This is a genomic window from Pandoraea sp. ISTKB (assembly GCF_001721285.1).
GTDB classification, from domain to species: domain Bacteria; phylum Pseudomonadota; class Gammaproteobacteria; order Burkholderiales; family Burkholderiaceae; genus Pandoraea; species Pandoraea capi.
Map to the genome: position 1 here is coordinate 57,672 of NZ_MAOS01000032.1, position 47,431 is coordinate 105,102.

Below are 47,431 nucleotides of genomic sequence, written 5' to 3' on the forward strand. Positions count from 1 at the left end.
TCGCTTCAAGTGCCGCACCGAGGGCGTCGATCTCACGCCTTACGTCGACGAGATTCGCGACGAAATCCGCCTGCTGTGCGGGCTGCGGTTCACCGAGTCGGAATTGCGCTATCTCGGCGCCATGCGCTTCATCAAGAGCGATTTCATCGACTTCCTCGATCTGTTCCACCTGAACGAGAAGTACATCACCGTGCAGCCGTCGCCCAAAGGCAATGGTGAGATCGACATCACGATTCGCGGGCCGTGGCTCCACACGATTCTGTTCGAGATTCCGGTGCTTGCCATCGTCAACGAGGTGTATTTCCGCAATACCCAGCGTACGCCGGCGTATGAGGAAGGCCGTCAGCGACTCAGGGACAAGATCTGCATGCTGGCCGAGCGGCCGGACTTCCGCGACTGCAAGATCGCCGATTACGGAACGCGTCGACGCTTCTCCAAAGAGTGGCACCAGGAAGTCATTCAGACATTGTGCGATGAACTCGGTGAGCAGTTCGCGGGCACGAGCAATGTGTACTACGCATCGAAGCTCGGCCTCACACCGCTTGGCACGATGGCGCATGAGTATCTTCAGGCGTGTCAGGCGCTGGGCCCTCGTCTGCGTGATTCGCAGATCTTCGGCTTCGAGACATGGGCGAAGGAATATCGCGGCGACCTTGGCATTGCGCTCTCGGACGTCTACGGTATGTCCGCCTTCCTGCGCGACTTCGACATGTACTTCTGCAAGCTGTTCGACGGTGCGCGTCACGACTCCGGCGACCCGTTCGTCTGGGGCGAGCGCCTGCTGGAGCACTACGCGCAAAATCGCGTCGACGCCCGCACCAAGACCATGATCTTCTCGGACGGCCTCGACATTCCCAAGGTGTTGCAACTGTTCGAGCGCTTTCGCGATCGATGCCGGCTGGCGTTCGGTGTCGGCACCAACCTCACCAACGATCTGGGCTATCGACCGCTGCAAATCGTCATCAAGATGGTGCGTTGCAACGGTCAGCCGGTGGCAAAGCTCTCCGATTCGCCGGGCAAGAACATGTGCGACGACGACGCCTATCTGGCCTACCTGCGGCAGGTCTTCGACATTGCGCCGGAACCCGCGCCGATCTCGTCCAAGGGAAACTGACGGCGTCGACGCCTGAGGTGTGATCCGAGCGCACGGGCAGACGATTCCGATAGTGCGCGAACGCCGGTCGCGCGGCGTTGCCCAGCCGCTATAATTGCCCATCGCCCGCCGGACCGAGTGCCGGCGGCCTCGAGAGACGACACGTGACGACGTCGGCCGCAGACCGGCGCGTTGGCTTCACAGGACAGTTCATGGATACCTCCGACGCCCGCAATCGCATCTTTGCCCGCATTCGCAACGCACAACATCGCCCCGATGTCGCACGTGCGAACGAGCAGGCGGCGGCTGAGGATTATCTGGCGCGACACCCGCAAGGGCCGCGTCCGGCGATGTCCACCGATCTCATCGCGACCTTCATTGCCAAGGCCGAAGCCCTTTCGACGACGATTTCCCGCGTGCCCGCCATGCAGGACGTACCGGCGGCAGCCGCCACGTATTTGCAGGCGAACGGTCTCACGACGCAGGCCGTCGGCTGGCCGACGCTGCGCGAACTGGACTGGACCGGCGCCGGATGTCACGTCGAATTTCGCAAGCCGCACGGAGACGATCTCGTCGGCATTACCGGCTGCTTCTGCGCCATTGCAGAGACCGGCGCACTCATGATGATGTCGGGCCCCGAGACGTTTGCGTCGGCCACGCTGTTGCCCGAGACGCACATTGCCGTCGTGCCTGCCTCGCGCGTCGTCGCCGGGCACGAAGACGGATTCGCACTCATGCGCAGCGAGCGCGGTCAGCTCTCGCGCGCCACCAATTTCATTGCGGGACCGTCGCGTACCGCAGACATCGAACAAACGCTGGTGCTCGGGGCGCATGGCCCGTACCGCGTTCACCTCATCATCGTCGACGGCGCCTGATTGACGCTGCGCCGTCGCGGCGGCGCTGATCGGCCACGAAGCTTTTCCACTCGCGTGGCTTACACGATCGCGGGATGCAAGACTTTCGGAAAACGCCCGAAGGTCGATGGGCTCGGCGTTTTCGGGGGATTCCTTTCTTTGCTTTGGGATATATCCCAAGCTGACGCGGCGATGGGCACTCTTGCGCGGATGACGACTCGTACGCAGTCGACCATCAATCACTAGGAACCAGAAACAATGCATAAGGGGATTTGGGGGGCATTGGCTGTGGCCGGGCTGGCATTGGCGAGCCCTGCGGCGTTCGCTGCGGGACCGGACGGCGCACAACTCGTCGCCTGGTGGGGCGTGCCGTTCGCGGGGCTGCTGCTCTCGATTGCGCTCGGGCCGTTGCTCGCGCCGGCGTTCTGGCATCACCACTTCGGCAAGATCGCCGCGTTCTGGGGCGCGGCATTTCTGCTGCCGTTCGCGCTCGTCTTCGGCGCGGGCGCTGCCTGGTATGGCGCCGTTCACGCCGTTGTCGCCGAGTACATTCCGTTCGTCGTGCTGCTCACGGCGCTGTTCACCACTGCGGGCGGTATTTGCGTGCACGGTAACCTGCGAGGCGGCCCGTGGCTCAATACCGGATTGCTGGCGCTGGGCACCGTGCTCGCTAGCATCATGGGAACGACCGGGGCCGCCATGCTGCTGATTCGTCCGCTCATTCGTGCGAACGACAACCGCAAGCACAACGTACACGTCGTGGTGTTCTTCATCTTCCTGGTGGCAAATGCGGGTGGCTCGCTCACGCCGCTGGGCGATCCGCCGCTATTCCTCGGCTTTCTGCAAGGCGTCGATTTCTTCTGGACGACGGCGCATATCTGGCCTGAGACGCTGTTCATCTGCACGGTATTGCTGGTGCTGTTCTTCGTGATCGACGCGTATTACTTCCGTCAGAAGACCGAGCGTCAGATCGACGAATTGGATCCGACGCCGCATGCCGCGCCCGTGCGACTCGAAGGCAAGCGCAACTTCATTCTGTTGGCGGCGGCCGTGGGGCTGGTGCTGATGAGCGGCATCTGGAAACCGGGCATCGAATTCGACGTGTTCGGCACGCCGGTGGCGCTGCAAAACCTCGCGCGTGATGCCGGTCTGATCGTCGTGACGCTGATGTCGCTGGCCATCACGCCGCGCACCGCGCGCGAAGGCAACGGGTTTAACTGGGAGCCGATGAAGGAAGTGGCGAAGCTGTTCGCCGGCATCTTCCTTACGATCATTCCGGTGGTCGCGATCCTGCGGGCGGGCGAGGCGGGGGCACTCGGCTGGGTGATCCGTCTGGTGACGGGGCCGGGCGGTGCGCCTGACAACGTCATGTATTTCTGGGCGACCGGGCTGCTGTCATCGTTCCTTGATAACGCGCCGACCTATCTGGTGTTCTTCAATACGGCGGGTGGCGATGCCGCAACGCTGATGACGACCGGCGCCGCAACGCTTGCAGCGATTTCGGCGGGGGCGGTGTTCATGGGCGCCAACACGTATATCGGCAATGCACCGAACTTCATGGTGAAAGCCATTGCAGAGCAACGCGGCATTCGCATGCCGAGCTTCTTTGGCTATATGCTGTGGTCGGGCGCGATTCTGCTGCCGCTGTTCGTCCTGATGACCCTCATATTTTTCTGAGCCGCGACATTGCCACGCGGCCAACCTCTGCGAGACAACTGGTGAAACCGAAGATCCTGGTAGCCCGAGCCATTTTCCCGGACGTGATCGAGCGTCTGGCGCAGTACTTCGATGTCGAGCGTAACGATGCCGACACGGTGTTTTCGAGCGACGAACTGCGCGCACGACTGGCCGACAAGGCGGGCGCGATCACCACGGCGAGCGAGCGTATCGATGCCGCCGTGCTCGCTGGTGCGCCGAATCTGCGTGTGGTGGCCAATATGGCCGTGGGCTACAACAACTTCGATATCGACGCGATGACGGCGGCCGGTGTGATGGCCACGAATACGCCCGACGTTCTCAACGAGACGACCGCCGATTTCGGCTGGGCGTTGTTGATGGCGACGGCGCGGCGTGTCACCGAGTCGGAGCGTTGGCTGCGCGAAGGGCATTGGGATAAGTGGGCATACGACATGTTCCTCGGCGCCGATGTGCACGGCAGCACGCTGGGCATCATCGGCATGGGACGCATCGGGCAGGCGATTGCGCGTCGCGCGATGGGCTTCAACATGCGAGTGGTGTATCACAACCGCTCGCGTCTGGATGCCGAGACGGAGGCCGCATGCAAGGCGAGCTATGTCGATAAGGATGTGCTGCTGCGCACCGCCGATCACGTCATTCTCGTGCTGCCGTATTCGGCGGCGACGCATCACACGATCGATGCCGACGCACTGGCGCTCATGAAGCCGACGGCCACGCTGGTCAATCTGGCACGCGGCGGCATCGTCGACGATGCGGCGCTGGCCGCAGCGCTGGCGAAAAAGCAGATTGCCGCTGCGGGGCTCGACGTGTTCGAAGGCGAACCGAAGGTGCATCCCGACTTGCTCAAGGTTTCGAATGTCGTGTTGACGCCGCATATCGCCAGTGCGTCGGCGGCGACGCGTCGTGGCATGGCGAGTCTCGCGGCCGACAATCTGATTGCGGCGCTGGGCTTCGGCGCGGCGGCCGGCAAGCCACCGTGTCTGCTCAACCCTGCTGCACGTCGGGTGTAGATCGGTAGATTCGGAAGCGTCGGAAGGCAAGAGTCAACGGGAGTCGCAACGCGATGGTCGAGATGGTGTTGGTGGCGCTGGCAGCGCTGAATTTGTTGGTGATGATCGCGCTTGCGGTGAAGGTCTGGCAACGCGGCGGCGACGCGTCGTTGCGCGACACGCTCGTCGATTCGCTCGCTCAGGTGCGCGACGATCTGCTGCACGCGTCGGATCGCAGCGAGCGAGGGCTGCGTCAGGAGTTCGCTGAGACGGCCCGCGCCGGACGTGGCGAGCAGAGTGCTCAGATGGCGCGGTTCCAGCAGACACTCGCTGCACAGATGACGAGCGTGGCCACCGTCCAGAACAATCAGATCGACGGCTTCGCGCAGCAACTCGCCAAGCTCACCGAGTCGAACGCCACGCAGATCGAGGCCGTACGTCAGAGTCTGGTGCTCAACGGTCAGCAGATGCGCGAGGAACAGGCGTCGACACTCCGGCGTTTCGGTGAGGCGCAGCATCAGCAACTCACGCAACTCGCCGAGGGCAACGAACGTCGTCTGGCCGAAGTGCGTGCGACACTCGAACAAAAACTCAAGGACATCGAAGTCAACAACGCGGCGAAGCTCGAAGAGATGCGCCGCACGGTCGACGAGAAACTGCACGCAACGCTGGAGCAGCGTCTCGGCGAGTCGTTCAAGCTGGTCTCGGATCGTCTCGAACAGGTGCATCGCGGGCTGGGCGAGATGCAGACGCTGGCCGCCGGGGTGGGCGATCTCAAGCGTGTGCTGACGAACGTGAAGACGCGAGGGACTTGGGGCGAAGTGCAGTTGCAGGCGTTGCTCGAACAATTGCTCACACCCGAGCAGTTCGCGAAGAACGTGGCAACCCGACCGGGCAGCACCGAGCGTGTGGAATTCGCCATTGCGCTGCCGGGGCAGAACGGTGACAGCAATCAGCCGGTCTGGCTGCCGATCGACGCCAAATTCCCGCGCGAGGACTATGAGCGTCTGCTCGACGCGCAGGAGCGTGCCGATCCGGTCGCAGTCGAGGAGGCATCGAAGGCGCTGGAGACCCGCATTCGTCTGGAGGCGAAGACGATTGCCGACAAGTATCTGGCACCGCCGCACACCACGGACTTTGCGCTGCTGTTCCTGCCGACGGAAGGACTTTACGCGGAAGTGTTGCGGCGTCCGGGCCTCTCCGATCTGCTGCAACGTGAATATCGCGTGACGGTGGCCGGGCCGACGACGCTGACGGCCTTGCTTAACAGCCTTCAAATGGGATTCCGCACGCTGGCGATCGAACGTCGCTCCAGCGAAGTCTGGCAGGTGCTTGGCGCGGTGAAGACGGAGTTCACGAAGTTTGGCGACGTGCTCGCCAAGACGAAATCGCAGTTGGAGACAGTCACGCGCTCCATCGACAAAGCCGAAGTTCGTACCCGTGCCATGGCCCGTCAACTCAAGGCGGTGGAGGCGTTGCCCGGCGATCAGGCCGTGGAATTGCTCGGTGTGGAGATGGAACCGGACGAGGACGCCTGAGAGGCGTGACGGCCTCCGGAACCCCGATAGTCGGGGATCTCACGGACTTTGGGGCGGTTGATGGTTGAGTCAGGTGGCGTCTACATGCGCACGACGCCGCTAAGCGCTCGCTGCGTCGCTTACTGCGCGCCGTCGTCCTGCTTCGCGAATTGCGCCAGCGCATCGCCGGTCATTCGCACCACGCGCCAGTCGGGCAATACCGTCGCGCCTTGCGATGTGTAGAAATCGATCGCCGGTTGATTCCAGTCGAGCACCGTCCACTCGAAGCGTCCGCAGTTGCGCTCGATGGCGATGCGGGCGAGCCGACGCAGCAGTGCTTGTCCCACACCACGACCTCGCATCGTCGGCTGCACATAAACGTCTTCCAGATACAGGCCTCGCCGTCCGAGGAAGGTCGAGAAATTGTGGAAGAACAGCGCGTAGCCGACCGGCTGTCCATCCCATTCCGCCATCAGACATTCCGCCGCCGGCGCTTTGCCAAACAGCGCGTCATGCACGCTCTCAGGCGTTGCTTCGAAGATATCCAGCAGCTTTTCGAAGACGGCCAGTTCTCGCATCAGGCCATGAATGGCGCCGACGTCGTCGGCAGTGGCAGTACGCAGGGTCAGAGACATAGTCGGCGTGCAGGAGCGTTGAGAGGGGGCTGAAAAATGAGAAAAGCGGCGCTGCGGCGGGGAGAAAACCGCCGTCAGTCGCCGCCGGAACGACGTGGATCGACGTCAGGACGCTCAGTACTCTTCTTCGGGAGCGTCGCTCAGTGCGATTTCGATGCCGCCGAATTTGACCGCCACCCAGTTGTAGAGGTGGCAGGCGATCCAGAGCAGCACGAAGCCCACGATGGCGTTAAGCACCAGCGCGGAGATGATCGCCAGGCCCGGCAACTCACCGTAGCGGATGAACGCCGCGAGGAATGCCAGCAGAACGAGCGGGATGCTGAATGTGAGGTAGACCAGCACCAGTGCTTTGGCCGTCTGGCCGGGACTGATGTACGTGATCTGTTTTTTCGTTGTTATTGACGTGTGTGCTTTCGGCTTGTGTGGCGCCCGTGTCGTCGAAGCGCCGACGCGGGCAATGTTTTGCTGATTCGTTGCTTCGCTTTTAGGGTGAAATTCGTGTGTGGACTCGCGTTCGGTGGATCCAGTCGATTCGAATAAGGGCGAGCGTCAGACCAGTCCGTCGAAGGCAATGACGTCGACCAGTTCACCAGCCGCCACGTCACCGCGCTCGGTGCCGAGCGTCACGAAGCAGTTCGCTTCGCTCATCGTGCGCAGAATGCCCGCACTCTGTGCGTCGGCGACGGTGACTTGCCATCGGCCCTGAGCATCGGCGGCCAGAATGCCGCGCAGGAATTCGGTGCGGCCCGGGCGCTTGGCAATGGCGGTCGCCGTCGGTACCGGCAGGCTCGGTGTGATCTGCGGCTCGGCGCCCATGAGCACGAATAGTCCGTCGCGCACGAGATGGTAGAACGATGCCATCACTGCGGCCGGATTCCCCGGCAGACCAAACAACAAGGCGCGCTTGCCCTCGCTTTCCAGTTCGCCAAACGCGAACGGCCGGCCCGGGCGCATCGCCATCTTCCAGAACACCACGTTGCCCAGACGCGTCATCATTTCGCGCGTGAAATCGGCCTCGCCGACCGACACGCCACCGGAGGTGATGACGGCGTCGGCTTCACGACATGCCGTACGCAGCGTGTCTTCGATGGCTTGTGGGTCGTCGCGCACGACACCCAGATCCAGCACCTCCACGCCCAGCCGTTGCAACATGCCGAAGAGCGTGTAGCGATTGCTGTCGTACAGATTGCCGGGCACGAGCGGCTCACCCACGGAGCGCAGTTCGTCGCCGGTCGAGAAGAAGGCCACGCGTATGCGACGGCGCACTGGCACTTCGGCGATGCCGAGTGACGCGAGCAGACCGAGGGCGGCGGGGCGAAGGCGCTTGCCGGCGTGCAGCGCCGGATGACCGGCGGCCAGGTCTTCCCCGATATGGCGTACATGACGGCCGGGCGTCACGGCGCCGGCGTCGAAGCGAATGATTTCGGTGTCGCCTTCGCGTTGCACCTGTTCTTGCGGGATGACCGTGTCGCAACCGGCCGGCAGCAGCGCACCGGTCATGATGCGCACGCACTCACCGGCAGCGGCGACGCCGTCGAACGGACGGCCCGCGAAAGAACGCCCCGCCACGCGCAGACGCACTTCGCCACCGGCCGCCAGCGCGCTGCCGGCGAAGGCATAGCCATCCATGGCGGCGTTTTCGAAAGCGGGGACGTCGAGCGGAGAAACGACATCGCGACCGAGCACACGGCCCAGCGCACTGCGTACCGCCACCTGCTCGATGGCGGACACCGGGCTCGCGGTGCGCGCAATGACGGCGCGCGCCGCTTCGACCGTCATATGGTTGGGGTCGTAGTCCGGCAAGCCGGCCAAGGCGTCGTCTAGTGTTGTCATCGGTATGGCGTCGTCATCCGGCACATGTGCAGCATGCATCACATGCATGGATCTCAAAAATGCGGTGGCGACGAATCGGGCCGCGTCGGTGCCCGGAATGGCTTAGCGGGCGCGCGGCGAATCGGTATGGAGGTCGTCCAGCGTGTTGACATTGTAAAACGGACGCTCGTCACCGAAGTTAACTTGTACGGCCTTGTGGCGCGCGAGCCACGCTCGCACGCGATGCTCCCCGGCGCTCAGTGTGGCCGCGAGATCGTCGGCCAGCGAGCGGTGCAAAAGAGCAAATACCGGATGCGGGCCTTGTGCCGTCGCGGCATAAGCGGCCAGCGGTCGCTCGGTCGTGATGCCGGGAGAGGCGTCGCGTCCGTCCTGTACGTCGAGTGCGGTGCTGAGCCTAGCGGCGAGATCGGTCGGCAGATAGGGCGAGTCGCACGGCACGGTGAGGACATATTCCGTACATGCCGCGCGCAAACCGGCCAACATGCCCGCGAGCGGTCCTGCGAAGTCCTGCGTCTCGTCGCTCACGACGTCTGCGCCGAATGCCGCATAGGCATCGAGATTCCGATTCGCGCTGATGAGCAACGCACCGACCTGCGGACGCAGGCGCTCGATGGCATGGACCGCGAGCGGTCGGTCGGCGAGCAGTTGCAAGCCTTTGTCGCGTCCACCCATACGCTGCCCACGCCCGCCCGCGAGGATCAGGCCGGTGATGTCGCAGCGCAGGATGGACGTTGTCGTCATGGGAAGGGATCAGGGGCGGTTCAGGGCGATGACGCGACCCGCTGCGTCGAACCAGACGGCGCCGTCGCCAAGCATCAAGCCCTGATCGCGCGCGAACATCAGACGAGGCACGGCGGCACCGATGGTACGCACGAATCCGTCGGAAAAGATTTCGTTATAGCGTGCGAGCAACGACTTCGGGTTCCGAAGGATCAGTGTCTTGCCCCGCAGTGAGACATGCAACGGGTAACGGATCGATTGTGCGACGACATCGCGCCGGTCGTCGAGCACCCCTTTGCGGAATTGCGTGGCGGCGCGATTGACGGTTTCGTCGTCGCTCACCCCGGCAACGCCGTACAGATGGTCGATCTTGCCCGTCTGAATGCTGGACAGCGCCAGCTCGAACGGCACCGTGCGGCCGCTGCGCAAGTCCTTCCATTGGCCCGAAATGACTTCGCATGCCACCGATGCACCTTGCTGGCGATTGACGTCGTCCGCCGAGGCGAATTCGCCGTCGAAGGTCGCGCGCGGCATGCCGCCGGCGTCGAATTCGGTCAGGTGCACATGCGACTTGCTATCGATCTTGCCGGTGAGCTGCGTATCGCTTTGCGACGATGCATTGGCATAACGTCCCTCCAGCTTGCCGCCGGAGGTAGGGCGCAGCACGAGTCGCAGCGGATTGCGCTCGCCGAGCTGACCGCTGTACGTCATCAGGTGATTGGCGATGTTGCGATCGGACGGGTCGCAGTCGGCGTATGCCGCAGTGGGCGCAAACGCCGCGAACAGCAACGTCAGTGTGCTCAGACCGGCGACGACGAGGCGCTGCATGCGATGCGAAGGGTGGCTCACGCGTGTGTGACGCACGCCTTGATGGGGGGCGGACGCGGCGCTGGACGCTGGGACGGTGAGGGTGTCTCGGGCGCGGCTGGCGCCCGGGGCAAAAGAAATCATGAGTCGAGAAGGAATTCGGTAAATCGAAAGCGGCGCGGAAGCGTCGACGGTAGCGGGGTCGCCGGGCAATCAGATCACGTGGTCATGTCTGGTCGCGGTCTGGCCGTGTCCCGGACCGTCATCCGCCGATGTAAGACATCTCCACTTTCGGTGGTGCGTTTTCCGGCAGGCCGGTGGCCGCCGTACGCAAGGCCGAGTAACGGTCGGTGCGGGCATGCCAGATGTCGCCGATGACGGTCGAGATCTGCGCGTCGCTCGCGCCGCTACGCAGCAGCGTTCGCAAGTCGTACCCCGAGCTGGCGAACAGACAGAGATACAGCTTGCCTTCCGTAGACAATCGGGCACGCGAACAAGTGCCGCAAAATGCACGGGTGACGGACGAAATGACGCCGACTTCACCGCCGCCGTCGCGATATTGCCAGCGTTGTGCCGTTTCGCCGGGGTAATTCGGCTCCATCGGTTCGACTGGCAGAGCGTCGTTCAGACGCGCAATGACCTCGGCCGATGGCAGGACTTCGTCCATGCGCCAGCCGTTGGAGGTGCCGACGTCCATGTATTCGATGAAACGCAGCACAACGCCGCTGCCATGAAAATGACGCGCCATCGGCACGATGTCGGAGTCGTTGGTGCCGCGCTTGACGACCATATTGACTTTGACCGGGCCGAGGCCGACGTGCTGCGCCTGAGCAATCCCTTCGAGCACGTTCGCGACGGGGAAGTCGACGTCGTTCATCTGGCGGAAAATCTTGTCGTCCAGACTGTCCAGGCTGACGGTCACGCGCGTGAGGCCCGCATCTTTGAGCGATTGCGCCCGGCGTGCCAGCAACGAGCCGTTGGTCGTGAGCGTGATGTCGAGCGGCTTGCCCGACGGCGTGCGCAGACGGGCCAGCATTTCGATCAAGCGTTCGATGTGCTTGCGCAGCAGCGGCTCGCCGCCCGTCAGACGCAGTTTCTCCACGCCATGTTCGACGAACAGGCGCGCAGCACGCTCGATCTCTTCGAATGACAGCAGGGAGGATTGCGGCAGGAAGGCATAGTCCTTGTCGAACACGTCCTTCGGCATGCAGTAGACGCAGCGGAAGTTGCAACGATCGGTCACCGAGATCCGCAGGTCGTGCAGGGGCCGCGCCAACGCATCTTCGAGATGGCCGGTGGCGGCGCGCACTTGTGCGGGGATCTGCGGCGAGTGCGTCGCATAACGCGCGTCGCTACGCAAATCGGTGAGTCTGATGATCGTTTCAGTCATGGTGGGGCCTTAGCTTGCGTCTCCATTCTAACGAATTGGCCCAAATGTCGCCGAGGCGATCCCATCGGGCATCGGATATCGGTACCGAGAATTCGTTGTGAGACGTCAAACCCGTACTGAGGCAGACGATACGGGGCGTGCGCGGTGGGCACAAGTCGGGACAATGCGGGGTTGTATCGCGTGAAGTCGCCCCCAAAAGCAAAAAAGGAGGCCGAAGCCTCCTTTTTCTACCTCACACGTACCTGTCAGGCAACGTGATTGGCCGAGCGCGTTTCCACTTGCTCCATCGGACCGCTGTTGAGCGGCGTCGACGCACGGCGCTCACGCGGCACGTGCGGTGCCGGTGCGACTTGCGCAGCGGCTTCCTTGGCGGCGCGATGCTTGTCGGCATCCGTGTGAACCCACACCAGCCCGACGCTTGCCAGCGTCGATTCCAGTGCGCCGCGCTCCAGCGTCGGGGCACCGGCGGCCGGTGCGGCGGCCTGCGTCACGACTTCCGTTACGGCGGCAGCGGCTTCCGGGGCGACCGGCACTGCCGTGCTCACCTGCACCGGTGCTTCGGGTGCGGCCTGCACCGGCTTCGCGGTCTCGACCATTTCGATCGGGGCAGCGGCGGCTTGCACAGGTTGTGCTGCCGGTGCGACATCTGCCGGGGCGCTGGCCACGGCGGCCGTGGCGGCAATCTCGGCGAGGGCTTCGGCCGGCACCGTCGGTTGGGCCGGCGCAGCCGACGTGACCGGCAGCGGGGCACTGACCTGCGGCACTACCGGTGCGGCAGCCACTTCGGCAGCCGGCAGCGGGGCAACGTTGACCGGTGCGACGGGCACAGCCACCTGCGGCGCTTGTGCGACCGGCTCGGCGATAACGTGCGACGGCACTTCCGGCGTAGCGACAGGCGCGGCTTCGCTCACCGTGGCGACCGGCGCTGCCGGGGCTTCCACGGGCTCGGCACGCACCGGCGTCGGTTCGGCATGAGCCGCCGGTGCCGTCGGGGCCGGCGCGGCGGCGGCAAACGCAGGCGCTGCTACCGGTGCTGCGGCACGAGCGAGGGTTTCGGTCGCAGTATTCTCAACCGCGTTGTCGCTCAGCATCGGGGCGTGCGTACCTTCCTCGGCTTCCAGCGCTTCTGCGCCTTCCGTCTCGATGTGCTCGCCGTCGGCATTCAGTTGCTGCTCGCCGGCTTCACGCTCACGACGGCCGCCACGACGACCGCGACGACGGCTGCGGCGGCGCTCTTCACCCCCTTGCTCGCCTTCATCGCCCGCCGTTTGCGGTGCGCCTTCGACCTGTGCCGTCAGATGATCCTGATCCAGCGGCGCTTGCTCGGCGTTCAGCGGTGCTGCGGCCTGAGCGACGCGTTGCGGTGCGGCTTGTTGACCTTCAGCGCCTTCGCCCTGACGACGGTCACGGCGCTCGCCGCGTTCACGGCGGCTGCCGCGCTCACGGCCTTCACGCGGCTCGCGACCTTCCTCGGCACGCACGTCCTGTGCAGGTTGACGCTGGGCGTCGTCGCGCTCGCGCTTGTCGCGGTTATCCCGGCTATCGCGGTTGTCGCGGCCTTCCTGACGCTCGTTGCGATCGCCACGCTCATTGCGTTCATTGCGCTCGTTACGATCACCCCGTTCGTTGCGCTCGCCACGGTCTGCACGCTCCGCGCGTTCCGGACGTGTGCCACGGCCTTCGCGCACCGGCTGACCGGCGCTGTCCTTGCCCGACTTGTTGTCGTCGCGGGCGTTGCCACGACGATTGCGGTTTTGTTGATGCGGACGCTCGTGACGCTCACGCGGCGGGCGAGCCGTCGGCTTGGCCGGTTCTTCGGCCTTCGCGGGTGCCGGTGCGGCAGCACCGCCGCCGAACAGGCGCTTGAGGAAACCGAAGAAACCGCCACCGCTGGCCGGTGCGGCTGCGGCAGGCGCCGTTGCGGCGACCGGTTCCGGACGCGGCTGTGCGGCCGGTGCCGGCTGCTCGGGCGTGATGCCCTTGACAGCTGCTTCCTGACGCGGACGCGTATCTTCCTTCTTCTTGCTGTAGCCGGCCGGATCTTCTTCCAGCGAACGGGCCGCTTCTTCGGCGAGCGCGTAGCTGGCCTTCGGGGCGTCCAGGCGCGGGTCGTCGAAACGCAGACGCTCGAGCTTGTAATGCGGTGTTTCGAGGTGCTTGTTCGGGATCAGCAGCACGCCAACCTTGAAGCGCGCTTCGATCTTGTTGATTTCCTGACGCTTTTCGTTGAGCAGGAACGCCGAGACTTCGACCGGCACCTGGCAGTGGATCGCTGCCGTGTGCTCCTTCATCGCCTCTTCCTGGATGATGCGCAGGACTTGCAGTGCCGACGATTCGGCGTCGCGGATGTGGCCGGTGCCGTTGCAACGCGGGCAGGTCACGTGCGTGCCTTCCGACAGCGACGGACGCAGGCGCTGACGCGACAGCTCCATCAGGCCGAAACGCGAAATCTTGCCCATCTGGACGCGCGCACGGTCGTGCTTGAGCGCATCCTTGACACGTTGTTCGACTTCACGCTGGCTCTTGGCCGACTCCATGTCGATGAAGTCGATCACGATCAGGCCGCCGAGGTCGCGCAGACGCAACTGGCGCGCGACTTCGTCGGCAGCTTCCAGGTTGGTGCGCAGGGCGGTTTCTTCGATGTCGGCGCCCTTGGTGGCGCGTGCCGAGTTGACGTCGATGGAGACAAGCGCTTCGGTGTGATCGATCACGATCGCGCCGCCCGAGGGCAGCGGCACCTGACGCGAATAGGCCGTCTCGATCTGGTGTTCGATCTGGAAACGGGAGAACAGCGGCACGTCGTCGCGGTATTGCTTCACGCGGTTGAGATGGTCGGGCATGACCACCTGCATGAAGTTGCGTGCTTGTTCGGAGATTTCTTCCGTATCGATGAGGATTTCACCGATATCCGGCTGGAAGTAGTCGCGGATGGCGCGAATGACGAGGCTCGACTCGAGATAGATCAGCGCCGAGTCGCGCGGCAGTTCGATGTTATGGGCGGCGCCTTCGATGGCGTGCCAGAGTTGCAGCAGGTAGTTCAGGTCCCACTGGAGTTCTTCGGCCGAGCGACCGATACCGGCGGTGCGGGCGATGATGCTCATGCCTTCCGGCAGTTCGAGCTGACCCATCGTCTCGCGCAGTTCCTGACGGTCTTCGCCTTCGATACGACGCGAAACACCACCGCCACGCGGGTTGTTCGGCATCAGCACCAGATAGCGGCCGGCCAGGGAAATGAACGTGGTGAGGGCTGCGCCCTTGTTGCCGCGCTCTTCCTTTTCGACCTGAACGATGAGTTCCTGGCCTTCGGAGAGGGCGTCCTGAATGCGCGCATTGCGCACATCGGCACCTTCGCGGAAGTACGCGCGGGCGACTTCCTTGAACGGCAGGAAGCCATGGCGGCCTTCGCCGTAGTTGACGAAGCAGGCTTCGAGAGAGGGTTCGATACGGGTGATAATACCCTTGTAGATATTGCCTTTACGCTGTTCGCGTCCGGCCGTCTCGATATCGATATCGATGAGTTTCTGCCCATCGACGATTGCCACGCGCAGTTCTTCCTGCTGCGTGGCGTTGAACAACATGCGTTTCATGAAAACGACTCCCACCCGCCGCAGTTGCCAATGCGCAGTGCGTCGGGCACGTATCACTCGAGTTATCCAACACGCGAGGTTCGAGCTGGGAGTGGAAGAATTGCCGGGGGGTCCGGGCGATGAGGCCGACGGACGCTATGGCGCCAGGAATACGTTTTCGCGCTCACCCGGATCCGCCGGGCCACCGGAAAAATTCCGGCTCGGCGCGGATCACTTCGGGCTTGCAGTCCATACCAAGAGAAACTGGACGAGAAACTTCATCAGCGTTTTCTCGGGGCGCCTGCCGACACTTATTCTTCTTGTGACGGCGCCTCACTTCGACTTTTTGCGCGAACGATATTCACAAAGCGATCAGCTCGGGCAATGTCGTCCGGGCTGATCACCAAAAAATTCTATAACCACCAACTCTATCCGCGTCCCGCGCGCTGCGACCGAAGCGGCCTATGGGCCCACTTCCTGCCGACGCTGCGTGACGTGCGTGCGCTCGCTGCTCCAGGGTCACCGGACGAGCAGCCTGCCCGGGGTGCAAGTAAAATACCGTTTTGGGGTATGCACCGGACAGAGGTGGGGATTTGGCATGATTCCCGCTACCGCCATCTCTGTCGGACAAATTATATTCATAATGAATGAGTTAGGCAAAAGTCGGCAGAAAATGGTTGCGCCGGCGTCCGCGCCGCAGGTCAAGCTCGTCGAAGTCGACGATGGTTCGGCCGGTCAGCGCATCGACAATTTCCTCCTGCGTGAGTGCAAAGGGGTTCCTAAGAGCCACGTTTACCGCATTCTGCGTAGCGGTGAGGTCCGCGTAAATAAAGGGCGGGTAGACGCAGCCTATCGACTCGTCCTTGGCGATATCGTCCGCATTCCGCCCGTCCGGATGGCGACGCCCGATCCCGAGGCGAAAGCCCACGTACCGGCCGCAAGTTTTCCTATCCTCTTCGAAGACGACTATCTGATGGCCATCGACAAGCCGGCCGGCGTGGCCGTGCACGGTGGCAGCGGGGTGTCGTTCGGGGTGATCGAGCAATTGCGCCGGGCGCTGCCTCATCTGAAATTTCTGGAGCTGGTACACCGGCTGGACCGTGAAACGTCCGGCATTCTGCTGCTCGCGAAGAAGCGGGCGGCACTCGTCGGCATGCATGAGCAGATTCGTCACAACCGGATGGACAAGCGCTATCTGGCTTGCGTCACCGGCGAATGGCGCGACCGTCAGCGCGCAGTGAAAGCGCCGCTATATAAATATGTCACGGCGGAGGGCGAGCGCCGGGTACGGGTGCAGGAAGACGGTCAGGCGTCGCACACCGTATTTCGCATGGTGGAATCTTTCCCGCCTTATACGTTGCTGGAAGCGGAACTGAAAACGGGGCGGACCCATCAGATTCGCGTTCACCTGGCGCATTGCGGCACGCCCATCGTGGGCGACGACAAGTACGGCGACTTCACGCTGAACAAGAATCTGGCGCGTCCGAACGCGCGCCCGGGTATCAAGCGGATGTTCCTGCATGCTTACCGGTTGAAGTTCACGCACCCGGTACTTGATACGCCGATTGCCTTGGAAGCGGCGTTACCGCCAGAATGTGAGCAATTCCTGAATCAACTTCGAACCACCACCGCCGATGCCAAGCCCTGAATTTGACCTGGTCGTGTTCGACTGGGACGGGACGTTGATGGACTCGACGCCCACGATTACCCGCTGCATCCAGGCGGCCTGCCGGGACCTCGGTCTGCCGGTGCCGACCGATGAACTTGCGAGCCATGTGATCGGCCTCGGGCTGCGTGACGCCCTGCAAATGGCTGTCCCGTCGCTCGATCCTGCGCACTATCCGCGCCTGTCCGAGCGTTACCGCTTCCACTATCTCGTGGGTGACAAGGAGACAGTGCTGTTCACCGGCGTTCGCGAACTGCTGGAAGAATTGCGCTCGCGGGGCCGTTTTCTGGCCGTCGCTACGGGCAAATCCCGTGTGGGCCTGAACCGTGCACTCGAATCGGCAGGGCTGATGCGGATGTTCGACGCTACGCGTTGCGCGGATGAGACATTTTCCAAGCCACATCCGGCCATGTTGCAGGAACTGACGCGCGAACTGGGTCAGGATCTGCGCCGTACGGTCATGATCGGCGATACGACGCACGACTTGCAGATGGCGCGTAGCGCTGGTGCTGCCGGTGTGGGCGTTGCCTACGGTGGCGCGCATCCGCGTGAGCAACTCGTGGCGCTCGAACCCGCCTACTGCGCGGGAAGCGTGGCCGAGCTTCGCGACTGGTTACTGGAGCGCGTGTGAGCGACGTTGCTGTACCGTTGCCGATCTGTCCGGGTGACGCCCTCGAAGATGGCGGACGCGGCGTGCGCTTCGAGGTGCGCGTGGGCGGGCGTCCTACGCCGGCGTTCGTGATCCGGTACGACGGGCGCGTCTACGGTTACCTCAATCAATGCGCGCACGTGCCGATGGAGCTCGATTGGTCTGAGGGACAGTTCTTCGAGACGGGCGGCTTATACTTGATGTGCGCGACGCATGGCGCGACCTACGAGCCGGACACCGGGTTGTGTGTCGGTGGTCCGTGCCGTGGTGGCGCCTTGCAGGCGGTTCGTGTCGAGGAGCAGCCCGCTGCGGTACCGGGCGCGGCAACGACCGTGGTCTGGTGGCCCGACACTTATATTGAGGCTCCGGCAGCGGCGTCTTCCTGAGCGCACGGCATCCGGTCTCACACGTCTCTAACGTCAATTTCCCAAGTCCTGGATAACGTATGGCCGACTCTCTGCCGCCCGATTCCCCTCGCACCGAACCCGGTTTTCCGCCGCCTGGCGGGCGTCCGCCCACCGGTGGCGGTGCCGTCCGCGATCCCCACGAGGTCAGGCCTTGGGAGCGCGAGATGCTGGAAAAGGTCTTGATGGCGGGTATCCGCGAACAGCGGGCGGCGCGCCGGTGGAAGATTTTCTTCCGGCTGCTGATTCTGGCGATCATCGCGTTCGCCGTCTGGTCGATCTTCGATTTTGACGGCGGCGGCACGACGTCGGCCGGATCGACCTCGGGCAAGCACACCGCGCTCGTTTCGCTGAGCGGTGAGCTTTCGGCGGACGGTCAGGCCAGCGCACAGAAAATCAACGCGGCACTGGAGTCGGCGTTCGAAGACAAGTCGGCTAGCGGGGTGATTCTGCGGATCAATAGTCCTGGCGGCAGTCCGGTACAAGCCGGCATGATCTATGACGACATCACCCGTTTGCGCGCGAAATATCCGAAGAAACCGATTTATGTCGTCGTCGAGGAAATGTGCGCTTCGGGCGGCTATTACGTGGCGGCAGCGGCCGACAAGATTTACGTCGACAAGGCGAGCATTGTCGGGTCCATTGGCGTGCTGATGGATGGTTTCGGCTTTACCGGCCTGATGGACAAGCTGGGCGTGGAGCGCCGTCTGCTGACGGCGGGCCGCAACAAGGGCTTCCTCGATCCGTTCTCGCCGCAGACCGATCAGCAGAAGACGTATGCGCTCGACATGCTTGAGCAGGTGCACCAGCAGTTCATCGGTGCGGTCAAGAAAGGACGTGGCAACCGTCTGAAGGACGATCCGGATCTTTTCAGCGGCCTGTTCTGGACGGGGCAGCGTTCCGTGGAGCTTGGGCTGGCGGACGGTCTGGGTACGGTCGATTCGGTGGCTCGCGACGTGCTCAAGGCGCCCGATCTCGTCGACTACACCGTCAAGGAGAATCTGCCTGAGCGCATGGCGCGTCGCTTCGGTGCGGCCGTTGGCGCGGCAGCCATGAAGACGATGCTCATGGGCACCGCCTTGACGATGAAATAATGCGGTTTTCGCCGGATCGACGGCGAAGATGCCGGTAATAAACGCAAAACCCCACGGAATTTTGAACTTCCGTGGGGTTTTTGTTTGTCGTGCGGATCGAGGGTTATTGCGCCAGAAACAGGAAGATCGCGGGCCGTTTGTGCAGATCGACGCTCGCATGCGGCCAGCCTTTTACGCGGTGCGCCACGATTTGCTCGCCGTCCTGAGTGACATCGACCGCCACGCACAGCAATGTCGAGGCGTCGCAGCTTTGCAGCAGCGCATCGAGCATGGCTTTGTTGCGATAGGGCGTTTCGATGAAGATCTGCGTCTGCTTTTCCTTGCGGGAGCGTTGTTCCAGTTCTCGCAGACGCTTGCTGCGTTCGCCCGCATCGGTCGGTAGGTAACCGTGGAAGGCGAAGCTCTGGCCGTTCAGGCCGCTGGCCATCAGGGCGAGCAGAATCGAGCTGGGACCGACGAACGGTACCACCCGGACGCCCTTTTCGTGGGCGCGTCGAACGAGTAATGCGCCCGGATCGGCCACGGCCGGACATCCCGCTTCCGATACGAGGCCGCCATCTGCGCCGGCGAGAATGGGGGCGAGCAGGGCATCGATCGCCGCGTCCGGCGTATTGACGTTCAGTTCGCGGATGTCGATTTCCTGAATCGGGGTGCTCACGCCCACCAGCTTCAGGAACGCGCGCGTGCTTTTGGCCTGTTCGCCGACGAAATACTTCAGGCCAGCGGTCACGGCGCGCACTTCCTCGGGCAGCACGGCCGGCAAGCCGCCACGGGTGTTCGTGCCGAGGGTGTTGGGAATCAGATACAGCGTGCCGCTCATACCGTCGCTCCGTTCAGGCCGGGGCCCGGAAGGGTGATGCCGACCTGCATCAGCATCGTCGTCAGGGCGATCAGGGGCAGGCCGATGAGCGCCGTCGGATCGTCGTTTTCGATGGTTTCGAGCAACATGATGCCCAGTCCTTCGGATTTGGCGCTGCCCGCGCAGTCGTAGGGCGTTTCGGCATGGAGGTAGGCGGCGAGCACATCGTCAGGCAGATCGCGGAACTTCACGCGTGTGACGACGTCTGTGGCTTGGCTCTGCCCGGTGCGGGCATCGTGGACGCAAAGCGCCGAGTGGAATTCGACGACTTTGCCGCGCATGTCGCGCAGTTGCGTCATGGCATTCTCGAAATTCCCGGGCTTGCCGATCTGGCGGCCCTCGAAGGTGGCGACCTGATCGGAGCCGATGATGACGGCGCCCGGATGGCGGATCGCCACGGCCTGAGCCTTTTCGCGCGACAGGCGCAGCGACGTCTCATGGGGCGTTTCGCCGGGAACGGGGGTTTCGTCGATGTCCGGAACATCGACCGAGAACGGCAGGCGCAGGCGCTCCAGCAGTTCACGGCGATAGCGCGATCCGGAGGCCAGGATCAGCGGTGGCAGGGGCTGTGCGGTCATCGGGTTTAAGTGTTTGACGAGAAACGAAAAACTATTTAGAATTCACGGCTTTTGCAATCTGGCGCTCGGTCCCGCCAGTCTGCGCGATACCGGTTCGAACGCTCGAAAGTGGCGTCGGATCAAGGCGCTGCGAGTGGCAGGGGACGTTGAAATGCGGCCAGATGCGCCAAGGCAAGGATGAGCGTGATGAACGAATATATCGTCGATCTGTTCGAATTCGCGCGTACCGGCCGGGTGGCGGAAGGTGACGTGCAACTTGCGGCATTGCCGCGCATGGTAACCGAAGTGCCTGCCGAAGTCTCGGCGTCGGGGCGTGCGCAGGGCGTGTTCCACTGGCGCGCCGAAGGTGCAGAAAAGCCGGTGCTGCGCGCGGATGGCAAGCCGACCGTGGTGCAGTTTCTGACGCTCTCGGTCGAAGGGCCGATGTGGCTCGAATGCCAGCGCTGCCTGACGCCGTACGAAGCGCCGCTCGCCTCGGAAACGACATTCGAGATCGTGCACGACGAAGCGGCTGCGGAGGATCGCCCGCTCGACGAGGACGAACTCGAAGCGCTGGTCGGCTCCAAACATTTCGATTTGCGCGAGCTGATCGAAGAAGAATTGCTGTTGGCTTTGCCTATCGTCCCGAAACATGAGGTTTGTCCGAGTGTTCACGATAGTCTGGCCACCGGTAGCGACGGGTTGGCGGAACCGCCCCCGGCACCGGAAGAAGAGGATAAGCCGTCTCCGTTCGCGGCGCTGGCAGCGCTCAAGCGCTCGCCGGACAAGGACGGAAAGTAATGTGCGGCCGGATTTCCGGCTCACCAAAGTACATGTTTGCGTTAGTCGCACAGGTCGGGCCGACAGGCCGACACCGTAGGGCGGCGCTCGAACTGTGTTAAAATTTCGCGATATTTTGAGGAGTTATCATGGCCGTTCAACAGAACAAGAAGTCGCCGTCGAAGCGCGGCATGCACCGTTCGCACGATTTCCTGACCGCACCGTCGACCGCCGTCGAACCGACGTCGGGTGAGACGCACCTGCGTCACCACATCTCGCCGAACGGTTTCTACCGTGGTCGCAAGGTCATCAAGACCAAGAACGACTAATTCGGCCCTCTAGGCGATACGCGCCCATCATGGCGCAGTTTGATCGTCCGATGTGGCAAAAGCGGCACTCATCCTGCCGCTTTTTTTGTTACCTGTACCGCAAGCCAATCACGTCGACATGACAGTCACCCTGACGATCGATTGTATGGGCGGAGATCACGGCCCATCGGTGACGGTGCCGGCTGCGGTTCGCTTCGTGCAATCTACCGACGATGTCGAACTTGTGCTGGTCGGGCAGCAGGAGATCATCAACGCGCAGCTCGCGAAGTTGCGTGTGACGGATCACCCGCGCCTGTCCGTCGTCAATGCGAGCGAGGTCGTCGCCATGGACGACTCCGTCGAGACCGCGCTGCGCAAGAAGAAAGACTCTTCGATGCGCGTGGCACTCAATCTGGTCAAGGAAGCGCGCGCGCAGGCTTGCGTGTCCGCCGGCAATACCGGCGCGCTGATGGCCGTCTCCCGTTACGTGCTCAAGACGCTGCCCGGTATCGAGCGCCCGGCGATTGCCACGGTGCTGCCGAACCAGTTGGGCGGTTACACGACGATGCTCGATCTGGGCGCGAACGTGGACTGCGAGCCGACCCACCTGCTGCAATTCGCCGAGATGGGCCATGCGCTCGTTGCGGCGGTCGATGGCAAGGAGCGTCCGTCGATCGGTCTGCTCAACATCGGCGAAGAAGTCATCAAGGGCAACGACGTCATCAAGCAGGCAGGCGAGCTGCTGCGTGGCTCGACGCTCAACTTCTACGGCAACGTGGAAGGCAACGACATTTATCGCGGCACGACCGACATCGTCGTATGTGATGGTTTCGTCGGCAACGTCGCACTCAAGACTTCCGAAGGCCTGGCGCAAATGCTCGGCGACATGATCCGTGAAGAGTTCACCCGCACTTGGTGGACGAAGGTGATTGCCGTCATTGCGCTGCCGATTCTTACCCGCTTCAAAAACCGCGTCGACCATCGTCGTTACAACGGCGCTGCGTTGCTCGGGTTGCGTGCGCTCGTCATCAAGAGCCACGGGTCCGCCGATGCCTACTCGTTTGAGTGGGCCATCAAACGCGGCTATGATGCAGTTCGCAATGGCGTGCTGGACCGTTTGTCGCGCGCCATGCAAGAGAATCAGAACCAGCTCCAGGACACCAAGCCGGTGAGCGCCATTCCGGCGCTCTGAAACCGGTGCCCGCCCCGGTGCGCTAACCGATCATAAGATGACCCAGTCCGCGATTTATTCCCGTGTCATCGGCACCGGCAGCTATCTGCCGGCACGACGCGTGACCAATCAGCAGTTGGCAGATGAGCTTGCCGCCCGAGGCATCGAGACGAGCGACGAGTGGATCGTCGCGCGTACCGGCATTCAGGCACGTCACTTCGCTGCACCCGACCAGACCAGCAGCGACATGGCGGTGGAAGCGGCCAAGCGTGCGCTCGACATGGCTGGACTGAGCGCCGACCAGATCGATTTGATCATGGTCGCCACGTCGACGCCCGACTTCGTGTTCCCCAGCACCGCCTGCCTCGTGCAGAGCAAACTGGGCATCACCAACGGCTGCGCGGCGTTCGACATTCAGGCAGTCTGCTCGGGCTTTGCCTATGCGATGGCGACGGCCGACAACTTCATTCGCTCGGGCGCGTATCGCAACGTGCTCGTGATCGGCGCCGAGACGTTCTCGCGCATCCTCGATTTCAATGACCGTACGACGTGCGTGCTGTTCGGCGACGGCGCCGGCGCCGTCGTGCTGCAAGCGTCCAGCGAGCCGGGCATTCTGTCGAGCGCCTTGCATGCGGACGGTAGCCATTCGAACATCCTCTGCGTGCCGGGTAACGTGAATGCCGGTGCGGTTCAGGGCGAAGCGTTCCTCTATATGGATGGTCAGGCGGTGTTCAAGCTGGCCGTCAAGGTGCTCGAGAAGGTGGCTCACGAGGCCCTCGAGAAGGCTGGGCTGGAGGCGGGGGCAATCGACTGGCTGATTCCGCACCAGGCCAATTTGCGCATCATGACGCACACCGCGCGCAAGCTGGACGCCGAAGCGAAAATGGTCGTGACCGTCGACCAGCACGGCAACACCTCTGCGGCTTCGATCCCACTCGCGCTCGACGTCGCGGTTCGCGATGGCCGCATCAAGGCGGGCCATAACGTCATGATCGAAGGCGTGGGCGGCGGTTTCACGTGGGGCGCGGTGCTGTTCCGCATGTAACTTTCCCGGCGCCGGAGCGCCGTGCGAACCGGCTGCGCTCTCTTGAGCGCGCGGTCCGTGGCGAGGCTCTCGTGCGCGTTATGTCGGCGCGCGACAATGCGCCGACATGTTTCTGAATCTGACTGCAAAACCAGGCGCTATGACATTCGCTTTCGTTTTCCCGGGACAAGGCTCCCAATCGGTGGGCATGCTCGACGCGTTCGCAGATAACGCGGCCGTGCGCGAAGTGCTCGCCGAAGCTTCCGATGCCCTCGGGCAGGATGTGGCCAAGCTGATTGCCGCTGGCCCGGCCGAAGATCTGAATCTGACCACGAACACCCAGCCGGTGATGCTCACCGCCGCCTACGCGATGTACCGCGCATGGCTGGCCGACGGCGGCGCCAAGCCGGCATTCGTCGCAGGGCATAGTCTCGGCGAATACACGGCGCTGGTCGCCGCAGGGGTGATCGCATTCAAGGACGCCGTGCCTCTGGTGCGCTTCCGTGCGCAAGCCATGCAGGAAGCGGTGCCGGTCGGGCAAGGCGGCATGGCCGCTGTGCTCGGTCTGGACGATGACACTGTGCGCAACGTCTGCGCCGAAGCGTCGGCCGCAGGTGTGGTCGAGGCCGTCAACTTCAACGCCCCGGCGCAGGTCGTGATCGCCGGCGCGAAGGCTGGCGTGGAGAAGGCTTGTGAACTGGCCAAGGCTGCCGGTGCGAAGCGTGCACTCGTGTTGCCGGTGTCGGCGCCGTTCCATTCGTCGCTGCTCAAGCCGGCGTCGGATCGTCTGCGCGAGTATCTGGCGAACGTGACGTTCAACGCTCCGCAGATCCCGCTCGTCAATAACGTCGATGTGGCCGTCGAATCCGACGTGGCCCGCATCAAGGACGCGCTGGTGCGTCAGGCTGCCGCGCCCGTGCGCTGGGTCGAATCGGTGAAGTGGCTCGCCGCGCAAGGCGTGACCCAGGTCGTCGAGTGCGGTCCTGGCAAGGTGCTGACCGGCCTGACCAAGCGTATCGACGGCAATCTCACGGGTTTTGCGATCACGGATCCGGCGTCGCTCGCCGACGTGCGCGCCCAACTCTCGTAAATAGGCAAGGGTATTTCTTCATGAGCAAGCAACTCGACAATCTCGTGGCGCTGGTGACCGGCGCCTCGCGCGGCATTGGCCGTGCCATCGCTCTCGAACTCGCTCGCCAGGGTGCGACGGTCGTGGGGACCGCGACCAGCGAAGCCGGTGCGCAAGGGATCGACGCTTACTTTGCGGAAGCCGGCGTTGCCGGTAAGGGCATTGTCCTGAATGTGACCGACGCCGAGGGCGTGGCCGCAGCACTGGACAACATCCTGAAGCAACACGGTAAGCTCGACATTCTCGTCAATAATGCAGGCATCACCCGCGATAACCTCGCAATGCGCATGAAGGACGACGAGTGGGACGACGTCATCGACACCAACCTGAAGGCGATCTTCCGTCTCTCGCGTGCGGTGATCAAGCCCATGATGAAGGCGCGTAGCGGCCGGATCATCAACGTGACCTCGGTCGTCGGCTCGGCCGGCAACCCGGGGCAAGCCAACTACGCCGCCGCCAAGGCGGGTGTCGCGGGGATGTCCCGCTCGCTCGCTGCCGAGATCGGCAGCCGGAACATCACGGTCAATTGCGTCGCCCCGGGCTTTATCGATACCGATATGACCAAGGCGCTTGGCGAAGCGCAGCATGAAGCGTTGAAGGCGCGGATTCCGCTGGGCCGTCTCGGCGCACCGGAAGACATCGCCAATGCGGTGGCGTTCCTCGCGTCTCCGCAAGCCGGCTACATCACCGGTACGACGCTGCACGTGAACGGCGGCATGTTCATGAATTAAGGAAGATGTGCGCAGATATGTGGAAATTGCATGTATTTGCGCGACATTGAACATTATTTGGCGCATGCTAACTTTGCTTGGCAAACCTGTTAAAATGCGCGCACTTGTCTGAACTAACTACCCCGGAGGGTTTGAATGGATAACATTGAGCAACGCGTCAAGAAGATCGTCGCGGAACAACTTGGCGTGGCTGAAGCCGACGTTAAGAACGAATCCAGCTTCGTGAACGATCTCGGCGCTGACTCGCTCGACACGGTTGAGCTGGTGATGGCTCTGGAAGAAGAGTTCGAGATCGAGATCCCGGACGAAGACGCAGAAAAGATCACCACCGTGCAGCAAGCCATCGATTTCGCCCAGGCTCAGTCGAAGGCCTAATACGCCTACGGATCGCCTGATTGGCCGGGATGCCGACCGGCTCCTGGCGTCAGGCCTGCCTGTCAGCCGCAGGGAGCGCAGGGTCGGACCTTGTCGCCTCTGTGGCTTTTGTTTTGTATGACCCAGCAGAAGAAGGGGAGTATCGTGAGTCGTCGTCGCGTCGTCATTACCGGTCTGGGCCTGATCTCGCCGGTCGGCAACACCGTTGCCGAAGGTTGGGAGAATCTGGTCGCAGGTCGTTCGGGCATCGCCAACATCACGAAGTTCGATGCGAGCAACCATAAGGTTCGCTTTGCAGGCGAAGTCAAAAACTTCGATACCGAGAAGTATCTGTCGGCCAAGGAAGCGCGCCGCATGGATACGTTCATCCATTTCGGCCTTGCAGCCGGCATTCAGGCGTTCGAAGACAGCGGCCTGCAAATCACCGCAGAGAACGCCGAGCGCGTCGGGGTGCTGGTCGGCTCCGGAATCGGCGGCCTGCCGATGATCGAGGATACGCAGACCGATCTGCTCAATGGCGGTCCGCGCAAGATTTCCCCATTCTTCGTGCCGGGTTCGATCATCAACATGATCTCCGGCCATCTGTCCATCAAGTACGGCCTGAAGGGTCCGAACCTTGCCATCGTCACGGCTTGCACGACCGGTCTGCACTGTATCGGTCAGGCGGCACGCATGATTCAGTATGGTGATGCGGACGCGGTGCTTGCCGGCGGTGCTGAATCGACGGTGTCGCCGCTGGGCATCGGCGGTTTTGCCGCGATGACGGCCCTGTCCGCACGCAATGACGATCCGGCGACGGCGAGCCGTCCGTGGGATCGGGATCGCGACGGTTTCGTGCTGGGCGAAGGCGCCGGCGTGATGATGGTCGAAGAGTATGAGCACGCCAAGGCGCGCGGCGCGAAGATCTACGCCGAGCTCAAGGGCTTCGGCATGAGCGCGGACGCGTACCACATGACCGCGCCTTGCGAAGATGGCGACGGTGCCTTGCGCGCCATGACGAACGCGCTGCGCGATGCCGGTATCAACGCCGATGCCGTCAATTACGTGAACGCACACGGCACGTCGACGCCGCTGGGCGATATCGCCGAGACGGTCGCGGTCAAGCGCCTGATGGGCGATGCGGCCAAGAACGTCGTGGTGAACTCCACCAAGTCGATGACCGGCCACTTGCTGGGCGGTGCAGGCGGTCTGGAGTCGGTGTTCACCGTGCTGGCCGTTCACCATCAGATATCGCCGCCGACGATCAATATCTTCAATCAGGACCCGGCTTGCGACCTCGATTACTGCGCAAACACGGCTCGTGATCTGAAAATTGATGTCGCGTTGAAGAACTCTTTCGGATTTGGCGGGACTAACGGCTCGCTGGTCTTCCAGCGCGTCTAAGTTCGCGGGACGCCGCGCAGGCGTCCCGTCCCGCTGACCCACGCTCCGGTGAGTGTGCCCGGGCGTGCGGCGTCAAAGACACTTCCAGCTACGGTGGCGAGTGCTGCCGTGGTGCAATCGGGCCCGACCGGGGCCTGGCAGCCAGAGAAAATACGGATCCATATCAGGTGAGTGAACGAGAAATCGACCAGGCGCTCGTTGAGCGCGTGCAAAAGGGCGACAAAGCCGCCTTCGAGCTATTGGTCGCGAAATATCACCGCAAGATCATCCGCCTCGTATCGCGGCTCGTGCGCGACGCCGCCGAGGTAGAGGATGTGACGCAGGAGGCCTTTATCAAGGCCTACCGCGCCTTGCCGCAATTTCGTGGCGAGTCGGCGTTCTATACCTGGTTGTATCGTATTGCTGTCAACACGGCGAAAAACCACCTGGCAACGCAGGGACGCCGTGCACCGACTTCGACTGAAGCGAACGCTGAAGAAGCGGAAACTTTTGCCGAGGCCGATCAACTAAGGGATATCAACACGCCTGAGTCGATGCTGATGAGCAAGCAGATTGCTCAGACGGTCAACACAGCGATGGAGGCTTTGCCCGATGAACTTCGGACGGCGATTACCCTGCGAGAAATCGAGGGTCTGAGCTACGAAGAGATCGCCGAAGCCATGGGGTGCCCGATCGGAACGGTCCGTTCGCGAATTTTCCGGGCGCGTGAAGCGATTGCCAGCCGGCTGAGGCCGCTGCTGGACACGCCTGACGGTAAGCGCTGGTGAGCGCGCCGCCGGGAAAGTTATTTTCGTTGGGGGATATCATGGGATCAGCGACGGTGCAAACGCAGCGGGGGCTGCAAGCCGAGCGGATTTCCGCGTTGATGGACGGGGAATTCGATCCGGACGAACTGGCCGCCCTGCTGGACGAGGCTGACACCTCGGGCCGGCCTCTGTGGGACGACTACCACCTGATCGGGGACGCATTGCGCTCCGATGAATTGACGCTGCCGCGTTCGGAGTCTGCCTTCATGGCGTCCTTCGCGGCGCGTCTCGACGCTGAGCCGCACCTGCTCGCACCGGCCGCGCTGGCTGATGCACAGGCGGTGGCCGCGCCGGATGCGAAAGCTGCCGGCTCGCGCGTCACGCGTATCAATCCGTTCCTGCGCGTGCGCCGCGTTCTGCCGACGGCTGCGGCCGCTGCGGCCGTCGCTGCGCTGTCGTGGGTCGTGGTGCCGCGTTTGCAGGACCACCCGGCCGGCGGCGCGCAACCGCAGGTGCTCGCTCAGGCGGCTCCCGTGGCCGGTGGCTCCAGCCTGACGCGTGTGGCGCTCTCGCAGCAACCGCAGGCGGCCGTGGCTGCCAACGGTGCCGCCACCGGCGGGCCGAACGATCTGATCGTGCTGCGCGATGCGCGTCTCGACCAGTATCTGGCGGCTCACCAGCAATACGCACCGGCCCCTATCGGCCAGAGCGTTTCCCCCTACATGCGAGCCTCGGCGCAAGCGGACGAATAAATGCAGCGCCTGAGTATCGAATCCTTGCCGCGTGCGCCCATCGGGCGCACTTTCTTCCTGTTCGCTTTCCTGTTGGCGACCACGCTGCAAACGCAGGCGTGGGCCCAGGCGTCCGCGCCGTCCACCGATCCGTTGATCGAGAAGCGTGAAGTCAGCGCCTGGCTCAACAAGATCCACCGCGCCGCGCAGACGCAGAACTACATCGGCACCTTCGTCTACCAGCGTGGCTCGACCATGCGTTCGTCGAAGATCAGTCATTTCGCCGATAAGGGGAACGAGTACGAAGAACTCGAAACGCTCGACGGACGTCAGCGCCGCATTCTTCGTCAGAACGACGACGTCTACACGCTGATTCCCGAGCAGAAGACCGTCTTCCAGGAAAAGCGCGAGAGCAAGGATTCTTTCCCCGCGTTGCTCGCCACGCCCAATCGCGACGTACTCGACTATTACGCGCCGAAGCTGCTGCCGAACGAACGAATGGCGGGCTTCGACTGCATGGTGATCGAGCTTTCGCCGAAGGATGAGTACCGTTTCGGGTATCGCCTGTGGGCCGATCGCAATACCGGCCTGTTGTTGCGTGCGCAGACGCTCGATGCGGAAGGTCATCTGCTGGAGCAGGCGGCGTTTTCGCAAATTTCGATCGGCGTGCCGAACGACAAGGCGCGCATCGTGCACGCGATCCAGGCGACGCACGGCTGGCATGTCGTCAAGCCGCAAATTGCCTCGACGCGGCTGTCCGATGCCGGTTGGAGCATCGACGTCGATAAGAAGGTGCCGGGATTCAAGGCCGTGCGCGAAGTGCGCCGCACGATGCGTTCCTCGGCGGACAGCAAGCCGCTCGAAGTCCAGCAGGTGGTATATTCCGACGGCATGGCGGGACTTTCGGTGTTCATCGAGCCGGCCACGCGTGAGCGCAAGGAAGGCCACGGTAGCGCGGGGGCGACGAACATCCTCATCAAGCGCTATGGCGACTTCTGGCTGACCTTGCTCGGCGAAGTGCCGCAGACCACTCTGCAACAATTCGCCTCCAGTATCGAGTACAAGCAGCCGGCGAAGTGACCGGCTGTCGGGTGGGCCGCGACCGGTAACGGCGCGGTCCGGGCAGCGAGGCGCTTATGAGACGCGATCATGCGTCGGGTGCCGCACTGCCCTCAGGGATTCCGAGACTTTCGCGCACCACGATCTTCCAATGAAGAAGACTCTCCTGCTTCGTGTCATCCTCGGCGGCGCCATTGCCGCTCAATTGGCGGGAGTGCCCGTCGCCTATGCCGCACCGGCTTCTGCGCCGAGCAGCGGTTCAACGGCGTCCAACGCACCCCTCGTCAGCAATCTTCCCGATTTCACGCAACTCGTCGACCGTGTCGGGCCGGCCGTCGTGAACATTCGTACGACCGAGCGCGTCAGCCGTTCACAGCGCGGCTTGCCGCCGGGGATGGACGACGACATGGCCGAGCTGTTCCGTCGTTTCTTCGGCGTGCCGATGCCGCAGCAGCCGGGCCCGAAGGGCGGCACGCCGCGCCGTGGCCAGCCACAGCCGGATGAAGAGCAGAACAGTGGCGTGGGGTCGGGCTTCATCGTCTCGAACGACGGCTACATTCTCACGAACGCGCACGTCGTCGATGGTGCTGACAGCATTTACGTCACCCTGACCGACAAGCGTGAGTTCAAGGCGAAGCTGGTCGGGGCCGACAAGCGCACCGACGTGGCGGTGGTCAAGGTCGAAGCCAAGGACCTGCCGACGGTGCCCGTCGGCGACTCGAACAAGTTGCGTGTCGGCGAGTGGGTGGTGGCCATCGGCTCGCCATTCGGTCTCGAAAATACGGTAACGGCGGGCATCGTGTCGGCCAAGGGCCGCGATACCGGTGACTATCTGCCGTTCATTCAGACGGACGTTGCGGTGAATCCGGGGAATTCGGGCGGCCCGCTCATCAACATGCGCGGTGAGGTTGTGGGCATCAACTCGATGATCTACAGCCAGACCGGCGGTTTCATGGGCATTTCGTTCGCGATTCCGATCGACGAAGTCATGCGTGTGGTCGATCAGCTCAAGAAGACCGGCAAGGTCGTGCGCGGCCGTATCGGTGTGGCGATCAGCGAAGTCAGCAAGGAAGTGGCCGATTCGCTGGGCTTGCCGCGTGCGCAAGGCGCACTGGTGCGCAGCGTCGAGCCGGGCAGTCCTGCCGAGAAGGCGGGCGTGCAGCCGGGCGACATCATCATGAAGTTCGAGGGTCGCCCCGTCGACCACGCCACGGATCTGCCGCGTATGGTCGGTGAGACCAAGCCGGGTTCCAGCGCCACGCTGCAAGTGTTGCGTAAGGGCAAGAATCAGGATCTGAAGATCACGATTGCCGAGGCTGATACGGACACGCCCAAGGCGTCGAAGGCGCAGGGTGGGGCCGCGGATACGCCGCATCCGAATGCGCTGGGCCTGGTCGTCTCCGATCTGACGGAAGCGCAGAAGAAGGACTTGAAGCTGCGAGGCGGCGTGCAGGTCGAGCTGGCAGAGGGTCCGGCGGGGCGCGCGGGGCTTCAGCAGGGTGACATCATCCTGCGCGTCGGCGACGCCGATATTGCCAATGCCAAGCAGTTCGAGGAAGTGGTCAAGGCGCTCGATCCGAAGCGTCTGGTCCCGATTCTCGTGCGCCGTGGCGACGCTACGCAGTTCGTGCCGCTGCGCCCGCGCGCGCCGAGCGGCAAGTAATTCCGCCCATGACCGCGCCGGCGTTCACGCTTTACGGCCGCAAGTGGTGTCATCTGTGCGATGACATGCTTGCGGCGCTCGAAGCGATGCGTCCGGCGTGGGATTTTTCGGTAACGGTCGTCGATGTCGATAGCGACCCCGCGCTCGAAGCCCGGTACGACGAGATCGTGCCGGTGCTGACGCTGGGGGAGCGGGAGTTGTGCCGGTATCGATTCGATGTCGATGCCGTCGCGACGGTGTTCCAGTCGGCTTGACGCCACCGACCCCGCCTGCCACGCCTTCCACGGACGTCTCCTATACCTTCCCGCCATTTCCAGCGTATTGCCGCGAAACATTTGCAACGTCAATGACGTGCGAAACATGCAATAGCGACGTGATTCCGGGCGGCATCGGTGCGCTTTCGGCTAAAATGTCGTGTTTGCCGATTCTCTCGAAAGCCGCTGCCGAGCCGAATCCGATGGCGCCGACTTTTCTATAGCCCGTCTCATGGACCATATTCGCAATTTTTCGATCATCGCCCACATCGACCACGGGAAATCCACCTTGGCCGATCGCATCATCCAGCTTAGCGGCGGTTTGTCCGATCGTGAAATGGAATCGCGGGTCCTCGACTCGATGGACCTCGAACGCGAGCGTGGCATCACCATCAAGGCGCAGACCGCCGCGCTGCAATACAAGGCGCGCGATGGCAAGGTCTACAACCTCAACCTCATCGATACGCCGGGACACGTCGACTTTTCGTACGAAGTGAGCCGCTCGCTGTCCGCATGCGAAGGCGCGCTGCTTGTGGTCGACGCCTCGCAGGGCGTGGAAGCGCAGACCGTTGCCAACTGCTACACGGCCATCGAACTGGGCGTGGAAGTCGTGCCGGTGCTCAACAAGATCGATTTGCCGTCGGCGGAGCCGGAAAACGCGATTCAGGAGATCGAGGACGTCATCGGGATCGAGGCGACGGACGCCGTGCGATGCTCGGCGAAGACCGGTCTCGGCGTGGAGGATGTGCTCGAAGCGCTGATCGCCAAGGTGCCGCCGCCCAAGGGCGATGCGAATGCACCGCTGCAGGCGCTGATCATCGACTCGTGGTTCGACAGCTACGTGGGCGTGGTGATGTTGGTCCGTGTGGTCAACGGCACGCTCAAGCCGAAGGACAAGATTCATCTGATGGCTACGGGTTCGAGCCATCTGGTCGAGCAGGTTGGTGTCTTCACGCCGAAGTCGCAACAGCGTACGTCGCTGTCGGCCGGTCAGGTGGGCTTCATCATCTCGGGCATCAAGGAGCTGGGCGCCGCGAAGGTGGGCGATACGGTGACGCATGCCGTCACGACGACGACCAAGCCGGCCGAGGCGCCGCTGCCAGGCTTCAAGGAAGTCAAGCCGCAGGTGTTCGCCGGCCTCTACCCGGTCGAAGCGAACCAGTACGATGCGCTGCGCGAATCCCTCGAAAAGCTCAAGCTCAACGATGCCTCGCTCCAGTACGAACCGGAAGTGTCGCAGGCACTGGGCTTCGGCTTCCGCTGCGGCTTCCTGGGGCTGCTGCACATGGAAATCGTGCAGGAGCGTCTGGAGCGCGAGTTCGACATGGACCTCATCACCACGGCGCCGACCGTGATTTATGAGGTGACGGAGCGCGACGGTACGGTCGTGTCGGTGGAAAACCCGTCGAAGATGCCGGATCCGGGCCGTATTGAAGAAGTTCGCGAACCTATTGTGACCGTGAACCTCTATATGCCGCAGGAGTACGTCGGCTCGGTCGTGACGTTGTGCCAGCAGAAACGCGGCATTCAGATCGACATGCAGTATCACGGCCGTCAGGTCCGTCTGATTTATGAAATTCCGATGGCCGAAATCGTGCTCGACTTCTTCGATCGTCTGAAGTCGGTATCGCGCGGTTATGCGTCGATGGACTACGAGTTCAAGGAATATCGCGCGTCGGATGTGGTCAAGGTCGACATGCTCATCAACAGCGACAAGGTCGACGCGCTGTCGATCATCGTTCACCGTTCGGAGAGCCGTCGTCGCGGTGCGCAGGTCGCATCGAAGATGCGGGAAATCATTCCGCGTCAGATGTACGATGTGGCGATTCAGGCGGCAATCGGTGCGAACATCATTGCCCGTGAAAACATCAAGGCATTGCGCAAGAACGTGTTGGCAAAGTGCTATGGTGGCGACATCACGCGTAAGAAGAAGCTGCTCGAGAAACAGAAGGAAGGTAAGAAGCGCATGAAGCAGGTGGGGAGCGTTGAAATTCCCCAGGAAGCGTTCCTTGCCATTTTGCAAGTCGAAGACAAATAACGTAGCGACGGGTCCCGCATGAATTTCGCCCTGATTCTTTTGATCCTGGTGCTGGTGACCGGGGTGGCCTGGGTGGCCGACAAGTTGGTGTTTCAACCGGCGCGCCGCCGGGCAGCACAAGACGCTGTGTCGCAGTTCGATCAGCAGCAACTGGCCTTGCAGGGTTCCGGCATTCAGGGCTCTGGCGCACAGGAAGGCAATGCACTGGCGAGCGCACGTGCGAAGTTGCGGGACGAAAAACTCCGTCAACCGTGGTGGCTGGAATATTCGGCCAGCTTCTTCCCGGTGATTCTGGCGGTGTTCGTGCTGCGCTCGTTCGTGGTCGAGCCGTTCAAGATCCCGTCCGGGTCGATGATTCCGACGCTGCTCGTCGGCGATTTCATCCTCGTGAACAAGTTCGACTACGGCATTCGTCTGCCGGTGGTGAACAAGAAGATCATCGACCTCGGCGAGCCGAAGCGTGGCGATGTCGTGGTGTTCCGTTACCCGAAAGATGAGTCGATGGACTACATCAAGCGTGTGATCGGTGTGCCGGGCGACGTCGTGGCGTATCAGAACAAGAAGCTCACGATCAACGGCGAGCCGGTGCCGGAAACGGCCTTGCCGGATTACTTCGACGACGAACACATCGCCTACTTCAAGCAGTTCGAGGAGACCGTGGGCGGCGTCAAGAACCGGATTCTGAACGATCCGAACGTGCCGCCGTACATCATGGGCGCCGACGACTTCCCGAACAAGCAGAACTGCCAGTACAACAGCCAGGGCGTGATCTGCAAGGTGCCGCCGGGCAACTACTTCATGATGGGCGACAACCGCGACAACAGCGCGGATAGCCGCTACTGGGGGTTTGTGCCGGAACAGAACATCGTCGGCCGCGCATTCTTCATCTGGATGAACTTCTCGAATCTGAAGCGTCTGGGCAGCTTCCAGTAAGTCTCGATGTCCCGGAGGAGAGCGTCTCCTTCGATGGGCATTGAATTGATGCGGAAATTGACGCAATTTCGTCGATTTCCGCATTATTATTTTCAAATAAGAAATAAAAGATGCGACGGGGGGTGACTACCGATGGGAAGCGTCTGTCCTGACCTCGGTATTGTCCGATCCACTGCTCTCACGTGAGTCCGAAAAGCCCGCTGGACGGGGGTAAAGCCCGTCGTTTCTTGGCGACGACGCACGCCGGGGCGGGAGCGTCGCGCTATACTTGCGCCATGCCTCAATCACTGAACCAACTGGAAGAACGCCTCCAGTACCGTTTCCACGATGCGGAATTGCTTTGCCAAGCACTGACGCACCGTAGCCATAGTGCCGCCAACAATGAGCGGCTGGAGTTTCTCGGCGATTCCATTCTGAATTGTTCGGTCGCAGCGATTCTGTTCCGTCGCTACGGCAAGCTCGACGAAGGCGACCTCTCTCGTGTGCGTGCCAATCTCGTGAAGCAACAGTCGTTGTACGAGATCGCGCAGACGCTTGGTGTTTCCGATTTCCTTCGCCTGGGCGAAGGCGAGCTCAAGAGCGGCGGTTTCCGTCGCCCGTCGATTCTGGCCGATACCCTCGAAGCCCTGTTCGGCGCCATGTACCTCGACGGTGGATTCGAAGCGGCCTACGCGGTCATCGAGCGTCTTTACACGCCGGTGCTCGAACACGTCGATCCGAAGACGCTCGGCAAAGACGCCAAGACGCTGCTCCAGGAATATCTGCAAGGGCACAAGATCGCACTGCCGCAGTACACGGTGATCGCCACGCACGGCGCGGCACACAACCAGCAGTTCGAGGTGGAGTGCACGGTGCCGAAGCTCGACATCAAGGTCGGTGGCTCGGGCGCGAGCCGCCGGGCGGCGGAGCAAGCCGCTGCCAAGAAGGCGCTGGAAGAGGTGCAGAAGATGCCCGCGCTGACCAAGCCGAAGGCCGAGAAGAGCGCCAAGGCGGCGAAAAAGCGTGCTGCGAAGGCCGCGGCTTCCGAAGCGAAAAAGGCAGAGAAGGCGGCGAGTGCCACGAACGCCACGGCGGCACAGCAAGTCGAAGTGAAAGACGCGAAGGACATCAAGGAGTCGCGAGAGCCGAAGGACGCGCGTGATGCCGCAGCGGGATCATTAGCGGCACCGGCGATGACAGCGTCGAGCCACGCTGCGCCGCGCGGCACGGCAGCGCCCGCCGACAAGCCGGCGGAAAAACCTTCGGAGAAGGCTGTCGAAAAAGCTGCCGACAAGCCGGCAGAGAAGGCCGACGCCGCCAAGCAGCCTCCGGCAGCCGCCTGAGTCCCATTCGGGGGAGAGCGCAACGCGCTGCCCCTTTTCAAGAGAGTTTCCAAACATGAACGATAAGACGGATTTTCGCTGCGGTACCGTGGCGATCGTCGGGCGTCCGAACGTCGGCAAGTCGACGTTGCTCAACGCCCTCGTCGGTCAGAAGATCAGCATTACGTCGCGCAAGGCGCAGACGACGCGACATCGCATTACCGGCATCAACACCACGGAAGATGCGCAGTACATCTTCGTCGACACGCCGGGGTTCCAGACACGTCACGCCACGGCACTGAACCGCTCGCTCAATCGTGCGGTCACGTCCACGCTCTCGAGCGTCGATGTCGTGATGTTCGTGATCGAGGCGGGGAATTTCGGGCCGGACGACGAGAAGGTGCTCAAGCTGTTGCCGGAGACCACGCCGGTGCTGCTCATCGTCAACAAACTCGATCGCATCAACGACAAGGCGGAAATGCTGCCGTTCCTGCGCAAGGTGGGTGAAGTGCGGGATTTCCGGGAAATCGTGCCGCTGTCCGCGAAGCGTGCGGATGACATCAAGCGCCTGCTCGGCGTGCTGCGTCCGTATCTGCTCGAAGGCGATCCGATCTATGGCGAGGACGATCTGACCGATCGCAGCGAACGCTTCATGGCGGCAGAGATTCTGCGCGAGAAGGTGTTCCGCTGGACCGGCGACGAGTTGCCGTACACGAGCACGGTCATCATCGACAAGTTCGAGGTGGAAGGAAATCTGCGCCGTATCTTCGCGACGATTCTGGTCGATCGCGATAACCACAAGGCAATGATCATCGGTAACAAGGGCGCGAAGCTCAAGCAGATTTCGACCGATGCGCGTCTGGATATGGCGAAGCTTTTCGATGGGCCGGTGTATCTGGAAGTCTGGATCAAAGTGAAGGGCGGCTGGGCCGACAACGAAGCCGGCCTGCGGGCATATGGCTACGAGTGAGCTCGAAACCTCACACGACGACATCGCTGCACCCGCCGAGGTAACCCCGGCGGGCAACGCGCCGCGAACGTCGCGTGGGTCCTCGTCGTCGGCGACCGGGGCACGGCCCACGCGTCAGTCCCGTAGTCCGCGCTCACGCGCCGTGGACGACGAAGCCTCGGAAGCCTTTCAGCAGGCCGAGGCTAATGCCGAGAACGCCGGTCGTGATACCAAACGCGAAACCAAGCGTGTTCGGCGTGCGCCGTCACCCGCCCGGGTGGCCGAGCGCGAGCAGAGCCGGGTGACGGAACAACCCGGCTTTGTGCTCCATAGTTATCCCTACCGCGAAACCAGCCTGATCATCGACGTGCTCACGCGAGATCACGGCCGTATCGCGTTGGTTGCGAAGGGCGCGAAGCGCCCGCATTCCGCGCTGCGCGGCGTGCTTCAGACCTTTCAGCCGCTCTCGCTGGCCTGGCTGGGAAAAGGCGAGCTGCGTACGCTGACGAAAGCCGAGTGGGTGGGCGGGTTGCGTCCGCTGGAAGGCGACGCGTTGCTCTCGGGCTTCTATCTGAACGAACTGCTGGTGAAGTTTTGTGCGCGCGACGATCCGCACGACAAACTGTTCCAGCACTATCTGACGACACTCCATCATCTGGCGCACGGCGAGCCGGCAGGTATCATCCTGCGCGCGTTCGAGCGCGTGCTGTTGCGCGAGACCGGCTATGCCGTGGCGTTCGACCGTTGCACGCAAACGCGCGGCAAGGTCACGTCGGATCGCCGTTACGTGTTTCATCCCGACTGGGGTGTGCGTCCGGCGCGTGGCGACGAGCCGTCGGACTGGCCCGTGGTCATCGGCCAGACACTGCTCGACATGGAGCAAGACGATTATTCACGGGCGCAGACCGTGCAGCAAAGCAAGCTGCTCATGCGCTTTCTTCTCAACCACCATTTGGGCGGCGTGCCGCTCAACACCCGGCAGATCCTGCTCGACCTGCAAAAACTATGAGCCTCTTCTTCCAAGGCAACCCCATCGACCTCGGGGTGAACATCGATCACGTTGCGACGGTGCGCAATGCGCGCGGTACGCAGTATCCCGACCCGATCCGGGCCGCATTGCTGGCTGAAGAGGCGGGCGCCGATGTCATTACGCTGCATCTGCGCGAAGACCGTCGCCACATTCGCGACGAGGACGTGACGAATCTGCGCGACAAGCTGATCACGCGCATGAACCTCGAATGTGCGGTCACGGAAGAGATGCTGAAGATTGCGTGCAGCGTGAAGCCGCACGATGTCTGCCTGGTGCCTGAGAGCCGTCAGGAGTTGACGACCGAAGGCGGTCTGGATGTCGTGGGGCTGTACGACCGTATCGCGGCGGCAACGCAGCAACTCGGCGAAGCGGGTAGCCGCGTGTCGCTCTTCATCGATCCGGATGCAGCGGCGATTGAAGCTGCCGCACGCATGGGCGCGCCGGTGGTCGAACTGCACACGGGGCGTTACGCCGAAGCGCACGACGAAGCGACGCGTGAGGCGGAGTTTGCCCGCATCGAGCGTGCGGTCGCGCTGGGCGTGTCGCTCGGGTTGCGTGTCAACGCTGGCCACGGTCTGCATTACGAAAACGTGCAGCCGATCGCCGCGATCGAAGGCATTTCCGAGTTGAACATCGGCCACGCCATCGTTGCGCATGCACTGTTCGCCGGCTGGGAAAATGCGGTGCGCGAGATGAAGGCCATCATGGTGGCCAGCCGTATCGCGGCGCGCGGTTGAGCGTGCGACTTTTCTTTTCGCCAGCGCTGAATTTGCGATAACGCGACGCGAGACTCATGAGCGATACGACACCCTCGTCCTCCCAGCCCATTTCGTCGGCTTCGTCGGCCTCGTCCACCCCGTCCGACGCGTCTGCATCGCCGGATACGCCGGATACGTCGGTGCAGCGCGGGCACGTTGTCGCCCCGGCGCAAGGTGCGACAGGGATCTACGGTGTCGGCACCGACATTTTGCAAATCAGCCGGGTGGTCGGCGTCATGACGCGCACCAAGGGCCGATTTGCCGAGCGCGTGCTGGGGCCCGAGGAACTCAAGGTTTATTACGCCCGTCAGAAGCGCTCCGAGGTACGCGGACTCGCCTACCTGTGCACGCGGTTCGCCGCGAAGGAGGCGGTGTCGAAGGCCATCGGCCTCGGCATGCGCTGGCCGATGACGTGGCGCGCGGTACAGACGCTCAACGCGCCGTCGGGCAAGCCGGTGGTCGTGGCGTCCGGCGAGTTGGTGCAGTGGCTGGCGGACCGGCAACTGTCGATCGAGATCTCGATCACCGACGAAAAAGACTATGCGGTCGCGTTTGCGATCGCCTCGCGCCATTTGGATAACTCAAGCAACGCAAGCCATATTGCATCGGAGAAAACGTAATGACGAAGCGCAGGCCGGGCCCGGTGATGCTGGACGTCGTCGGGCTGACCCTCAGCGAAGATGACATCCGTCGCATCGACCATCCGTTGACCGGGGGTGTCATTCTGTTCGCCCGCAACTTCGACGATCGTGCACAACTGTGTTCGCTCACGAAGCAGATTCGCGACGTGCGCGACGACATTCTGATCGCGGTCGATCACGAAGGCGGACGCGTGCAGCGCTTCCGTACCGATGGCTTCACGCATCTGCCCGCAATGGGCAAGTTGGGCAAGCTCTGGCATGACGACGTGTTCAAGGCGACGCGCGTGACGACGGCTGTGGGTTACGTGCTGGCGTCGGAACTGCGGGCGTGTGACATCGACCTGAGTTTCACGCCGGTGCTGGATCTCGATTACGGCACGTCCACCGTGATTGGCGACCGTGCATTCGACAGCGATCCGCGCGTTGTGGCCATGCTGGCCAAGAGCCTCAATCACGGATTGCTGCTGGCCGGGATGGCGAACTGCGGCAAGCATTTCCCGGGGCACGGTTTCGTGGCTGCCGATTCGCATCACGAGATTCCCGTCGACGAGCGTTCGCTCGACGAGATTCTTGCCGTCGACGCGCAGCCGTACGACTGGCTGGGGATGTCGCTTTCGGCCGTGATGCCGGCGCACGTGATCTATCCGCAGGTCGATCCGAATCCGGCAGGTTTTTCGGCCAAATGGCTGAAAGAAATCCTGCGAGGCAAGTACGGGTTCGACGGCGTGATTTTCAGCGACGATCTGTCGATGCAAGGGGCGAGCGCGGCGGGCGATGTCGTGACGGCAGCGCATGCAGCACTGGATGCCGGCTGCGACATGGTGCTCATCTGCAATAGTCCGGAGAAGGCGGATCGCCTGCTGCGCGAGATGAAGCCGGTCGCCGACACGGTCTCGCAGCGTCGTATCAAACATCTCCAGGGCCGTGGCAAGGTGCATGGCTGGGAGAAGATGCTGGCGCAGCCGGAATATCAGGCGGCGAAGCGTTTGATCGCAGAGACGTTCGGCGGGTAACGAAACGCAAACCCGGCCACTCAAACAAAAAGCGCTCGACCCCGAAGGGACGAGCGCTTTTTTGTTACCTGACGAGCCCGACACCCGAAGGCGCCGCGCTCACAAGCCGTCGATTAGACGCGGCTCTTGTATTCGTCGGTACGCGTGTCGATTTCGATCATGTCGTCGGTGTTGACGAACAGCGGCACCTGAATTTCCAGCAGGTCGTTGATCTTGGCGTTCTTCAGAACGCGGCCCGACGACGTGTCGCCCTTGACGGCCGGTTCGGTGTACTCGACCTTGCGCACGAGCGTGGTCGGCAGTTCGACCGAGATAGCCTTCTCGTTGTAGAACACGACTTCGCACGGCATGTCGGCTTCAAGGTACTTGATCGCGTTGTCCATGTTTTCCGCTTCGACTTCGTACTGGTTGTACTCAGCGTCCATGAACACGTACATCGGATCGGCGAAGTACGAGTACGTCACTTCCTTCTTGTCGAGCGTGACGGTGTCGAACTTTTCGTCTGCCTTGTACGTGAATTCGCCACGGCCTTCCTTCAGCAGCTTCTTGTACTTCAGCTTGACCATGCTGGAGTTGCGGCCCGACTTGACGAATTCGGTGCGGAGCACGACGTTCGGTTCATTCTCGAGAATGAAGACGTTACCGACGCGGAGTTCTTGAGCGGTTTTCATAAAAAACGAGATCCTGTGACGAAATAAGCGATTTGCCGCTTGTTGAGCGCTTCCATACGCCCATTCGCCGCTTGATTCCCGCGTCCGCCCGGAACGGTCTCCGGGGCAGCAGGTTCAGCAGCAAAGCGTTGAAAAACCAGCTATTTTACCTGATTTTCCGCGAAGCTTGCCAACTGTCGCGCAAGGTCCGGGAGGCTCGCCTGAGCCTGCGCCCATGCCTGCGCATGGCGGTGCAGCGCGGGTAAGGCAGACGCCAGCGCTGCCCAGTCGGGCGCCGTGCTCGCGTAACCGTTCCAGAGGTGCCAGAAGGTGCGCAAGGCCTCTCGCGCACCATGTTCGAGCGGGGGCGTCGTGCCGTCCAGGTAGCGTTCGAGGAACGCGTCGAGCTTCACGTGATGCGCATTTTCGTCCTGCGGATAGATATGCCAGACGAATGGCTTGGCGGCCCATTGCGCCCGGACGAACGAGTCCTCGCCGCGTACGAAATTGAGATCGCAGGCCCAGAGCAGAGCGTCGAATTCAGTTTGCGGGACGAAAGGCAAGCCGTACACCGTCAGCGCTCCGCGCGTGGCCGATTCTCCCGGCGCGAACGCCTCGCGGCCGAACCACTCGCCAACGGCGGGGGCGATACGCCCCTGGGGCACAAGACAGGCGATAGGCGTCTGGCTGGCCGCCCACTGGGCGAGCAGTCCCGGTAGCGCCGCGTTCTCGTACGCGAAGAGCGAGACGACCAACGCATCCTGCGGTGCGGCGGGCAGCCCCAGCGTACGTTGCCACCATGCGTTGCGCAGGTCGTCAGACGCGAGAAAAGCGTCACGACGAGAGAACAACTCGCGCTCGCGGGCGAGTCCACCCGTACGGGGCGTAAAGCCGGGCAGGAAGAACGTTTTGACGAGCCCCAGTTGCGGATGGACCGACTTCTGCAAATGAAAGTCGTCGACCCATGCTTCCGCGCTCAGGTATTCGAGGTTGATCCAGATCGGCGCGCGACCGGCTTGCTTGCGGGCGTGCATCGCCTGGATGTAGTTGTCCGGAAGGTAGCAGGCGAAGGCTTCGATGACGATGTCGCCGGGAGCGTTGTCGTCGGTGATGGCACCGAAGTCGGCATCCCAGCGACGTACGTCGATGCCGTCGCAGCGCTGCCGGGGTGACGTCGGGTCGATGTCAGGGCGCAGATAGCGGAAGCTCGCGAGGTCGTCGACCCACAGCCGGACCGACCAGCCGTGCTCGCGCACGAGTTGACGTGCAAGCCGCCAGCACACGCCGATATCGCCGAAATTGTCGACGACCGTGCAGAACAGATCGCAGCGCGGTACCGGAGGAAGGGCGCCTGAGATCGGGGCGACGGAGGACGGCGTGACAGGCAGGGACATTGAGAAGCGGAAACGCGGATTGGTCTAAACTCCTGATTTTAGTCCCTGTGACGCGTGACGATGTCGTCTTGCGGCGACGCGCCCGGTGCAAACACCGGCGCCGGTGTCACCGCTGCCGTCGTATCGCGCCGTTTCCCGGGGACGCACCGATCGCCACAGTTCATGACCGAAGACGCCCACGACGTCACGCCGCCGCGCAAGTCCCGCAAAGCCAGAGCCGCTCAAGCCGAGTCGGGGAAGACCGTCGCTCAGCCGACGAAGACGTCGGCGTCGGTCGACGATTCCGTCGCGCTGTCTGACACCGGTGTCGTCGAACCCACCGGGACCGCTAAGGCGACCGATGCGGCCGAAGTGGTCGCGACGGGCACGACGGCCGCGGCGAGCGACGCACCGGTCACCACAAAACCGGCCAGGGCCAGCAAGACGACGCGCGCACGCAAAGCCGGTAACGTCGATGGCGCCGACGCCGCTTCCCAAACCGGCGACGCCAACGATGCCCCACTGTTCGACGCCCGCAAGGTCCTCGCGCAATTGCCGAACCTGCCGGGCGTTTATCGTTACTACGACGCAGCGGGCAACGTCCTCTACGTAGGCAAAGCGCGCAATCTCAAGAAGCGCGTATCGAGCTACTTCAACAAGACGCAGCTTTCACCGCGTATCGCGTTGATGGTCGCGCGTATCGCGAAGCTCGAAACGACCGTGACGCGCTCGGAAACCGAGGCGCTGCTGCTTGAGAACAATCTGATCAAGGCGCTGCATCCGCGTTACAACATCCTGTTTCGCGACGACAAGTCGTATCCGTTCCTCAAACTCACGCAGCACAAATACCCGCGCATGGCTTACTACCGGGGTTCGGTGGATCGTCGTGGGCAATATTTCGGACCATTCCCGAGCGCATGGGCGGTGCGCGAAAGCATCCAGATTCTGCAAAAGGTCTTCCAATTGCGGACGTGCGAAGACTCCGTCTTCTCGAACCGCACGCGGCCTTGTCTGCTGAATCAGATCGAGCGATGCAGCGCGCCCTGCGTGGGGGCGATTACGGACGAGGACTACGCGCGCGACGTGCAAAACGCTGCGGCATTCCTCTCCGGACGACAGAACGAGGTGCTCGGCGCGCTGGAAGCCAAGATGATGACGTATGCCGAGGCGCTTCAGTTCGAGCAGGCGGCGGTGGTACGCAATCAGATGCAGGCGTTGTCCGGTGTTCTCCAGCAGCAATCCGTCGAGACGGCGGGGGATGTCGATGCCGACATTCTGGCCGTCGCCTACGCGGGCGGGCGCGCATGCGTGAACCTCGCGATGGTGCGCGGCGGACGTCATCTGGGCGACAAGGCGCATTTCCCAGCGCACGTTGAGCGCGGTGTCGAAGGTGGCATTGCCGACGAGTTCGAGGAAGACGAAGTGCTGGCGCAGGACGCATCGGGCGACCCGCCGAAGGACGCGACCCTCAACGAAGGCGAGATCGCTGGCGAGATGCCGTCGGATACGCCATCGGCGTCGCTTGAATCGCGACTGCTCGAAGCCTTCGTCGCGCAGCACTATCTGGGGCAGTCGGTGCCCCCGGTGCTGGTCGTGAGCCACGCATTGCCCAACGACGAGTTGCTGGCCGCATTGTCTGAGCAGGCCGGCCGTCGTATTGCGATGGTGCGGCAACCGCAGGGACAACGTCGCGCGTGGCTCGACATGGCGCAGCAGGGGGCGCAACTGGCACTGACGCGTCTGTTGACCGAGCAAGGCAGCCAGCAGGCGCGAACGCGTGATCTGGTGCAGACGATCGGGCTCGATATCGACGATCCGGCGTTACTGCGCGTCGAGTGCTTCGACATCAGCCATACGCAGGGCGAAGCCACGCAGGCGTCGTGCGTCGTCTTCCATCATCACAAGATGCAGACGAGCGAGTACCGGCGCTACAACATCGCTGGCATTACGCCGGGCGACGACTACGCGGCGATGCGTCAGGTGCTCACGCGGCGATATGGCCGTCTGATGGAGGCGGCGTCGGCGGCTTCAGTGGCGTTGGCCGATGCGGCCGACCCGTCATCGGTCGCGGCCGATGTCGCGCGTGCCGAGGCCGAGACTTCGGTCGTTGCGGATGGCGAGGCGACTGACGTGACGGCATCGACGGCATCCGGTAAGCCGGACGTCTCCGATGTCGAAGCCAGCCTGCCGCAACTGGTGCTGATTGACGGCGGCAAGGGGCAGGTGGAGGTCGCGCGTCAGGTGTTCGTCGAGTTGGGTATCGACATCGGCCGTCTGGTCGGCGTGGCGAAGGGCGAGGGACGCAAAGTGGGTCTCGAAACGCTGATTTTTGCCGACGGCCGGGCGCCGCTGGAGCTGGGCCGCGAGAGCGCCGTGCTGATGCTGATCGCGCAGATTCGTGACGAAGCCCACCGCTTCGCGATCACCGGCATGCGGGCCAAGCGTGCGAAGGCGCGTCAGACGTCGCGACTTGAGGAGATCGAGGGGATTGGCGCGAAGCGACGTCAGCGCTTGCTGATGCGCTTCGGCGGTTTGCAGGGGGTGGCGTCGGCAAGCGTCGACGAACTGGCCAGCGTCGAAGGCATTTCCACGACCCTCGCCGAACAGATCTACCGTCAGCTTCACTGATTGCCATTGGCGTCAGTCGATAGAACGCGTACCGCGAATCCGTGGAGGCACACTGGAACCGCCTCGCCGTTGCGCGCAACGCCAACGGTGCGGGCGCGATCACGGCGCTGGCTGCGTCGTCGTCTCGAATGGCACGACGCCACGCCACATCACTTCACATCACGTGTCGCCGTGAAACAGCAGGCGCATGACGGTCTCGTTGTCGACCGTCTCCCCGGATAGCGTGCGCGCGAGGAGTTCACCGCCGACGACCGGCGGCGCGAAGATCATATCCGGCTGCACGCGCTTGAGTTTGCTCAGATGCTTGCTGTCGTTGACCGACGCAATCGTGCGAACTTTCGGTGCGATCTCCTTGGCGGCAAGCACGATGAAGGCGTTTTCCGAATCGTCCGCCCGCAAGGCGAGCACGGCTCTCGCGTGATCGATCCCGGCTTGCGTGAGCACGGTGTTATCGCTGGCGTCGCCGTGCATGACATCCGCGCCTTCCGGATACGGGTTGTCGACACCGCTTGCGATGATGACCGTCACCGGCCAGCCGCGCTTGGTGAGTTCGTGGTGAACGTTGACGGCAAGCGGCGAGGCGCCGGCCACGATGAAGTGGTTCTTTCGTATCACGTGTGTGAATCTCCCGGCGAGAATTTTCTTGAGGTTGCCCCCCACCAGCGGGCCGATGACGACCGTGAGCGATGTGGCGAACACGCTGATCCCGAAGATGATGACCGAGGCGGTGAACAGGCGCGCGTCTGTCGAGATGGGCACGATGTCGCCATAACCGACGGTCGTCATCGTGACGATGGCGAAGTAGAAGGCGGTCGCCAGATCGGTGACGTTCGGCTTGAATTCGCGCCCCAGATACATCGTGCCGAACGTCGCGTAGACCACTAGCGCGAACACCGCCACGAGCGTGTAGAGCGTGGCGGCGGCAAAGCTTGCCCGGTCAAACTCACGCCAGTACCAGAGCAGCAGGCCGAAGCAGACGAGCGAAAGGACGAACGTCAGATCGAAGCGGATGTTGAGGTGGAAGTTGATCGTGGCGGCGAGCACGAGCATCACCAGCGTGAACGCCCAGGCGGTGCGTGCGCGGATGACGAGCCCGCAGGCGAGCGCGACCAGCGCCAGACCGACGAGCGCGCGGGGCAGATGCGAGAAGTCGATGCGCTCGATGGCGTTCAGGCCGAACAGCAGGCGGGGCAAATGGGTGGCTTCGATGCGCTCCAGCGCGGAGATGTCGCCGCGCACGAACAGGTCGATGAGCAGCGAGCCGGGCACGCGCAGGAGGACAGACGCGACGAGCAGCAGGCCGTCGATGCCGACCAGCGCCGCGATGACGATGTGCGCGGAGAGCACGGGGCGGTGCAGGGCACCACGCAGGGCGGGCAGGGGCCGGGGCAGTTTCACGAGATCGGCGCTATTGGCGGGATGTTGCGAGCAAGATAGGGGCACACCGGCGCACATGTCAACAGGCGTGAGGTGCCTCGGCCTTGTCGCTGCGGGGCAGACACGGCACAATGCGGGTCTGGTACGGCTGCCGAGCGCGCCGTGTGTCGACCGCTGTTTGCCGAACTCATGCTGCCATGCCTTTTAATGTCCCCATCTTCCTGACCTGGCTTCGGATCGTGCTGATCCCGCTGGTGGTCGGCGTCTACTATTTGCCGACGACCTGGTTGTCATCGGTCGAGATGAACTGGGTCGCGTGCGCGGTGTTCGTGCTGGCGGCGCTGACGGACTGGTTCGATGGGTTTCTGGCGCGTCGCTGGAACCAGACGTCGGCATTCGGCGCATTCCTGGACCCGGTGGCCGACAAGCTGATGGTGGCGGCGGCGCTGCTGATGCTGTTGCAGATGGGCCGGATCAATGCGCTGGTGGCACTGATCATCATCGGTCGGGAAATCACGATTTCGGCGTTGCGCGAGTGGATGGCGCAAATTGGCGCGTCGCGCAGCGTGGCGGTGCATCAACTGGGCAAGATCAAGACGGCGGCGCAGATGGTGGCGATTCCGCTGTTGCTGTTCAACGGCACGGTGGCATGGAACGGTCTGCGTTTCGACTCGCGCTTCTGGGGCACGTGGCTCATCTACGTGGCGGCGGTGCTGACCTTGTGGTCGATGCTGTACTATCTGCGCCGCGCGTGGCCGCAGATTCGCGAGCGTGGCGGCGCGCAGATGTGAGCGTAAGTCCCTGAAAATGCGGGATAGACGCGCGATCCGCGCAGTGAAGGAGAAAATACTTCACAAATTTTCAGTGCAGGTGCTTGACACTGAATCGACGTTTAGACATAATCTCCTTCTCGCTGCTACGGCACTAGCCCAGCAGCGAAGTTTTAAGAAGTTGATGGATTGGTAGTACGCATGACAATGCGGGAGTAGCTCAGTTGGTAGAGCGCAACCTTGCCAAGGTTGAGGTCGCGAGTTCGAGACTCGTCTCCCGCTCCA

The 47,431-nt window shown here is 62.8% G+C and carries 45 protein-coding genes and 1 tRNA gene (1 of these 46 running past the window's edge); 34 read left to right on the forward strand and 12 right to left on the reverse strand.

Annotation, left to right across the window (positions count from 1 at the left end; translation table 11 throughout):
- The 5 genes from pncB to rmuC form a co-directional block, all read left to right on the forward strand.
- Positions 1-1,114: the 3' portion of a nicotinate phosphoribosyltransferase gene (gene pncB / locus A9762_RS11910; RefSeq protein ID WP_069342247.1), read on the forward strand. Its footprint begins 92 nt before the window's first position; the window shows 1,114 of its 1,206 coding nt (coding positions 93-1,206); its start codon lies beyond the left edge, outside the window; the stop codon is at positions 1,112-1,114.
- 191 nt (positions 1,115-1,305) lie between these two features.
- Positions 1,306-1,968 carry a lactate utilization protein C gene (locus A9762_RS11915; protein WP_069342248.1) on the forward strand — a complete coding sequence of 221 codons (663 nt, stop codon included), beginning with the start codon at positions 1,306-1,308 and terminating at the stop codon, positions 1,966-1,968.
- Between the two features lie 237 nt (positions 1,969-2,205).
- The gene (locus A9762_RS11920) at positions 2,206-3,624 is read left to right on the forward strand and encodes a sodium:proton antiporter (protein WP_069342249.1); all 1,419 of its coding nucleotides are present in this window, start codon (positions 2,206-2,208) and stop codon (positions 3,622-3,624) included.
- Positions 3,625-3,662: 38 nt separating this feature from the next.
- Positions 3,663-4,655 carry a D-glycerate dehydrogenase gene (locus tag A9762_RS11925; RefSeq protein ID WP_069342289.1) on the forward strand — a complete coding sequence of 331 codons (993 nt, stop codon included), beginning with the start codon at positions 3,663-3,665 and terminating at the stop codon, positions 4,653-4,655.
- 53 nt (positions 4,656-4,708) lie between these two features.
- Entirely contained in the window at positions 4,709-6,172 is a 1,464-nt protein-coding gene (gene rmuC / locus A9762_RS11930) for a DNA recombination protein RmuC (protein WP_069342250.1), read from the forward strand.
- Positions 6,173-6,291: 119 nt separating this feature from the next.
- Here rmuC and A9762_RS11935 read toward each other — a convergent pair whose 3' ends face one another.
- The 7 genes from A9762_RS11935 to A9762_RS11965 all read right to left on the reverse strand — a co-directional run bounded on the left by A9762_RS11935 (position 6,292) and on the right by A9762_RS11965 (position 15,123).
- A complete protein-coding gene (locus A9762_RS11935) occupies positions 6,292-6,786 on the reverse strand; it encodes a GNAT family N-acetyltransferase (protein ID WP_069342251.1) in 495 nt (164 codons plus the stop codon).
- A 114-nt stretch (positions 6,787-6,900) separates the two neighbouring features.
- Positions 6,901-7,185 carry a hypothetical protein gene (locus A9762_RS11940; protein ID WP_039401268.1) on the reverse strand — a complete coding sequence of 95 codons (285 nt, stop codon included), beginning with the start codon at positions 7,183-7,185 and terminating at the stop codon, positions 6,901-6,903.
- 150 nt (positions 7,186-7,335) lie between these two features.
- The gene (glp, locus tag A9762_RS11945) at positions 7,336-8,619 is read right to left on the reverse strand and encodes a gephyrin-like molybdotransferase Glp (RefSeq protein ID WP_069342290.1); all 1,284 of its coding nucleotides are present in this window, start codon (positions 8,617-8,619) and stop codon (positions 7,336-7,338) included.
- 102 nt (positions 8,620-8,721) lie between these two features.
- Complete coding sequence (gene mobA, locus A9762_RS11950; protein WP_069342252.1) at positions 8,722-9,360, reverse strand: molybdenum cofactor guanylyltransferase MobA; 639 nt, start codon at positions 9,358-9,360, stop codon at positions 8,722-8,724.
- 9 nt (positions 9,361-9,369) lie between these two features.
- Entirely contained in the window at positions 9,370-10,188 is an 819-nt protein-coding gene (locus A9762_RS11955; protein ID WP_139133186.1) for a hypothetical protein, read from the reverse strand.
- A 220-nt stretch (positions 10,189-10,408) separates the two neighbouring features.
- A complete protein-coding gene (gene moaA, locus A9762_RS11960) occupies positions 10,409-11,536 on the reverse strand; it encodes a GTP 3',8-cyclase MoaA (protein WP_069342254.1) in 1,128 nt (375 codons plus the stop codon).
- 245 nt (positions 11,537-11,781) lie between these two features.
- The gene (locus A9762_RS11965) at positions 11,782-15,123 is read right to left on the reverse strand and encodes an Rne/Rng family ribonuclease (protein WP_069342255.1); all 3,342 of its coding nucleotides are present in this window, start codon (positions 15,121-15,123) and stop codon (positions 11,782-11,784) included.
- A gap of 91 nt (positions 15,124-15,214) precedes the next feature.
- On the opposite strand from A9762_RS11965, the gene A9762_RS28520 reads away from it, so the two are divergent.
- The 5 genes from A9762_RS28520 (at position 15,215) to A9762_RS11985 (ending at position 18,915) form a co-directional block, all read left to right on the forward strand.
- Positions 15,215-15,502, forward strand: a complete 288-nt coding sequence (locus tag A9762_RS28520) for a hypothetical protein (protein WP_139133187.1) — start codon at positions 15,215-15,217, stop codon at positions 15,500-15,502.
- A 243-nt stretch (positions 15,503-15,745) separates the two neighbouring features.
- A complete protein-coding gene (locus A9762_RS11970; protein WP_069342256.1) occupies positions 15,746-16,750 on the forward strand; it encodes an RluA family pseudouridine synthase in 1,005 nt (334 codons plus the stop codon).
- Entirely contained in the window at positions 16,737-17,399 is a 663-nt protein-coding gene (locus A9762_RS11975; RefSeq protein ID WP_069342257.1) for an HAD family hydrolase, read from the forward strand. Before A9762_RS11970 ends, A9762_RS11975 begins: the two co-directional genes overlap by 14 nt.
- Positions 17,396-17,803: a Rieske 2Fe-2S domain-containing protein gene (locus A9762_RS11980; protein ID WP_069342258.1), complete on the forward strand. Its 408-nt coding sequence runs from the start codon at positions 17,396-17,398 to the stop codon at positions 17,801-17,803. The genes A9762_RS11975 and A9762_RS11980 overlap by 4 nt, the downstream gene beginning before the upstream one ends.
- Positions 17,804-17,862: 59 nt before the next feature.
- A complete protein-coding gene (locus A9762_RS11985) occupies positions 17,863-18,915 on the forward strand; it encodes a S49 family peptidase (protein ID WP_069342259.1) in 1,053 nt (350 codons plus the stop codon).
- Positions 18,916-19,018: 103 nt separating this feature from the next.
- Here the strand turns inward: A9762_RS11985 and A9762_RS11990 are convergent, their stop codons facing one another.
- Positions 19,019-19,735, reverse strand: a complete 717-nt coding sequence (locus A9762_RS11990) for an SAM-dependent methyltransferase (RefSeq protein ID WP_069342260.1) — start codon at positions 19,733-19,735, stop codon at positions 19,019-19,021.
- Positions 19,732-20,352, reverse strand: a complete 621-nt coding sequence (locus tag A9762_RS11995) for a Maf-like protein (RefSeq protein WP_069342261.1) — start codon at positions 20,350-20,352, stop codon at positions 19,732-19,734. Before A9762_RS11995 ends, A9762_RS11990 begins: the two co-directional genes overlap by 4 nt.
- A gap of 177 nt (positions 20,353-20,529) precedes the next feature.
- On the opposite strand from A9762_RS11995, the gene A9762_RS12000 reads away from it, so the two are divergent.
- The 21 genes from A9762_RS12000 (at position 20,530) to nagZ (ending at position 40,348) form a co-directional block, all read left to right on the forward strand.
- The gene (locus A9762_RS12000) at positions 20,530-21,132 is read left to right on the forward strand and encodes a DUF177 domain-containing protein (protein WP_069342262.1); all 603 of its coding nucleotides are present in this window, start codon (positions 20,530-20,532) and stop codon (positions 21,130-21,132) included.
- Between the two features lie 128 nt (positions 21,133-21,260).
- Complete coding sequence (gene rpmF / locus A9762_RS12005) at positions 21,261-21,440, forward strand: 50S ribosomal protein L32 (protein WP_023594409.1); 180 nt, start codon at positions 21,261-21,263, stop codon at positions 21,438-21,440.
- Between the two features lie 118 nt (positions 21,441-21,558).
- Entirely contained in the window at positions 21,559-22,611 is a 1,053-nt protein-coding gene (plsX, locus tag A9762_RS12010; RefSeq protein ID WP_069342291.1) for a phosphate acyltransferase PlsX, read from the forward strand.
- Between the two features lie 37 nt (positions 22,612-22,648).
- Positions 22,649-23,635, forward strand: coding sequence for a beta-ketoacyl-ACP synthase III (locus A9762_RS12015; protein ID WP_069342263.1), 987 nt, complete (start codon positions 22,649-22,651; stop codon positions 23,633-23,635).
- A 139-nt stretch (positions 23,636-23,774) separates the two neighbouring features.
- Positions 23,775-24,704, forward strand: coding sequence for an ACP S-malonyltransferase (gene fabD, locus A9762_RS12020; RefSeq protein WP_069342264.1), 930 nt, complete (start codon positions 23,775-23,777; stop codon positions 24,702-24,704).
- Between the two features lie 20 nt (positions 24,705-24,724).
- Positions 24,725-25,474, forward strand: a complete 750-nt coding sequence (gene fabG / locus A9762_RS12025; RefSeq protein ID WP_069342265.1) for a 3-oxoacyl-ACP reductase FabG — start codon at positions 24,725-24,727, stop codon at positions 25,472-25,474.
- A 135-nt stretch (positions 25,475-25,609) separates the two neighbouring features.
- The gene (gene acpP / locus A9762_RS12030; protein ID WP_069342266.1) at positions 25,610-25,849 is read left to right on the forward strand and encodes an acyl carrier protein; all 240 of its coding nucleotides are present in this window, start codon (positions 25,610-25,612) and stop codon (positions 25,847-25,849) included.
- A gap of 144 nt (positions 25,850-25,993) precedes the next feature.
- A complete protein-coding gene (gene fabF / locus A9762_RS12035) occupies positions 25,994-27,232 on the forward strand; it encodes a beta-ketoacyl-ACP synthase II (protein ID WP_069342292.1) in 1,239 nt (412 codons plus the stop codon).
- 167 nt (positions 27,233-27,399) lie between these two features.
- Positions 27,400-27,999 carry an RNA polymerase sigma factor RpoE gene (rpoE, locus tag A9762_RS12040; protein WP_010805230.1) on the forward strand — a complete coding sequence of 200 codons (600 nt, stop codon included), beginning with the start codon at positions 27,400-27,402 and terminating at the stop codon, positions 27,997-27,999.
- Between the two features lie 38 nt (positions 28,000-28,037).
- The gene (locus A9762_RS12045; protein ID WP_069342267.1) at positions 28,038-28,730 is read left to right on the forward strand and encodes a sigma-E factor negative regulatory protein; all 693 of its coding nucleotides are present in this window, start codon (positions 28,038-28,040) and stop codon (positions 28,728-28,730) included.
- Positions 28,731-29,789 carry a MucB/RseB C-terminal domain-containing protein gene (locus A9762_RS12050; RefSeq protein WP_069342268.1) on the forward strand — a complete coding sequence of 353 codons (1,059 nt, stop codon included), beginning with the start codon at positions 28,731-28,733 and terminating at the stop codon, positions 29,787-29,789. It abuts the gene before it with no gap.
- Positions 29,790-29,919: 130 nt separating this feature from the next.
- Positions 29,920-31,431 carry a DegQ family serine endoprotease gene (locus tag A9762_RS12055; protein ID WP_069342269.1) on the forward strand — a complete coding sequence of 504 codons (1,512 nt, stop codon included), beginning with the start codon at positions 29,920-29,922 and terminating at the stop codon, positions 31,429-31,431.
- A gap of 8 nt (positions 31,432-31,439) precedes the next feature.
- Positions 31,440-31,685, forward strand: coding sequence for a glutaredoxin family protein (locus A9762_RS12060; RefSeq protein WP_069342270.1), 246 nt, complete (start codon positions 31,440-31,442; stop codon positions 31,683-31,685).
- A 232-nt stretch (positions 31,686-31,917) separates the two neighbouring features.
- The gene (gene lepA / locus A9762_RS12065) at positions 31,918-33,723 is read left to right on the forward strand and encodes a translation elongation factor 4 (RefSeq protein ID WP_069342271.1); all 1,806 of its coding nucleotides are present in this window, start codon (positions 31,918-31,920) and stop codon (positions 33,721-33,723) included.
- A gap of 18 nt (positions 33,724-33,741) precedes the next feature.
- Positions 33,742-34,656, forward strand: coding sequence for a signal peptidase I (lepB, locus tag A9762_RS12070; RefSeq protein ID WP_069342272.1), 915 nt, complete (start codon positions 33,742-33,744; stop codon positions 34,654-34,656).
- A gap of 275 nt (positions 34,657-34,931) precedes the next feature.
- Entirely contained in the window at positions 34,932-35,978 is a 1,047-nt protein-coding gene (gene rnc, locus A9762_RS12075; RefSeq protein ID WP_083253857.1) for a ribonuclease III, read from the forward strand.
- Between the two features lie 55 nt (positions 35,979-36,033).
- Positions 36,034-36,927: a GTPase Era gene (gene era, locus A9762_RS12080; protein WP_069342273.1), complete on the forward strand. Its 894-nt coding sequence runs from the start codon at positions 36,034-36,036 to the stop codon at positions 36,925-36,927.
- Complete coding sequence (gene recO / locus A9762_RS12085) at positions 36,914-37,915, forward strand: DNA repair protein RecO (protein WP_069342274.1); 1,002 nt, start codon at positions 36,914-36,916, stop codon at positions 37,913-37,915. Before era ends, recO begins: the two co-directional genes overlap by 14 nt.
- The gene (gene pdxJ / locus A9762_RS12090) at positions 37,912-38,673 is read left to right on the forward strand and encodes a pyridoxine 5'-phosphate synthase (RefSeq protein WP_069342275.1); all 762 of its coding nucleotides are present in this window, start codon (positions 37,912-37,914) and stop codon (positions 38,671-38,673) included. Before recO ends, pdxJ begins: the two co-directional genes overlap by 4 nt.
- Positions 38,674-38,834: 161 nt before the next feature.
- Positions 38,835-39,314, forward strand: coding sequence for a holo-ACP synthase (acpS, locus tag A9762_RS12095; protein WP_069342294.1), 480 nt, complete (start codon positions 38,835-38,837; stop codon positions 39,312-39,314).
- On the forward strand, positions 39,314-40,348 hold the full coding sequence (gene nagZ / locus A9762_RS12100) for a beta-N-acetylhexosaminidase (RefSeq protein ID WP_069342276.1): 1,035 nt from the start codon (positions 39,314-39,316) through the stop codon (positions 40,346-40,348). Before acpS ends, nagZ begins: the two co-directional genes overlap by 1 nt.
- Positions 40,349-40,461: 113 nt before the next feature.
- On the opposite strand, the gene efp is transcribed toward nagZ, so the two are convergent.
- Positions 40,462-41,019, reverse strand: a complete 558-nt coding sequence (gene efp / locus A9762_RS12105) for an elongation factor P (RefSeq protein ID WP_069342277.1) — start codon at positions 41,017-41,019, stop codon at positions 40,462-40,464.
- A 140-nt stretch (positions 41,020-41,159) separates the two neighbouring features.
- Positions 41,160-42,392 (reverse strand): elongation factor P maturation arginine rhamnosyltransferase EarP, encoded by a 1,233-nt coding sequence (gene earP / locus A9762_RS12110; protein ID WP_069342278.1) that lies wholly within the window; start codon positions 42,390-42,392, stop codon positions 41,160-41,162.
- A 501-nt stretch (positions 42,393-42,893) separates the two neighbouring features.
- On the opposite strand from earP, the gene uvrC reads away from it, so the two are divergent.
- Complete coding sequence (gene uvrC, locus A9762_RS12115; RefSeq protein ID WP_069342295.1) at positions 42,894-44,999, forward strand: excinuclease ABC subunit UvrC; 2,106 nt, start codon at positions 42,894-42,896, stop codon at positions 44,997-44,999.
- Between the two features lie 159 nt (positions 45,000-45,158).
- Here the strand turns inward: uvrC and kch are convergent, their stop codons facing one another.
- Positions 45,159-46,397, reverse strand: coding sequence for a voltage-gated potassium channel protein (gene kch, locus A9762_RS12120; protein ID WP_240493528.1), 1,239 nt, complete (start codon positions 46,395-46,397; stop codon positions 45,159-45,161).
- 176 nt (positions 46,398-46,573) lie between these two features.
- On the opposite strand from kch, the gene pgsA reads away from it, so the two are divergent.
- Together pgsA and A9762_RS12130 are read left to right on the forward strand one after the other, a co-directional pair.
- Positions 46,574-47,167 (forward strand): CDP-diacylglycerol--glycerol-3-phosphate 3-phosphatidyltransferase, encoded by a 594-nt coding sequence (gene pgsA / locus A9762_RS12125; protein WP_046289661.1) that lies wholly within the window; start codon positions 46,574-46,576, stop codon positions 47,165-47,167.
- Between the two features lie 188 nt (positions 47,168-47,355).
- Positions 47,356-47,431: transfer RNA gene (locus tag A9762_RS12130), tRNA-Gly, on the forward strand.

Coding starts and splice junctions, on each gene's coding strand:
- A9762_RS11915 (WP_069342248.1), top strand. CDS start 1,306: ATGGATACCTCCGACGCCCGCAATCGCATCTTTGCCCGCATTCGCAAC.
- plsX (WP_069342291.1), top strand. CDS start 21,559: ATGACAGTCACCCTGACGATCGATTGTATGGGCGGAGATCACGGCCCA.
- A9762_RS11965 (WP_069342255.1), bottom strand. CDS start 15,123: ATGAAACGCATGTTGTTCAACGCCACGCAGCAGGAAGAACTGCGCGTG.
- lepB (WP_069342272.1), top strand. CDS start 33,742: ATGAATTTCGCCCTGATTCTTTTGATCCTGGTGCTGGTGACCGGGGTG.
- rpmF (WP_023594409.1), top strand. CDS start 21,261: ATGGCCGTTCAACAGAACAAGAAGTCGCCGTCGAAGCGCGGCATGCAC.
- nagZ (WP_069342276.1), top strand. CDS start 39,314: ATGACGAAGCGCAGGCCGGGCCCGGTGATGCTGGACGTCGTCGGGCTG.
- era (WP_069342273.1), top strand. CDS start 36,034: ATGAACGATAAGACGGATTTTCGCTGCGGTACCGTGGCGATCGTCGGG.
- A9762_RS12055 (WP_069342269.1), top strand. CDS start 29,920: ATGAAGAAGACTCTCCTGCTTCGTGTCATCCTCGGCGGCGCCATTGCC.
- A9762_RS12045 (WP_069342267.1), top strand. CDS start 28,038: ATGGGATCAGCGACGGTGCAAACGCAGCGGGGGCTGCAAGCCGAGCGG.
- glp (WP_069342290.1), bottom strand. CDS start 8,619: ATGACAACACTAGACGACGCCTTGGCCGGCTTGCCGGACTACGACCCC.
- pdxJ (WP_069342275.1), top strand. CDS start 37,912: ATGAGCCTCTTCTTCCAAGGCAACCCCATCGACCTCGGGGTGAACATC.
- earP (WP_069342278.1), bottom strand. CDS start 42,392: ATGTCCCTGCCTGTCACGCCGTCCTCCGTCGCCCCGATCTCAGGCGCC.
- A9762_RS11990 (WP_069342260.1), bottom strand. CDS start 19,735: ATGAGCGGCACGCTGTATCTGATTCCCAACACCCTCGGCACGAACACC.
- mobA (WP_069342252.1), bottom strand. CDS start 9,360: ATGACGACAACGTCCATCCTGCGCTGCGACATCACCGGCCTGATCCTC.
- pgsA (WP_046289661.1), top strand. CDS start 46,574: ATGCCTTTTAATGTCCCCATCTTCCTGACCTGGCTTCGGATCGTGCTG.
- fabG (WP_069342265.1), top strand. CDS start 24,725: ATGAGCAAGCAACTCGACAATCTCGTGGCGCTGGTGACCGGCGCCTCG.
- A9762_RS12060 (WP_069342270.1), top strand. CDS start 31,440: ATGACCGCGCCGGCGTTCACGCTTTACGGCCGCAAGTGGTGTCATCTG.
- rnc (WP_083253857.1), top strand. CDS start 34,932: ATGCCTCAATCACTGAACCAACTGGAAGAACGCCTCCAGTACCGTTTC.
- A9762_RS12015 (WP_069342263.1), top strand. CDS start 22,649: ATGACCCAGTCCGCGATTTATTCCCGTGTCATCGGCACCGGCAGCTAT.
- A9762_RS11985 (WP_069342259.1), top strand. CDS start 17,863: ATGGCCGACTCTCTGCCGCCCGATTCCCCTCGCACCGAACCCGGTTTT.
- A9762_RS11995 (WP_069342261.1), bottom strand. CDS start 20,352: ATGACCGCACAGCCCCTGCCACCGCTGATCCTGGCCTCCGGATCGCGC.
- rmuC (WP_069342250.1), top strand. CDS start 4,709: ATGGTCGAGATGGTGTTGGTGGCGCTGGCAGCGCTGAATTTGTTGGTG.
- recO (WP_069342274.1), top strand. CDS start 36,914: ATGGCTACGAGTGAGCTCGAAACCTCACACGACGACATCGCTGCACCC.
- A9762_RS12000 (WP_069342262.1), top strand. CDS start 20,530: ATGAGCGTGATGAACGAATATATCGTCGATCTGTTCGAATTCGCGCGT.
- acpP (WP_069342266.1), top strand. CDS start 25,610: ATGGATAACATTGAGCAACGCGTCAAGAAGATCGTCGCGGAACAACTT.
- efp (WP_069342277.1), bottom strand. CDS start 41,019: ATGAAAACCGCTCAAGAACTCCGCGTCGGTAACGTCTTCATTCTCGAG.
- A9762_RS11920 (WP_069342249.1), top strand. CDS start 2,206: ATGCATAAGGGGATTTGGGGGGCATTGGCTGTGGCCGGGCTGGCATTG.
- lepA (WP_069342271.1), top strand. CDS start 31,918: ATGGACCATATTCGCAATTTTTCGATCATCGCCCACATCGACCACGGG.
- A9762_RS12050 (WP_069342268.1), top strand. CDS start 28,731: ATGCAGCGCCTGAGTATCGAATCCTTGCCGCGTGCGCCCATCGGGCGC.
- A9762_RS11975 (WP_069342257.1), top strand. CDS start 16,737: ATGCCAAGCCCTGAATTTGACCTGGTCGTGTTCGACTGGGACGGGACG.
- moaA (WP_069342254.1), bottom strand. CDS start 11,536: ATGACTGAAACGATCATCAGACTCACCGATTTGCGTAGCGACGCGCGT.
- A9762_RS11970 (WP_069342256.1), top strand. CDS start 15,746: ATGAATGAGTTAGGCAAAAGTCGGCAGAAAATGGTTGCGCCGGCGTCC.
- A9762_RS11935 (WP_069342251.1), bottom strand. CDS start 6,786: ATGTCTCTGACCCTGCGTACTGCCACTGCCGACGACGTCGGCGCCATT.
- fabD (WP_069342264.1), top strand. CDS start 23,775: ATGACATTCGCTTTCGTTTTCCCGGGACAAGGCTCCCAATCGGTGGGC.